Here is a 57671-nt window from a genome sequence, read left to right on the forward strand (position 1 = left end):
AAATCCTGTTTTTGGCGTGTAATAATGTCCCGGAGGAAAGGCAGCAAATGATTTACATTGATCTGCCAATGCTTTCATTTCAGAAGCAAAATATACGGTTCCATGTGCATCAATTCCGTAATACAAAGGCTTTACACCCAACGGATCACGTCCTGCAATAAAATCATCGCCATCAATCACAACAAAAGCAAAAATCCCATCGAGCATATCACAAAATTCATAACCGTATTCCTCATATAAATGAACAATTACTTCAGAATCGGAAGTCGTACGAAAAGTATGGTGTTTTAATACGGTATCACGAAGTTTTTGATGGTTATAGATTTCACCATTGTGCACCATCCAGGCCGAATCGGTTCCCTGAATCGGTTGTTTTCCGGTTTGTAAATCTACAATTGACAAACGCTCATGGCTTAAAAAATATCCTTTTTCGGTGATATGTAAATCACTTTCATCCGGACCGCGATGCGACATTCTTTTTGATAATTGTTTTACCAAATCCGCATCAACTCCTTTTCCTATAACTGCTAATATCCCGCACATAACTTTTTCTTTAAATGGTTATTAATACGTGACAAAATTGCCTATATCAATTTTAAATAAAAACAAAAAACTTAATTTTAGTTTCATTTTAAAACATAAAACAACTTTTTAATATCAATTAGTAATTTAAACCATTCAGATTACCGCAATTGAATTAAAAATTATAAGTTGGTCGTATCCGCATTCCTTTTTAAAAACAAAAAACCCGGATAATTCCGGGCTTTCTACTTATGAAAGTGTCTTTTACTTTCGGGAATAGTCATCCAATAGTTCCTTTTCATGACTACTTAAGGATGCTATTCCTTTTTTATTTATTTTCTCCAAAATACGATCAATTTCCTTTTGTTTTTCGACTTTAGCCGCATTATACCGTTCATCCAACGTATAATTCTGCGCTTTAGAAGACGCTTTAGGTGTTGTAATTCGTATGACCGCATAAACAAGTCCGGCAACAAAAATCAGTATTGCTATTGTTATCATCGTTTTTATTTTACTTGTGTTCCTTTAACAAAGGTATTAACCGGTTCCGTATAAGGTATTCCATCAATATCCATCGTCATGATATCGGCATCAAAGATTACAAAATCAGCCCATTTTCCGACTTCAAGACTTCCTTTTTCATTTTCTTCAAAATCCGAATAAGCCGCCCAGATTGTCATTCCTTTTAACGTTTCTTCCCGTGTTAAGGCATCCTCCATCTGAAATCCGTTTTCCGGATAATTTTTAAGATCTTTTCGTGCCACAGCCGCATAAAAAGTATACATCGGATTCACTTCTTCGATCGGAAAATCGGTTCCTAATGCAATCAACCCGGCTTTTTGCAACATTGTTTTATATGCATACGAATATTGTAATCTTTTTTTACCCAGACGATCTTCCGCCCAATACATATCTGAAGTAGCATGTGTTGGCTGAACGGACGGAATTATTCCTAACTTAAAATAGTCAAAATCCGTTTCCCGCATAATCTGAGCATGTTCAATCTTCCATCTCCGATCCGGCTTATCCTGTAGCACTTCTTTATAAATTTTCAAAAGCACGGTATTTGTTGAATCTCCGATGGCATGCGAATTCATCTGATAATCGGAATCCGCAATCTGTTGTGCTATTTCCCGGATGGTCGGAATCGGTGACAATAAGGCTCCGAACTGTTTCGGTTTGTCCGAATAAGCCTGATGCAAACACGCTCCTCTTGATCCCAAAGCGCCGTCTCCCATAAATTTAAACGATCGCACATTCAACTTGTCCGTTTTATAAATTCCGAGTTGTGTGTAATGATCTACATTTTCGCGCGTGGCCATCACCATTGCGTAAATATTAATATCCAGTTTATTTTCCTGTTGCAAGCTATCAATTAAATCGATAATATCCCGATCCAAACCGGCTTCATTAATTGTCGTCAGTCCGTATTTAAACATTTCCCTTTGCGCATCTAACAACGCATTAATCTGCGTTTGTCGGGACGGCTTCGGAATAATAGCGGATACCAATTCCATCGGATTATCGACTAATATACCGGTTAATTTTCCGTTTTTCACTTCAATTTGTCCGCCTGATGTTTTGGTTTTAATAGTGATTCCCGCCAAGTCCAATGCTTTACTATTTACGAGCATCGCATGACCGTCGATACGGGTTAATACCACCGGAACATCCGGAAAATAGCGATCCAATAATTCTTTATCCGGAAATTCTTTGTCTTTCCAGTCATTCTGATCCCATCCTCTTCCGATTATAAAAGTATGCTTTTTGACTTTCTGAAACGCTTGTATTCGTTCAATTACCTCCTGAAAGCTTTTTGTTCCTCTCAGGTTAACAGCCTGCATATTCATGCCCAAACCATAAAAATGGGCGTGCGCATCGTAGAATCCGGGATAGATATATTTGTCTTTGGCGATCAGGCTTTTTTTAGATGAAAACTTTTTCTGAATATCCGCTTTTGTTCCGATTCCGATAATTTTTCCGTTTTTTACAGCAAAGGCTTCCGCAGTTTGAAAATCTTTGTTGACGGTATAGATTTTAGCGTCCGAAACAATCAGATCGACTTCCTGCTTTTTTTGTGCGCTTACAAAAGCCGTTACCAAACAGCAAACGCTCAAAAATGTATTTTTTATTTTCATCTATTCTATATTTTCGATTGTGTATTTTGAAGTATTGATTTCAAAAGTTTCACCAACACCGGCTCCCATTAGTTTTACCCCCAACGGTGACTGAGGAGAAAGTGCAATTACATTGATTCCGTCAATACTGATTTTAGGTAAAGCTGCACTCATAAACAGATACATCCCATTGGTTTTAATCACACTTCCAACGGCAATTTTTGAAGTTTCCAAAGTCGTATCAATTTTTTCCAGAACCGACCGCATCTGAATCGCTTCTTTCAGTTTAGTGCTTAGTTTTTCCTGTTCCAGATGCATCATCGACAAAGCGGTTTCGTGTTTATCACCGGCCGATCCTTTAGCGTCATTTTGAGCATCTTCCGTTAAACCGGAAATCATATCTTTAAATACGTCAATCTTATCCTGAAGCAGTACCATATGATGGTCTACGATTTTCTGTTTAAATGTCATTTTATTCCGTAATAATCCACAAAGAAACAAAATAAAAGCCTGCAAAAACAATATGCTTTGCAGGCTTTCCCTTTTTATTTGAACACTTTAATTAAAAGTCAAATTTATAACTGGCACCGATCAGGAATTGGAATCCCTGCACCGGATAATTAAGCCAGCGTTGGTAATTCTGGCTAGCCAGATTGTTTGCTTTCAGGAAAGCTGTAAGACGCTCGTTGTGTTTGTACCCGACATGCGCATTCAGATCGAAATAACTATCTAATGTAACCGTTTTGATTTGCGGTTCCGTTAAAGCGATATCCGTATACATAAACTGGTCTTTTCGTTCTCCGACAAAGAAAACATTGGTTCCGGCGTACCATTTTTCCGTGATATTAAAATCAAAATCAGCACCTACTTTTACGGTTGGCATATTCCACGCCTGTTCCAAATCAGTAGTAAAGCTGTTAAATGTACCGTTGATTCCGAATGTTACGTTTTTGGAAAAATCCATTTTCAATTCTCCGAAGAAACTGATTGTTTTTAACTTATCATACACTACGCTAAACGAATTTCCATAGATGTAACCTTCAGTATTCGTATTAGCCGTATCGTAAACATTGCTTTTAAAGAACGCTTTATCGTCGTCACTTTTATAAGAACCTCTTACGTTATAAGCAACATTATTCGCTAATTTTCCTTTTAACCCAACATAAATATCATATTGTTCGCTAGTTGGCGCGATTACCAGATTCGGAGCAACAAACTGGTTTTCTCCTACGAAATCAGCATAGGTGTTTTGTTTTAAACCACCTTCAGCACCGGCGTAAGCAATCATAACATCGCCCACGACTTTATAGGATGCTTTTACCTGCGGATAGATATAAAATTTACCTTCACTTTCGTTATTCAGTTTTCCCATATTATAGAAAAGTCCCGCTCCGGCCTGAACCGAAAGATCGCCTTCTTTTAAGATGATACTCGGTTGTACTCCGAAAGTCAGATAACTATATTTCATTTCGCTTTCCGGCAGATTGAAGTAATCTTTTTCAAAATTTCCGCCTACATAATCTACTACAAAATCAGCTTTAAATTTGTTTTCTTTAAATTCGAAATCAATTGAAGGTTTCACAAAAAAGCGGTTTTCAGCACTACCTTTTGCATCCCAGAATCGTTTAAACTGCAATGATGCCTCATTGAAATAGCTATCTTTCATTCCCAACCGGGCGCCTAATTTTAACGTTTGATAGGTTTGCTGCGGATTGATGGCAGCTATCATATTATCGTCAAAAGTCAGGAATTCCGTTGGTAATCCATACCAGTTATAAAGTTGGTGTTGGTATCCTAAATCGGCATTCCAGTCAAAATCTCTTTGTTTACTTCCGTAAGTAAGATCCAGAGACGTATTGGAATATTTATCATCCAGCAATACATCTTTAATTCCGCCTTGCGATGACATATGTCGGAACATTCCGGCCACATACTCATTATTACTCAAATTTTTGGTAATAAAAAGTTCACCGTTAACTGCGGCATAATTACCAAATCCAAGAGTGGCATAGTTGTTATATAATTTTTCCTTTTGCGCTTTGTCTACACCCGCTGCTTTTCCTTTAGACGGTGTAAAGGTAGAAGCTACCGGAAACGAGAAAATATTGTATTGAATTTCTTTTTTCTGCGTATTATCCTCATCATCGATTGTTGGCGTTTCTTTCACTTTAAAAGCATCCGAAATGGTAGGCGTATACGGTTTTACTACGTTCACTACTTCCGTTCCCAGATTTTCATCTTTCTTTTGTGCGAATAAGGTCTGGCTTCCTGCCAAAAGCAGAAGTAGTGCGATTTTATATTGAATGGTCTTTGTCATATGCTGCATATTTACTATTAAGAAAAAGGGCACTCCGCCTGTTAATTTGTGATAGAGGAGTTACGTTTCGCTTCTTCCGATTTAATAAAGTCTAATTCTTTTTTAGCTTCTTCCACTACATCCTGATAGTTACTAAAGTTTTTAATCACACTTTCCAGAATATAAGTGGCCTGAAAACTATCTTTTAATCCGTAAAAGTTTTTCGCCATGATCACCAATCCTTTAGCTCCGAAATATTTATATCCGGAATAATCTTTGGCTAATTTCTGAACTGCAGTATTGGAAGCTTCAAACTTACCGTCTTTATTTTTAAAGTATGCGTCATAATACAATGCTTCCGCGGCAAGCTCACCTTTAGCTATAGTGAGTAATTTTGCGTAGGCCGCTTTTGCTTTTACCTCATCATTCGACTTGATGGCCGAACGGGCTACGATAATCTGGGCATCACTCTTAATACGATCTTCAATTTTAGTATTCGCGAGTACTTTATCTGCATAAATAACCGCATTCGGATAGTCTTTCTGCTCGTAATACGATTTCATCAGATTCGATTGTGCAAAGGTTACATTTTGCGGGAAATCCGCTTCTGTTTCCAATCGTTTTAAAACCGGAATCGCTTTTGCATAATCGTTTTTCTTCAGATGAATCTCCGACAAACGCGCCAAAGACTGTTCTGTAAATTCATTTCTCGATTTTCCGATCACATATTCGTAATTCGGTACAGCATTACTTCCTAAACCTTCAGCAAAATAAGCCTGAGCCAGGTAGAAATTCGCTTTTAATGCTGAAATTCCGTTCGGAAAGCTCGCCAGATAACTTGTAAATCCGGAAATCGCCTGTTTCAGATTATTTTGCAAATATTGTTTTTCAGCGGCTTCATAAGAAGTCTTATCCAAATCAGCATCCGTTACATCAACAAAATCAAGGGTTCTTACCCAGCTTGCATATTCGTCTACTTTTCCGCTATCCACATAGATCAGACGTGCCGTCGAAACCGCTTCCATTGCTTCCTGACTTCTCGGATATTCAGCTACTACTTTTTTTAGTTTTGCCAATGCCTGTTCATCTTTTTCCGCATTATAATAAATCAGTCCTTGTCTTAAAATGGCTTTTGCCGAATAGGAACTGTCTTTATAATCAGCGATCAGACGATCATATGCCTGTAATGCTTTTTCCGTATTGTTTAGCGTTACATATGTATTCCCCATTTCATACAAAGCATCATCCGCATATTTTGATTTCGGATATGCTTTCAGGAAAGCATTTAACTCTTCCACTTTTTTATCATTACGCGACACAAATCCGTACGAAATTGCTTTTTGGAAATACGCATAATCCGCATCTACACTTTTTAATTCGATGGCTTTATTATAAGCTTCCATCGCCGGCCAGTATTTGGTTGTCACAAAGTAACAATCAGCCATTCGGAGATAAGCATCATTCAAACGCACTTTGTCATCTTTTGCGATATTGATGTATTCCTGGAAGTATTTTGCAGCCTGTTCGTATTCTTTCTGCTTAAAATAAGTATAAGCCAGGTCGTAGTTTGCATTTTTATATTCCGGAGTATTCTTAGCTTCTGCATTCCCCAGGAATTGTTTAAAGCTGATTAATGCATCACCAAACTGTCCTAAAACATATTCCGTTTCTGCTTTCCAGAATATGGCACGGGTTGTAAATTTAGCGTCCCGTTGTTCTGCTATCGATTTTTTAAAAAGAGCTAGTGCTTCGTTGTAATTACCATCGGTATACAATTCCAGTCCGCGGTAAAAAGTAACTTTTTGATAGGCCAGTTTATTTTCCGGTGTTTTACTCTTTTCAAGTAAAACTAATGCTTCTTTATAATTTTTTGAGGTGATATACGAGTTGATCAATAGCGATTCAATCTCTGCTTTATAGGACGTATTCGGATATTTGTTCAGATATCCCATTAACACTTCCGGTACACTTTGGTACGGGTTTCCGATATCATAGCTTAATTTTGCATAATTCAGATACGCATCTTCTTGAATTTTGGCATCAAATTCCATTTCCGATGCATTTTTAAATGCGTTTAAAGCCTGTTGTTTTTTATCCGTTTTCAGATAACTTTCTGCCAAATGGTAATAGGCATTCTGCGCTACAGCATCCTGACCGTTAATGATTTTATTAAACTGCGCGATTGCATTTTCATAATCTCCGGCCTTATAGTAGGCATATCCCAACTGATAAAAATCGGTATTATTCCACTTCCCTTTTTTTCCTTTGTATTCTGTCAGATACGGTAAAGCCTTGTCGTATTGTTTCAGGTTAAAATAACTTTCCCCGATAATTTTGGACAATTCCGATTTTTCATTGGCATCCGATTTTGACAATTGCGGAATTCCTAAGTCAATTGCCTTTTGGAAATTCCCCAGTTTAAAATTCATATCCGCCTGGAAATAGGACATTTTCTCTTTGTATTTGTCCTTATCCGCTACCTGATCGAAATATTGCGTTGCATCTTTATAGTTATCGGTTTCATAAGCCATATACCCCAAATAGTATTTCGCCTGTGATCCGTATTCTTTGGAATTAGCAACTTTATTAAAGTATTTTTCGGCTTCTTTTTTGTTTTTAGCTGTAAAGTAACAGTAGCCTTTTTGAAAATTATAGCGTTCCTTATCGCTCAAAGTCATGGCATTTTCATCAACTTTATCAAACCATTTCAGCGCCTGAACATAATTAGCCTGTTCAAAGTAATAATGTGCTACTTCGATATATGCCTGATTTTGCTTGGTACTGGTCGGGTAATTTTCGACAAAATTCTCCATCATCTGATCAGCGCCCGATTGCTCCAGTCGGATAGCACAATTGGCACTGTAGTAAGCGCAATCAGCTTTTACTTCCGAGCTGTTATTAGCACTCTTTACTTTGTCAAAAAGAATTTGAGCAGCCTGATACTGCTTGTCTTTGTATAGCGACAACGCTTTTTGATAATCCACCAAATCGTGCGTATAGATGTTCGATTGTTGTGCCGCCAGGTTCATCGCACCGAGCGTTAAGGAAATAAATAATAGCCTATCTAATTTTCGCATTGTTACTTTTTTTAAAAAACCAAATATATCAAAATATACTGGTATTAACGTTTGTCCGGTTTTGTTTATTGCAAAGGTTTCCCTCAAAAACCAAACCAAATAATTTCTTACGAAAACAAAATTGCCGTAATTTTCACATTAAATTTTGCCGAACTCGCTTAACTTCTTATTTTTACCAAAATAAACATTCCTAAATTATGTCACAAACGATTCTTTCCCTTACAGACGTAACCATATATCAAGAAAACAATGCTGTTTTAAGCCATATCAATCTGGAAGTAAAAAACGGTGAATTTATTTACATCATTGGGAAAACCGGTTCCGGGAAAAGTAGTTTTATGAAAACGCTATATGCTGATTTACCTTTAACAGAAGGCGAAGGAACGATTGTAGATTATGATTTAAAGGCGTTAAAAGAAAAGGATATTCCGTATTTGAGACGTAAATTAGGTATTGTTTTTCAGGATTTCAAATTGCTTCCGGATCGTAACGTACACGACAATCTTGAGTTTGTTTTAAAAGCAACCGGATGGGCAGAAAAAGAGGAAATGCAGGTACAGATTGAGGAAGTGCTGGACAAAGTGGGTATGCGTAATTTTGTACATAAAATGCCGCATCAACTATCAGGAGGTGAGCAACAACGTATTGCTATTGCCCGTGCTTTATTAAATGACCCGGAGTTGATTCTTGCCGATGAGCCAACCGGAAATCTGGATCCGCAAACCAGCATGGAAGTAATGGAGGTTTTGAAAAAAATCAACCAAAACGGTAAAACCATTTTAATGGCAACTCACGACTATGCCTTATTGATGAAATATCCTTCCAAGACTTTAAAATGTGAAGACAAAACCTTATTTGAGGTAGTTCAACGTACGGTTTAATTCTTTTAGCCACTTATGACTACGTTGCCGAAATCACTATTGATCATACCATTTTACAACGAATGTGAACGGATTTCAATCGGTGATTTTATCGTTGCTTTTAAACATTTCGCTACCGTCGATTTTTTATTGGTTGATGACGGCAGTACGGATAAAACCGCTACACTTTTACAGAATCTGGAGAAAGAACACGACAATGTCAACGCACTTATCCTGAATCGTAATGTGGGTAAAGCAGAAGCCATTCGTTCGGCAGTTCTGAAATCCGACATCAATCGATACGACTATATCGGTTATTTGGATGCCGATCTCGCTACTCCGATCGAAGAGCTTATTAAAATGCTGTCGTTTGCCGAAATAAATTCCCAATACCGGTTTATAATGGGAAGCCGGATTAAAAAAATGGGAAGTACCATCATTCGTTATAAATATCGTCATTATTTCGGTCGTGTTTTCGCCACTATTGTTAGTAGTTGTATTCTTAAAACACCGGTTTACGATACCCAATGCGGCGCCAAAGTAATTGCACGTGATGTTGCCCGACAGGTTTTTGAAAAACCTTTTCTAACCCGATGGTTGTTTGATATTGAGCTGCTTTTACGATTCCAAAAGAACAATCCGAACTTTGATCAACAGGTTTATGAATTTAGTCTGAATACGTGGATCGAAAAAGGAGAAAGTAAAATTACCTTACGGGATCTTGCGGGTTTTCCGCTTCAACTTCTAAAAATTTACAGGACATATGATTAAACGGTTTTTACATTTTATTCTGGCAAAACCATTACTTTCTTTGCTTTTGCTTAGCATTCTGATCCGTTTATTCTGTCTTGCTTTATACCAACACATTACTATTTTTCCTGATTCCGGAGGTTATATCGACCTTGGTCAGCTATTATCTGACTTCGATCTGTCCGGATATAACGGACAAAGGAGTCCGGGTTATCCTTTCCTGTTATTTTTGGCCGGCAACCATTTAAAAATCGTTTTGGTTTTACAATTTATAATCGGTATTTACACAACCGTTTTGGTTTATAAAAACCTGTTACTACTAAAATTTAATACCGTAACTTCTTTTTTTACCGCGTTATTACTGAATAATTTTCTTCACGTTATTTTTTATGAAACGGCGATACTTACCGAGTCGCTTACGCTTTTTGTAATAATATTGATCATCAACCTTTACCTAAAGTTTTTCGAAAACGGTTCGTTATCAAAACTGCTTTTATTGAGTCTCGCATTTGGTTTTCTTGTTTTGATCAAGCCTTTCTATTTTTTCCTTCCGTTTCTTTTTTATGGAATATCGGTTTTAAAAAACTTTACTATCCGTACAATCATAAACAAACGGATTGTAATTCTGTTTTTTCCCATTATCACGTTTTTCGGTTGGTCATATATCAACAAAATCAATACAGGCTATTTTGTACCCACTACTTTTTACGGAATTAATATTGCACAGAATTGTGTGTATTTTGCCGAAAAAACACCGGATGAATTCAAAACAATCCGGGATATTTATTTAAAACATCGGGAAATCGCTAAAAAAGAAAATCAGGACGTTGCGATGAGTATCTGGTTTGCCTATGATGAATTAGAAAAAACAACCAACCTATCGTTTGTCGACTTATCGTATCAGTTGGATCGGTTTAGTAAAGTGGCAATACGCAATAATCCTGTTGACTATCTGTATCAGGTTGTCTGTATTTCCTGGGTTGATTTCTGGAAAGTGGATATATATTGGAATTACAATGACTTTAAGATTCCTTATGCGAATAAAATGCTAATCGGTATCTGGTATATCCAATTTGCCCTGTTACAATTGTTTAAAATTGTTTTTGTATTACTAATCCCGGTGCAGTTGTATGAATTTATTATCCGGAAAAAGATCAGCCACGAGCTTGTTTTTACCGTAATTATCTTTGTCACTTCTGTACTTCAGGCAATTGTAACTTATGGAACCAATTCCCGATTTAGTTATCCGTTTGAATTTATAATGGTAACGGTAGTTCTGTTATTTGCTCAACGAAAAGGGTATCTTAACCGCCTTTTACAACGATAAGCACTTCATTTTAACACTGTATTGCCTATATATCCTGTAAAAGTTGCCAAAAAAACCGTTACTTTGTAACATCGAATTTTTCAGTTTATCGTAAATCCATCATGATTTCAATACTAATCCCGGCCTATAATTATGACGTAAGCGATTTAGTACGCTCGCTCCTCAAAGAAGGACAGTCATTGCCATTGGCATTTGAAATTATTTGTTGGGACGATTGTTCTCCTAATGTTTCCATTTCGGAAAGCAATAAGGCATTGGCTCAAGAATCGGAATACTATACGTATTTTAGAAGTGAAACGAATCTGGGTCGGACGCAAACACGGACGTTACTGGCTGAAAAAGCAAAATACAATCGATTACTTTTTCTTGATTCGGATGTAATGCCAGAAAACGAATCGTTTCTAAAAAACTATATCGCGACTATTTCACCTGAAAAGCCTATTATTTTTGGCGGTTACCAATATGTATCTCAATATGATAATCCGACATCAATGTTACGCTGGACCTATGGTCGTTCAAGAGAGTCCCATATCGCTACTACACGGAACAAAAAACCGTATCACTATATTTTTTCAGGAAATATCCTAATTGATAAAGACATTTTTCTAAATATTAAATTCCCGGAGAATAATTTTTACGGTATGGATAGTTATTTTTCGTACCAATTGTATAAAAATACGATTCCGGTAGTGCATATTGATAATCCTGTTCTTCACCTCGGACTGGAAAACAACGAAATCTTTTTTAAAAAATCGTTGGAAGCCGTTAAAATCCGAAAACATTTTTTTCCGGAATTACCCGGAATTGAAAATATTAATTCACTGGTAAAGAACTACAACCGGTTAAAACGTTTCCGTATGGATAAACCCGTTGGGTTCTTTTTTAACCTCTCGGAACCGCTATTAAGAAAAATGATTTTAGGAAAAAACCAAAGCTTGTTTTGCCTGGACCTATACCGTTTGGGGTATATTTGTGTGATCAAATAACGTATTATGGCTTTTTTCTCTGTCATCATCCCTTTATACAATAAGCAACATTATATTGAGGATACTTTAAACAGTATTTTGAGCCAATCTTTTTCCGATTTTGAAATCGTTATTGTGAATGATGGTTCTACCGATAACAGCCTAGAGAAAGTAACGGCTTTTACCGACAATCGAATCCGATTGTTTACCACTGAAAACCGAGGTGTTTCGGCAGCGCGTAATTTTGCCATGCAACAGGCTTCCGGCTCTTATTTTGCTTTTATGGATGCCGATGATTTCTGGTATCCGCAGCATCTTGAAAAATTACACCAAACGATTACAGCTTTAGATCACCTGAGTGTTTTTACTACATTACTGGAAGTTGAACGTGCCAATGGCATTTATCCGGCGAATTACAGCAATTTACCTGGAGCCCTCATACAGGAAGTTGATTTTTTTGAAACCAGCCTTTCCAAGACCATTTTATCGCCTTATACAACTGCTATTCATAAGGATGTTTTTTCCGTTATCGGTCCTTTTAACGAGACCATTTCAAACGGAGAAGATACCGAATACTGGATTCGTATCGGATTTCATTATAAAATCGGGTTATACAATGCTATAACCGCGCGCCATACCTATGTTCCCGGTAGTCTTTCGAACAGACGATTCGACATGTCCCGCTTTGAGGATTTCAACCGGTTTACCGAACCGGAAAAATCGAATCCGGCGGCTAAGAAGATGATCGATATTAATCGTTTTTCACTGGCATTGAAATGTAAGATCCATAATGACCAGGCGAATTACAAACGATTAATCCGGGCTATCGATCGTAATAATTTATTACCGAAGCAGCGTTTTTTACTTCGTTTACCCGGTTGGGCTTTAACGCAATTGCTTCGTTTTAAAAGCTATCTGGAAAGAAAAAACATTCGTTTAACGGCTTTTTGAAGCCTGAAAAACGGCATATTCCCGAATATAATCTTCTTCTGCATATACATCTGAGGAAACCACCAGACAAATCGCACCGGAAGAAAAATTATCCAGTTCCCGCCAGATTCCTTCTTTAATCAGTAACCCTTTATTCGGTCGGTTAAGTGTTACCTTTTCTTTCTGCTCTCCGTTGTCCAGTAATACGTCAAAACTACCGCTCAATGCAATCAGAAATTCTTTTTGTGCTATATGCGCATGACCGCCGCGATAGGCACCGCTCGGAACATCGTATAAATAGTAGACCCTTTTAATTTCAAACGGAACGGTTTCTTTTTCCACAACGGCTAAATTCCCCCTCGGATCCGCAATTTTAGGAATATCTATAAATTCACCTATTTGTAATGTATCAGCCATATAACGTGTCTTCATTCTTTTTTAAAATTTCCTTGTACTCTTTTATTCCTTTTAATCCGATTGTAAATTTCGAACGAATCCCCGATATGGGTACCAATCGTTTCCGCCATAAAAAAAACATGTATTTTACAAGATAATAATAGGCTTTTATACCGAAACGCTTGTAAAATCCGGCCATTTTTGCATAAATCAATCTATCGGAAGCGACCTCATCACTTGAAGAATATTGTTTATGAATAACGATGTTTTCCGGGAAAAACAATACTTGTAATCCGCTCTTTAATGCTCTTCTCAGAAAAAACAAGGTCTCCGCATCCTGAAACCGGGCTCCTAAGCCAAACCATTCATTATAAAAACAGTCTTGTTTCCGTAAGTCATCTAATTGAGCTGTTACTTCAATTGACAATACTTTGTTCAGGTTGTTTATATTGAAAAAAAAAGGTGTTTTCTGATAACGGCTAAACGGTTTCCCTTCTGTCGTAAGTGTCTGAAAACAAATTACCGGAACCGTCTTGTTTTTATTATAAGCTTTGATAATCGTTTCCTGAAATCCATCCGGATAAACCACATCATCATCGGCAATCAGGATAATTTTTCCGGTTGCCTTTCGAAGTGCTATATTTCTACTTTTCGAAAGTCCTCTTCCAAAAACATTGATCACTTTCACATTCGGATAATCGGAAGAAAGCTGTTTGGTTTCGTTGGTTTGATTTACAATTAACAGGTTGAACGTATGGAAAGGCGAAAAGGGAAAAATACGATTCAGAAAATCCAGTGAATCCCTGTTCATGGTGGCGATCAGGATTTCTAAATCATCATTTTTAAATTCGTTCTCCAATTTGTTTTTATATTTACACAAATATAAAAATTTCTGCATCGGTAATGAAAATACTTTTAGTAGGGGAATACAGCCGGCTCCACAATTCTTTAAAGGAAGGTTTGGTGGCTTTAGGACATCAGGTCGTATTGGTCGGTTCCGGTGATAATTTTAAAAATTATGCTGTCGATTATTCCATTCGAACAAGCTGGACAACTCGCTACTGGCTGCCGCGTAAACTTAAAAATGCGATTTACCGTTTTACCGGACTGGATTTGGAGATGACCGAACGTGCGTTTCGTTTTTATTTTTTGTTACCTCAACTAAAAGGTTTTGATCATATTCAATTGATCAATTCGGATGCTTTGGAAACCCATCCGTTTTGCAGTCGGTCGCTGTATCGCAAATTGTTTGCTCAAAATCCAAACTGTACTCCTTCTTTACTGATTTGCGGCGATGAAACTCCGGTAAATGATTATCTTTTACAGGACAAACTGAAATACTCGGTGCTTACTCCTTATTTAAAGGATCATTCGTTACGATCGCAATTCGAATATTCGCTGAAATATACTTATCCGAATTACCGGAAGCTTTTTAATTGGGTTGCAGCGCATTGTAAAACCATGATTGTCTCCGATCTGGACTATAAAATCCCTATGGAAGCAATGGATTATCCGGTTACTTTTATCCCGAATCCGATTAATAGTGAAACGATTCCTTGTTGTCCGAACGACAATATGACTCCTATTGTGATCTTTTTAGGCATCAACCGCTTGAGTTATACCAAAAAGGGGATTTCTTATTTTGAAAAAGCACTGGCGATCATCAGCGAAAAATATAGCACGCAAGTTGATATTATCGTTACCGAAAATGTCCCGTACGATATTTATATTCATTCCTATAATAAGGCTCATATTGTACTGGATCAGATTTATGGGTTTGATCAGGGTTATAATGCTCTGGAAGCGATGGCGAAAGGTAAGGTTGTTTTTACCGGAGCAGAAACAGAATTTACCGAACATTACAACCTGAAAGAACGCGTTGCTGTAAATGCCATTCCAAATGTTGCATCTCTTGTCTCCGAATTAGCGTTTCTGATTGAAAATCCGGCCGAAATAAGGGCTATCGGTATACGGGCGCGGGATTTTATCGAAAAAGAACATGCTTATAAAACAATTGCAAAACGGTATCTGGATTCCTGGAAATCTGTAGATTAATTGTTTTTTAGAATATTTGTAACAACCAACCAACGCTTCATATCTTCTTTTTCGCTTTCCCAATCGCGACCTACATTCTTTTTTCTTAACTCGGCAGGAAGTCCGCCTATAATACTATGAGGTTCCAATTCGGAATAATCTTTGTTGCACAGGCTGCTAGAGGCTACCGAACAATAATCCGGTAAAACCGTTTTTTGCATTATCGAAACGCGGTTGCCGATATAAATATAACTTCCAATTCTGATAGGTTCGGAAACCGGATATTTTTCACCGGTTATTTTATTTTCCATGGGATGAAAATTGGTATCAATAATCTGCGTATCGGCTCCCGTCTGAACATAATTTCCGATGATAATACTATGGGTACAAATCGTTTTACTGTTTGTTGCCAATGAATTCATGTTGCCAAATTCGCAATAGGCATTTTCACCAACATATAAAAAGTAATCTTTCCCAAATTGGGTATAGCCGTTAAAAACTAATGTTCCGGCTATTTTTATTTCTGCGGTTCCGCGATGAACGGTATTCATCTCATAACGTTGTCCGAATCCGATCATTCCGAGTTCTAACGGCGCATTGATAGTTACTTTTCCCGTTAGCCTTTGAAATTTCACTTTTCCGTAAAAAAACACCGGCAGTTTTTTAGCCTGATCAAACGGAAACATCTTAAAATTAAAATACAGTGTCTTTATCCAGTTTACCGTACTAAAGAACAATAGTTTATGATGTATTTTTTTTAATCTTCTATAAATGCCCATCCTTTTTTTGTTTTAAAAACCGGTTAACAACACCTCGTATGTCCATTTTTTTATCTAACTGATATACCGAATAAAGTGAAGCCAACAAAAACAGGAACACTTGTAAACCATATCGCAACAGAAGATTATCGAGATCACTTAATAAAAAAACCAATATACACATTATGCTGCTCAGCAAAAATACTTTATTGAATGCGTTTTCAAAATATACGTTATATCTTTTACGTGTAATCGCAATTATAACCACCAGATGAATAATGTAATATAGTAGTGAGCTTATTCCTAACCCTTCCAATCCATAGTAATAATAGCCCAACAGGTTTAACAATATGGACAAGCTGTTAAAGAATAATGCTGTTTTTATAAACATTCGGGAATCATCTTTTACAATCATAATATAACCCAATGACCAGGAAACCGCTTTAAAGAGCATTCCTACTATTCCCCATTTTACCATGGCAATTATCGGTAAAAACTTAGCCGAATACAATGCGATGATCATGTAAGGCATTACAATTATAAATGCGATAATCACCGGTGTTATTAATAAAACGGCTACGTAAATTTGTTGGTTTACAAAGACATTTATTTTTTGAAGATCGCTCGATATCGCGGCCAACTTCGGGTAATAATCGGTTCCCATGGCGTTGAATATCAATCCAACATAGGTATTAATGATGACAAAACCGGCGTTAAACAAGCCTACTTCACTGACACTTCCGGTATTACTTATAAAAATCTGAAGGATATAACCGGCAATTAAAATGTAAATACTGTTTAAACTCAGCATAAATCCTAATTGCAACATGCTTTTTCCTTCTTGTACGATTTCTCCGGAAGCCAGACTTACTTTTTTTATTTGCAGCTTTTTTACAAAAAAAGCCGTAACCAAATACATGATCAAATAGGTAGCAATAATAACCGGTGCGATGGCTTCTGTTTTCCAGAAATAATATAACGGAACAATCAGCAGCAGCCCTATAGCATTACCGTAAAGACTTGATTTTGCAAAGTATTTATGATTTTGTAATCCTTGTAGTATTGTCGTATTCCTGACAGATAATTGTCTGAAAAATAATGCTATCGCTACTAGTATAAATGAAAAAATGTATTCATAATTTCCAAAAGAAAGTTGACTAAGCCAGGGTGACAGTAGTATCGTAATTCCCGCTCCTAAAATTCCCGCCCAAAAAAGTAATGTTGAAAACACCTTTATTATTCTGGCGACCTTCTCCGGACCTTGTGTTTTGGCTATCGAAATATCTTTTACAGCACTCGTTTCCAATCCGAGGTTAGAAAACCCGCCGATAAGATTTAATGTTGCATTAAGTAATCCTGCAATTCCCATTCCCGCCGGGCCTATTAAAACGGCTATGATTTTGGAACGGATAATCGAAACCAGTATATTGAATACCTGTACACCTCCAAAGATAGAAGTTGCTTTTAAGATATGTCGATATGCTGTTTGGCTGTTTCCGGACATAAGCAGGACTTTCCGTGTTTAGTAGTTGTTTAACGTTTGGATAATATAATCCACTTCTGTGTCCGTTAACGTCGAATTTAAAGGCAAACTCAATACTTCCCGATGAATTTTTTCCGATATCGGAAATGACAATCCGTGAAACTGCGGTAATGCTTTTTGCTGATGCGGCGGAACCGGATAATGGATTAACGTACCAATCCCTTTTTCGTTCAGATAAGCCGCTAATTGCGTTCTGTCTTCCGTACGGATAACAAACAAATGAAAAACATGATTTTCCGAAAAATCATAATAAGGTAATTCAATTTTCGGATTTCGGATTTCGGAGACATATCGTTTTACTATCGCTCTTCTTTTGGCACCTTCTTCATCGGCATAAGGCAATTTGATATTCAATATCCCCGCCTGAAATTCATCCAAACGACTATTATATCCGATATGATCATTTATATATTTTACTTCCGAACCGTAATTTCGAAGCGAGTACAACATTCGGGCCAGCTCCGGATCGTTTGTGGTTACCGCTCCTGCATCACCCAAAGCGCCTAAATTCTTACCCGGATAAAAGCTAAATCCTGCGGCATGTCCCCAGTTTCCGGCTTTTTTCCCGTTTAAGGTTGCTCCGTGTGCCTGAGCAGCATCTTCAATGACCAATAAGTTATACTTTTCAGCTATTCGGTTAATCGGAACCATATCTGCTAATTGTCCGTATAAATGAACAGCTAATATCGCCTTCGTTTTTTCCGTTTGTATTTTTTCAATCTCCAACGGATTGATATTATAGGTTGCAAGATCCGGCTCGACCATTACCGGAACAAGTTCTGCCTGTAAAACCGCCAGAATACTCGCTATATAGGTATTTGCCGGCACCAGCACCTCATCTCCTTTTTGTAATTTTCCTAACTCAATATACGCTTTCAGAATTAAAGTCAGCGCATCCAATCCGTTTCCTACTCCGATGCAGTGCTTAACACCACAATAGTCGGCAAAACCGGATTCAAACGTTTTGACTTCATTTCCTAATATATACCAACCGCTATCGAGAAAAGATTCTAATTTCTCTTTAAATCGCGTTTCATACGGTTTGTTCAGTTTCTTTAAATCTAAAAAGGGTATTTTCATAATGGTAAGCTATAAAAATCCTGGGTAAAAATCTCGCATCCCAATTCTTCTTTTTGTTTTAATAATCCGGGGTTATACTCTTTCCCTTCATTCAAGCTAACGGTTCCCATATCAAAAAAGTATTTGCCCTCTTCTTTAAATTTCAAAATCAGGGTGATAAAAAGAAAATCCAAAGCGCGCAAACTTTCACCATCAGTGGTTGTCGCTCCGTATTGCGATTTTACGACGTTTTTATCCATAAAAAGAGTAATTCCGGCAAGAATTTCGTTCTCTTTATAAACCGAATACTGTTGAATATTTTCGGGAAATCGTTGTTGTAAAAGGGTAATTTCTTCGAGAGTATGCACCGGTTTTGCATCATATCTTTCAGCTAATCTCGGCTCCAGAACTTTTGTCCAGAAAGTAGACAAGTCCTGTTCGTTTCTAATGTCAAGTTCTTCGTTTTCCGGTTTCCGGTAACGTTTTAATTTACTTTTCGCAATTTGTAACGGTTTCTGATAGTCAATCGCCAGACTCATATCGCTGCGAAATAAAGTAGCTCCGTTGCGAATCAAAAAATTATGCCATTCTCTAAATTCGCCGGCTGTATAAAAAGACGGTCGGAATTTAATAACAAACCGCACCAGTTCCGTTGTTTTAAGATACCCGATTAACTCAGAAAATAAACGATCGGAAAAAGCACCGCCCCGATTTTCGTTCAGCAATAATCCGCCATAGGTTAAACCGCCGTGCGAATGCAGTTCATTTGCTTTTCGATTAGCCGGTACTATTGCAACCAGATTGTCATTTTCAAAGACCAGTAAGGAATAATCTTCAAACCGATCTTTATGATATTCCATAAAATTCCGATGAAAAAGAAAAGTGCCGTTTTGGGACCGATTGACAAAATCATTCCACAAATTATAATCTTTTTCGCTATATTTTCTTATTCTAAAATTTTCCACGCAAGCTGCATAAACTTTGGAAATTTACTACTTTTTTGCCAATTTTTTGTTTTTGATTTCATTCATTTTGATACCTATTAGTTTTTTGGCATTCAAATAATTACTAAATTTAGAACCGTCAAATCTAAAATGTAATGCCCCTGAATCAAAAATTACGCTACTTTATTTGTTTATTTTCTGTCCTGTTTACCTCGGTAACAATGGCACAGGACATCAGTCTTTTTAATCAATTTAACGGGCGGTATGATTTTACATTTATCGGCAATACGCTCAATCCGGAAGAGAACTCCTTTCAGCTTGCGCCTACTATTTTCACCAGTTCTTCGGCTACATTAAATCTGGCTTCCGGAAACACAATCGAAAAAGCCTATTTATACTGGGCGGGTTCCGGACCCGGTGATTTTGACATCAAACTAAACAATACCCCTATTCGTCCCGACCGAACTTTTAGCTATCAACGCAATGCCTCCGGAATCATTCTCGATTATTTTAGTGCTTTTAAAGATGTTACAGATCTCGTATTACAGTTTGGGAACGGTACATTTACAGTTTCCGATCTGGATGTTACCCCTTATATTGCACAACATTTTATAAGACGAACCAATTTTGCAGGATGGGCTATCATTGTTGTCTATAAAAATGAGGCACTTCCGCTAAACCAACTAAATGTTTATGACGGAATGCAAGCAGTTCCGGATGAAATCAGCATTACATTATCCAGTCTGAATGTAATTGATAATCAAAATGCGAAGATCGGTTTTCTGGCCTGGGAAGGCGATAAAGATATTCTGATCAACGAAACACTGCGGATTAACGGTAATATTTTGAGTAATCCGCCTTTAAATCCGGAAAACAATGCTTTTAACGGAACCAATAGTATTACCGGAAGCGATACGTTATACAACATGGATCTTGATGTTTACGACATTCAAAACAATATTGATATCGGCGATACTTCTGCTACAATTCAACTGACTTCCGGTCAGGATTTTGTGATGATCAACGCAATTGTAACCAAATTAAACAGTCAGCTACCGGACGCTTCTATAAGTATTGATCATATTGAAACGCCTTGTAATTCCCGAACTGTCAATGTTGATTTCACGGTTTACAATCTCGAAAGTACCAATCCGCTACCGCAAGGCACGCGGGTCAAAATTTACGCCAATGATCTGCTTGCAGGCACTTATCAAACACTGACCACTATTGTCATTGACGGCTATGAAACACAATCGGTCACCTTATTAATTCCGGAGACAGTAACATCACCTTTTACCTTAAAAGCTGTAGTCGATCCGGACAATACAGTAACGGAAATCGATGAAAACAATAATGACGCTACTGTTACCGTTACATTTCTTGTTTCTCCACAGGTAAATCCATTACAACCGATAAAGGTTTGCAACAAAGGAGACGGAACCGGTTATTACGATTTTTCAACTTATGAAGCACTGGTTAAAACCGATCCTTCTCAAACAGTAAGTTTTCATGAATCTGATGCAGATGCCCATGAAAACAGCCATCCGATCTACGATACACATCATTATTTTGCGGCGCATTCGCCAAAAGAGATTTTTGTCCGCGTAGCAGATGAAAACTGCTATACCGTTACGTCTTTTATTTTAAGAACCTATAATTGTCCGCCTACGGTATACAATGCGGTTTCGGCCAACGGAGACGGCCTTAATGATACTTTTTTTATTAAAGGGCTACGAACAATCTTTTTAAACTTTGAACTGTATATCTACAATCGTTGGGGCAAACTGGTATGGAGTGGTGATCATCATTCTGATGACTGGAACGGACTTATAAAAGACGGTATTGGTAACCAATTGGCACCGGAAGGCACTTATTTTTATATATTAAAGCTAAACGATCCGGATTATCCCGATGATCTGACCGGTTTTCTATATCTTACCCGTTAGGCGGGTTCCGATGTTCCAGTGTTGGTAACGACCATTGGAATTTAACCGCCATTAGTCGGATTACAATAATAACAACCGAAGTTGTCAGATACAAAACATCTTCCTGAACATTCCATTTTCGCAACAGGAAAAACACAACACCGCCAATAATACATATCGTGGCATAGATTTCTTTTCGAAAAATAACCGGTATATCATTACAAAGAATATCGCGTATCACACCACCGAAACAAGCTGTCATCGTACCCAATGCGATACAGATAATCGGATGCAGATGAATTGCAATCCCTTTTTCCAATCCGATTAAGGTAAAAACACCTAATCCTACCGTATCAAACAAAAACAGTGAGGTTCGCAGTTTATCTAAACTTTTACGGAATACCAAAGCTAAAAAATAGCCGATGGTAATCATATAAACATAATCCAGATTTTGCATCCAGCCAACCGGAGTTCTTCCGATCAGTACATCGCGTAAAGTACCACCGCCCACAGCTGTTACGAAGGCAATAATAAACACGCCGAACGGATCCATTTTTTTATTCATGGCCGTCAAAGCTCCGGATAGCGCAAAAGCCATCGTCCCTAAAATATCCAATAGTTGAAACATGTGTTCGTGTATTAACGTAATTATTACATATTACGGGTATAGTAATTGTAATCTTTTAAAATAGTTCGGATAAAATCACTGTCGTTTCCGGATTGACTTTTGATTCCGGTTACAGCTTCTATCTTTTCTCTCAGTTTATAAATAATCGTAAAATCCTCTGCTGCTAAAGCCGATTCAAAAGTTTCCTTTACAATTCGTACATCGTTATCCGAAAGTTTGATCACCAAATCGTATATCGGCACATAACCGGCATCGATTTCCTGAAGTATCGTATGATTGATATTGATATTTTGTTTCAGACTGATTACCGCTGTTCCGGCTGCCATATCACCCAATCGCTGACTTTTTTTACTGACTAAAATACTGATCAGACCAATAACACCACTTCCGATACTAATCTCCACAATGCGAAACAGCCAACGGATCAGATAATCACCGAAACCGGCCTGATAACCATCAATTTTGATCACTTTTATTTTCATTACTTTTTTACCGATGGTTTGCCCTTCCAGTAAACTTTCCTGCAACAAAGAGTAAAGCATAACCGGTAAAGCCAACAGCATTAGTATAGCACTGATTGTCCATTGATCTGCTCCATTAAAGTACTTGTTCAAGTCAAAAAGATAGAAAAGAACATAAATAACAACTATAAAATAGGCAATTTTTACCAGTGTATCCAAAATTTCCGCTACGATTCTTTCACCTATTGTAGCCGTTTTAAAACTTATACTAACATTTTGTGTTGTAACGATGGATAATTCTGACATATTTTATACTTTAGCTGTTTGTGAATTATGAGAGAAGTTGCATTTATAAAACAAAATAAAGAAAAATGGCTTGAATTTGAGCAAGCAATTTTCGGTAAATCTAAGAAAAATCCTGATGAGCTTGCCAGTTTATATATTCATCTGATGAATGATCTGGCTTATGCTCAAACCTATTATACTAAAAGTAAGACGGTTGTTTACCTGAATTATCTGGCATCACAAACTTACCAAAAAGTTTACAAAACCAAAAGAGAGGAAACCAATCGTCTGGTCTATTTTTTTAAAACAGAAGTACCGATGCTGGTTTATCAGTACCGGCGTTATCTTTTGTATGCTTTTATCCTATTCTTTGTCTGTACCGGAATTGGCGTATTATCAGCTCATAATGACGCTACTTTTGTTCGTCTTATTTTGGGTGACGGTTATGTAAATACTACTTTGGAAAACATTAAAGACGGTAATCCCGTAGCGATATATAAAAGCGGAAGTGATTGGGGCAGTTTTATCGGCATTACCATTAACAATCTAATGGTAGGAATGCGCTGTTATATTTATGGTGTTTTTGGCGGAATCGGAACCTTTTTTGTCCTGATACAAAATGCTATTATGCTGGGCTCTTTTCAATACTTTTTTTACCAACAAAATGTTTTCTGGGAAAGTGTACGCGGAATCTGGATTCACGGAGCGATGGAAATTTTTGCCATCGTTATCGAATCGGCAGCCGGATTTATTTTAGGAGCCAGTATTTTATTCCCGCAAACATTCTCCAGACTGCATTCGTTTAAAACCGGATTAAAAAACAGCCTAAAAATCTTTTTGAGTACGATGCCGTTTACAATTGCAGCCGGATTCCTGGAAGGTTTTATCACTCGGTATTCCATCGTGATGCCTCGCTCTTTAAATGTATTTATCATTTTAGGAACTCTGGCTCTTATTTCCTTTTATTATTTGATTTACCCTTATATTGTCAATAAAAAAATAACCAAAAAACATGTTTCAGCTCTTTAAAAAAAGAAATTTCAACGATCTGATCGGTGATACCTTTATCTTTTTCAAACTTTACGGAAAACATTATTTTAAAAATTACCTGATCATCAATGGGGGATTTCTACTGGTATTACTAGTGCTTGTTTTTTTCGTTTTTAAAATATTTTACGAGGGACTGTTTTCCGGTCTGAACAGTAACATGCCGGAAAATCAATTTGAAGCTTTTATTATGGACAATTTGGTACTGTTTCTCGGTTCCGGTGTTTTATCTGTTTTACTACTTCTTATCATTACGATGATCAGTTATCTTTATCCTGTAGTATATCTGGACTTGCTATCCAAAACAAAAGAATTCGACACCAATGACATTATAAAACGTTTTAAAGATAAAATCGGTCGGGTAATTTTATTTTTCATACTATCCCTTGTAATAGCCCTACCCTTTTTAGGTTTACTATTTATGCTATGCTTTCTTTTGGTTTTTGTACTGATCGGTATTCCGATGTTGCTGATTATGATACCGGCTGCAAGCGCCTGGCTCCTATTAAGTTTCTACCACTACATCGCTACAGATGCTGATTATTTTACTTCGTTAAGCAAAGCGATGCAGATGTTACGAAATAAATTCTGGCCGATTGTAGGTTCTACCTTTATTATGTATCTGATCATTCAGACCATTGTGGGCATTATTTCGATGATTCCTTATGTAATAGGAATATTCAGTGCGTTTACCTCATTTCAAGATCCGAATACTTTCGATTCCCAAAATGCGGTTTCGATTATGATGATCTCGGTAATGATACTATTCCTGCTGTCTGTTTTACTGAATTTCTTTATGCAAAACCTTTTACTGGTAAACAACGGAGTGATTTATTATAGTCTTAGAGAAGAAGCGGAAAACAACAGTCCGAAAAATGATATTGATTTGATTGGTACTCAAAGTGAATAAAATTCTTTTATATATAATCCTGATTACAACCTCTTTTATTGCTTATCCGCAAGCCAATACAGAAGAGGTAATTCCTTATACCGAACAGGAAAACCGATATGTGGAAATGTATTCGGATACTACTTCTGTTACACCGTTACAATTTCGACCGCAATTTAAAGAAAACTATTCCGGTAGTGATTTTCAGTATGAAACGATGGTAAAAGATCGTAGTAGCTGGGAAAAATTCAAAAACTGGTTCTTGTATTGGCTTAGCCGTATTTTTTCCTTTGGCTTTAATAAAACCAGTTCCTCTGCTCTGGAAATCACACTAAAGATAATCGCCTTTCTGATTATTCTGTTTGTCGTTTATATGATTGCTAAATCCATTATCAACAAAGAAGGAAGCTGGATATTCGGCAAATCATCGAAAAAGAAGATTGACACTTCCGACATCGAACAGGAAGACATTCACATGATCAACTTTGAAAAGATGATCCGTGATTCTAAAAACAATAACGATTACCGATTGGCTATTCGTTATTATTATTTGTGGCTTTTAAAACGCTTAACCGATAAAACCGTAATTGAATGGGATATCGAAAAAACTAACTCGGATTATCTGTATGAAATCAGTGATTTGAAGCTACGCAAAGACTTTGCTTACCTTTCGTATATCTATGATTATAGTTGGTATGGTGAATTTACACTGGACGAGACTGCTTTTATCCGATCGGAAAAGGCATTCCTGAACACTTTTAATTCCTTATAAATGAATCGGACTTTAAAAATATACATCGCTTTTCTGGTTTTGATCATTGTTGGAATTATCGCCATTGATTCCGGCAGACCCAAACCGATTAACTGGTCGCCAACATATGCAACTCAGGATAAAATTCCGTTCGGACTTTTTGTGTTCGACAAGGAGATTCAAAACCTGTTACCGGGGCAAAAAATTGAACGTTTCGGCAATTCTGTTTATGAATTTCTGGATCCGAAATACAGCTATACCGATTCGACTTATACCACTAAAGGAACCATCCTGTTAATTGGTCAGCTACATAATATTGATGCTACATCAGCAACTGAGTTATTGTATTTTGTTGAACATGGAAACACGGCTTTTTTAAGTATGCAGTCGTTTCCTGATATATTAAAAGATTCGCTCAAATTTGATTTTAGTAACGGTCTGTATCTGAATAATAAGTTGCAGTTAAAACTTACCGGAAATAATTTTAAAAACAAAACGTATCACTTTGACAAAGGGGCCGATAACATTTACTTTAGCCGTATTGATTCGACCAATACTCAAGTATTAGGTTACCAGCAAACCGATTCCGTCAGAAATGCTAATTTTATCCGAATCCCTTACGGTGCCGGCTATTTTCTGTTACATACACAACCGGCAGCCTTTTCGAATTACATGCTATTAAAAGATCGAAATGCCGAATATTGCGAGGCCATTTTATCCTTTATTCCGAAAAAAACCGTTTACTGGCAATCCTTGCATTTTAACGATGAAAACATTTCCGGTTCACCGATGCGTTACATACTCAGTCAACCCGCCTTAAAATGGGCCTGGTATCTTTTCCTGATCGGAATGTTTATCTTTATGCTCTTTAATGCAAAACGCCGTCAACGGGTTATCCCGATTAAAGAACCGGTACCGAATACTACTGTCGATTTCACCAAAACCATCGGTAATTTATACCTACAGGAAGGCAGTCATTACCTTATCATTGAAAAGAAGATCATTTATTTTCTCGAAAAAATACGAACGGAATATATGATTGACACTTTCTATCTGGATGAAACTTTCATTAACAAGTTACACCAGAAAACCGGAAAAGATCCGGCATTGATCGAAAATGTAATCCGTTTGATCCAAAAACACCGGAGTACTGTAATATCCACCCAAAAGGATGTTATTGAAATTAGTAAAGCAATAGAAAAATTAAAGTAATATGGATACTTTCAAAAATACCCCAACAGAACAACAATCCGACAACGTAAATTTCGAAACAAGACTGGATTTATCAGCCCTTTTAGAGAGCGTAAACAAAATAAAAAGAGAATTGGGAACCGTAATCGTAGGTCAGGAAAAAATGATCGATCAGCTTTTGGCGGCTATCCTTTCTAACGGACATGTCCTTTTGGAAGGTGTTCCCGGAGTAGCAAAAACCATTACAGCCAAGCTCCTTTCCAAAACACTGGCTTTGCAATTTAACCGAATCCAGTTTACTCCGGATTTAATGCCGTCGGACATTTTAGGAACATCCGTTTTCGACTTATCAAAATCGGCATTTGAATTTAAAAAAGGACCTGTTTTTTCCAATTTTGTACTGATCGATGAGATCAATCGGGCTCCGGCCAAAACACAAGCGGCTCTTTTTGAAGTTATGGAAGAACGTCAGATCACAATTGACGGCAAAACCTATATATTAGACGCTCCTTTTCTGGTAATTGCGACACAAAACCCGATTGAACAGGAAGGAACGTATCGCCTGCCGGAAGCGCAATTGGATCGTTTTCTGTTTAAAATCAACATTGATTATCCGAATCTTCAGGAAGAAATTGCAATTATCCAACGGGAGAATGCACTTCAAGACCGGAACAAACTGGAATCCGTACAGCAAATCGTTACGCAAAGCGACCTTTTAAAATACCAGAATCTGGTAAAACAAATTTTAATCGAACAAAACCTGATCGAATATATCGCAAAAATTGTATTGAATTCTCGAGAGAATCCTTTTCTGTATTTAGGCGCTTCACCAAGGGCTTCGATTGCCATTCTGAATGCGGCAAAAGCTTTTGCAGCTTTACGCGGTCGTGATTTTGTAACGCCTGAAGATATTAAAGAGGCAGCCGTACCGGTATTACAACACCGTGTTGTTGTGAGTCCGGAACGCGAAATGGAAGGAATTACCAGTGCCGAAATCATCAAACAGATTGTCGACACTGTTGAAATACCAAGATAATAATCCGTTTTTATTCTAATTTTTTACAGCCATAACTTTGAATTTCTTTAAAAAACTATACCTCAACAATTTCTTTTTCTATGCCCTGCTCGGAATCATAGTAAGCTTTGTTTTGGCTTATTTCTTCGAAGGATTGTACCGCGTAAGCTGGATATTTCTGTTGCTGTTACTGGCGTTTACAAGTATCGACATCCTTTTGTTGTTTACTAACAGGAAAGGTATAAAAGCGTCACGGGTACTCCCGGAAAAATTGTCTAATGGCGATGAAAACCCGATTACGGTCAAATTAAACAATGATTATTCTTTCGATATTAACCTGAAGATTATCGATGAAATTCCGTTCCAGTTCCAGGTTCGGGATTTTGAAGTAATCCGGAAATTAAAATCACAACAAAAAGATCAGTTTCAGTACTTTTTACGGCCAACCGAAAGAGGGGAATATACATTCGGAAATCTGAATATTTATGTTGCCACTCCGCTCCGACTCGTTTCTAAAAGATACACATTCGATCATAATCAGACTCTTCCGACGTATCCTTCTTTTATCCAACTACGGAAGTATGATCTGATGGCTTTCTCAAATAATCTGTTTCAATATGGTGTAAAAAAGATACGCCGTATCGGTCATTCCATGGAATTCGAACAAATTAAAGAATATGTACAAGGTGATGATATCCGAACACTGAACTGGAAAGCGACCGCCAAACGAAATCAGTTAATGATCAATCAGTTTCAGGATGAGAAATCTCAGAATGTATATATGATTATCGATAAAGGCCGGACGATGAAGATGCCTTTCAACGGGTTAAGTCTCCTGGATTATTCCATCAATGCTACTTTGGCATTGTCGAACGTTATTCTAAAAAAACAGGATAAAGCCGGAATGCTTACGTTTTCCAAAAAACCGGAAAACAGAGTAGTCGCTGAGCGCAGACAATCCCAGATGCGTTTTATCATGGAAGCGCTTTATAATGTTAAAACCGATTTCTTTGAAAGTGATTTTAGCCGCTTATATGTGGACATCAAAAAGAATATCAATCAGAGAAGTTTGATTCTGCTGTATACCAATTTTGAAACACTGGACGGATTACACCGGCAACTTCCCTATTTAAAAGGAATAGCCAAAAACCATTTACTTGTTGTTGTTTTCTTTAACAACACAGAACTCAATCAGTTAATCGACAAAAAAATAACCAATATACAAGAAGTATACGACCAGGTTATCGCCGAAAAATTTGCTTTTGAAAAACGACTGATCGTTAACGAACTAAAAAAATACGGAATCTATTCCGTACTCACACAACCGGAACATTTAACACTCGACACTATCAATAAATATTTAGAAATTAAATCAAGAGGAATACTTTAAACAAACATCAAAAAAACAAACATTAAAACAAAGCATGAAGAAAATTTTACTATTCGCCTTATTACTAATGACCTGTTTTCAAATTCAGGCACAAATAAAATTTGAAGAAGGCTACATCATTAAAAAAGGAAACGACCCGATGAAATGCTGGATCAAAAACCTGGATTGGAGAAACAATCCTAAAGAGATCGAGTATAAAAGAGATGAAAACGGAACCATTGAAACGGGGAACTTCAACAACATTAAAGAATTTGGTTTCACCAATCAAAAAGTAAAGTTTATCAGTGCCTGGATTAAATTAGATCGTTCGTCTGAAAAAATCGGTGCTTTAACCAAAAATCCGGATCCTGTTTTCCACGAAGAAGGCCAATTTTTAAGAGTCTTAGTCGAAGGTGCTGCTTCACTTTATTTATTTGAAGATGAAAACGCTTATAAATTTTTCTATTCTTATGACGGTTCCGAAATCGAACAGCTTATTTTCAAATCGTATTTAACTGAAGGCGTTGAAGTAAGAACCAACGAAGAATATAAAAATCAGTTATTAAAAACGCTAAAATGTGAGTCGATCACACGAGATATGTTACGTAAAATCAACTATCGCATCAATGATCTTACTGATATATTTGTAAAATACAATACGTGCAAAAATCCTTCGGCTCCGAATACATTCAAACAGGAAATCGTTCGTAAACAAGCCTTTCATCTTGCTTTACGTGCAGGACTAAACAGTACGTCCTCATCTTTCGACAGTCAGAGTAAAAATTTCGGAGAGCCTTATGTTGATTTCGGAAATAAAATGTCTTTTAGAATCGGTGCCGAATTAGAGTATATTTTACCGTTATACGGGAACAAATGGTCGATCATTCTTGAACCGAGTTATCAGTCGTACAAATCAGAAAAAGTACAGGACGGCGAAACTCATTCTATCGACTATAAATCCTTTGACATGCCGGTAGGCGTTCGCTATTATATGCATTTGAATGACAATTCGGCCTTATTTTTAAACGGTGTTTTCAGTTACAATATCGATTTAGGTTCAAAACTGATTTATACGGTTTATAAAAAACCAACTGAAATTACGATCGATCCGGTTTATAATTTTGCGATCGGTGCCGGTTACCGTTTTCAAAATCGTTACAGCTTCGAATTACGCTATAATCTGAATCGTGATCTTACAAACAGTGAGAACAAATACAAAAGTGAATACAAAACGGTTTCCTTTATCTTAGGATACCGATTATTCTAAATAAATAAAAATAACAAGGATACCTGTTATTCCTCCGGGTATCTTTGTTATATTTCTAAATTAAAGTTTACTTTTATCCTCAAAAAATAACGCATTTATTATTCTTCATCAATGAAACAAATCAGTAGTGTACAAAACCCTTTGATAAAATCGCTGATCCAACTACAGGATAAAGCCAAAAACCGGAAACAATCCGGCACTTTTGTCATTGAAGGGCAACGGGAAATCATGCTGGCACAAAAAGGCGGATACCAACTCATTACTGTTTTATTTTCACCGGAAATCATAACGCACCAACAAGTGCAGGAACTTATTGATCCGAATACCGATTTGATTGAAATCAGCAAAGAAGTATATCAAAAGCTGGCTTATCGCGATACGACCGAAGGGATCATTGCAGTAGCTCAATCAAAATCGTTGCAGTTATCTGATTTACAATTAAGAAAAAACCCGCTTATTCTCGTAGCTGAAGCTCCTGAAAAACCGGGAAACATAGGCGCTTTATTACGAACGGCTGATGCGGCTAATCTGGATGCCGTTATTATTGCCAATCCCAAAAGCGACCTTTATAATCCCAATATTATTCGTTCCAGCGTAGGTAGTTTGTTTACAACACAAATTGCAACCGGAACCACCGCAGAAGTGATTGACTATCTTAACGCAAATCACATTGCTATTTACTGTGCCACATTACAGGATTCGACTTACTATCACACTCAGGATTATACCGGATCAACGGCTTTGGTAGTCGGTACCGAAGCAACCGGTCTTACCGATGAATGGCGCGTGGCCAGCAAAAAAAATATTATCATCCCCATGGAAGGTGAAATCGATTCCATGAACGTTTCCGTAGCGGCTGCCATCTTACTATTTGAAGCAAAAAGACAACGCAGGATATAACCCCAAATTAATTATTGTATGATTATGAAAAAGTTTTTCTTTTTATTCTTATCCAGTTTTTCAATTTATGCTCAGATCAGTTCGCCCGAAATCGATGAACTGGTAGAAAGAACCCTGACCACATTTGATGTTCCGGGAATTGCTGTTGCTGTAGTAAAAGACGGTAAAGTGATCCATTCTAAAGGCTACGGAGTAAAATCAATAAAAACAAAAGAAAAGGTAAACGAAAATACATTATTCGGAATTGCTTCTAACAGTAAAGCTTTCACCAGTGCTTCTTTGGCTATTTTAGTCGATGAAAAAAAACTAGACTGGAATGACAAGGTTAAAAAATACATCCCGGACTTTAGGATGTATAATGACTATGTGACCAATGAATTTACAATTCTGGATCTGCTAACGCACCGTAGCGGACTTGGACTTGGAGCCGGAGATCTGATGATCTGGCCGGACGGTCATGATTTTACCTCAAAAGATATCGTTAAAAATATACAATACCTGAAACCGGTTTCCGGATTCCGAACCAAATATGATTATGACAACCTGCTGTATGTTATAGCCGGTGAAGTGATCGAAAAAGTAAGCGGTCAAAGCTGGGCCGAATTTGTCGAGCAGCACATTATGAAACCGTTGGAGATGAATAACAGTATCGGTTCCTGGAATCGCTTAAAAGACACCACCAACACTATAGTTCCGCATGTCCCGATCGATGGTAAATTACAGGTTATTAAACGCTATAAAAGCCCTATTCTGGATGCTGCCGGCGGTATTTATTCAAGCGTTAATGACATGAGTAAATGGGCATTGGTACAACTCCAACAAGGAAAATACGGATCGAATAAAGAGAAACGTTTATTTAGCGAAGAACAGCACAATGAAATGTGGACTCCGCAAACCATTTTACCCAACAGTACCTCAGCTCCTTATTACACATTGTTTAAAGCTTATGGTCTCGGATGGCAATTAAACGACGTAAAAGGCAAATTACAGGTATCACATACCGGCGGACTGGAAGGTATTGTAACCCAGGTTACATTATTGCCGGAACTCCAACTGGGTATTATTGTTTTTACCAATCAACAGTCGGGAGCGGCTTTTACAGCAATTACCAATACGATAAAAGACAGTTATCTCGGCATTCCTTATATCGATTATGTAGCCAAATACAGTCACCAGAAAATATCCAGTGAAGCCGAAGCCGATAAAGTAACCGGTGAAGTATGGAAAACCGTGGCATTAAATCATAAAAACAAAAACATAAAAATAGATTACAACAAACTGACCGGAACATACAAAGACAATTGGTTAGGTGAAATTGCGATTGTGGCGAAAGGAAAAAAATTACACTTTGTTTCCAAACGTTCTCCGCAGTTATCCGGTGAGATTTTCTTTTATAAAGACAATGTCTTTGCTGTAAAATGGTTTAACCGTTATTTTAATGCCGATGCTTTTATGTACCTGACGTATGACAATGAGGGTAAATTGCAAAACATTAAAATGGATGCCATTTCACCACTAACCGATTTCAGTTATGATTTCCAGGATCTGGATTTTAACCGAATCAAATAAATTCACAAAACGCTCTTAGGAGCGTTTTTTTATAGTTCAAATTTTAACATTATTTAGCAGCGAATCGCGTATGCAGACTTGCAAAAGTTATTTCTTTACACTAAATTTAGGAATTGAATGAATTGTTATGACTGAGATTGATTTAGAACAAGAAAACAAAGCAATTGCGCGCGAATACAAAGAATTGCTTCGCATTAGTTACCAAACCCTTACTGAAGAAGATAAAAAACTGATCCGTAAAGCTTTTGATGTAGCAGTTGATGCACATAAAGATCAACGTCGTAAATCCGGAGAGGCCTATATCTTCCATCCTATTGCCGTAGCTAAAATCGTAGCTTCCGAAATCGGACTCGGAGCCACTTCCATTGCCGCTGCGCTGATGCATGACGTCGTGGAAGACACTGATATCACAATTCAGGACATCGAAAAAATGTTTAATCCTAAAATCGCACAGATTGTTGACGGATTAACCAAAATCGCGAAAGTAAAAACCGATCAGGAAATATCAATGCAGGCGGAAAATTTCCGTAAAATGCTATTGACATTGAATGACGACGTACGTGTAATTTTAATCAAAATTGCCGATCGTTTGCACAACATGCAGACCATGGAAAGCATGGCCGATTATAAACAGGCTAAAATTGCTTCGGAAACCTTATACATCTATGCGCCGCTAGCCCATCGTCTGGGGCTTTATAATATCAAAACACAACTGGAAGATCTGGGATTAAAATATACCGAACCGGAAGTGTATCAGGATATTGTGAGCAAAATGAAAGAAACACGGGAGGAACAGGAAGCTTATATCAAGTCTATTTCCGATGTGCTTAAAAAGTCGCTGGACGATGAAAGCATTGAATATACCATGAAAGGGCGTCCCAAATCCATTTATTCGATTCGTCGTAAAATGCTGGTTCAGGGCGTAACCTTTGATGAAGTATACGACAAGTTTGCGCTTCGCATTATATACAGATCGAAACCACAGGAAGAAAAATTCCTGGCCTGGAAAATATATTCTATCGTAACAGATCATTACCGTCCGAGTCCGAGTCGTCTCCGCGATTGGATATCTTCTCCGAAATCAACCGGATACGAAGCCTTACACATTACCGTAATGGGACCGAAAGGACGTTGGGTAGAAATTCAGGTACGAAGCGAGCGAATGGATGAAATCGCCGAAAAAGGATACGCAGCACACTATAAATACAAACAAGGAGCAACAGAAGAAAACGGACTTGACGTTTGGTTAAACCAACTTAGAGAAGCACTCGAAAATTCGGAAACCAATGCTGTTGATTTCGTGGAAGATTTCAAACTGAATCTGTATTCCAAAGAAATCTATGTATTCACACCGAAAGGAGAAATCAAATCCTTACCGAAAGGAGCCACTTCTCTGGATTTTGCTTTTAGCATCCACTCCGAAGTCGGCGTACATACCCGCGGTACAAGAGTGAACGGAAAGCTGGTTCCGCTAAACCATGTTTTAAACAGCGGCGACCAGGTTGAAATTATCACTTCTCAAAATCAAAAGCCGAATGCAAGCTGGCTGGATTATGTAACCACATCCCGCGCCCGCAACAAAATCAAAAACGTACTGAACGAGAGTACGAAAAAAATCGCGGAAGACGGTAAAGAACTGCTAACACGAAAACTGAAACATTTAAAAATCACACTGAACGAGACCACCGTTAACGAACTGGTCAACTATTTCAAGTTACAAACCAGTCTCGATCTGTTTTATCGTGTCGGTGCCGGATTAATTGACAACCAACAGCTGAAGGATTTTGCCGCGCAGAAGAACAATACATTGATCAACTTCTTTAAGAACAAGATCAAACGTTCACCAAATGTACCACCGGAGCAACTGCATCGTAATGAGATCGTTAAAAATTACGACTTACTTGTTTTCGGAAAAGAGCAGGAAAAGCTGGATTACAAGTTATCCACTTGCTGCAATCCGATTCCGGGTGACGATGTTTTCGGTTTTATCACCATAAACGAAGGAATCAAAATACACCGTAAAGATTGTCCGAATGCTATAAGTTTACAATCAAATTACGCCTACCGAATTATTCCGGCCAAATGGATCGATTCGTCTCAGGAAGAATTCAAAGCCATTTTAAAAATTACCGGAATGGACACTTTAGGACTTACTAACGAATTAACGAAAGTAATCTCCAATCAGATGCACGTAAATATCCAAAGTATTGCTCTTAGCGGTGAAGCCGGGATATTTAACGGACAGGTAACCGTAGTCGTACAAAACAATACGATCCTCAAAAAACTGATCGACAATATCAAGAAAATTGACGGGGTCGATAAAGTAACCCGCGTCCACAAAAACTAAAAAACACTATTTTACAATAAACGCAAATAAGTACTTAATTCAACCTAAGTACTTATTTGTTTTTTAACCGTATCCGCTTTTCGTTAATAAAAAACTAAAATTTTACGTTTCCCCAACATTACCCGATCAAAACTTTAATCTCCAAAAAATAAAACTTATCTTTGCGGGTATTTCATACCAAACCTACTATGGAAAATAATAAAAATCAGGAAATTGTAAAAAACGTATTCACTAAATACCTGGAAGAGAAAGGGCATCGTAAAACACCCGAGCGCTATGCCATACTACAGGAAATTTACGATAGTGCCGAACATTTCGACATTGAATCGTTATACATCAAAATGAAAAACAAAAATTACCGCGTTAGTAGGGCTACACTTTACAATACGATCGAATTATTACTGGAATGCGGTTTAGTGAGAAGACATCAGTTCGGGCAAAACCAGGCGCATTACGAAAAGTCCTATTTCGACAAACAACACGATCATATCATTATGACCGATACCGGTGAAGTAATTGAATTTTGTGATCCGCGTATTCAAACAATCAAAAAAACGATTGAGGAAATTTTCGATATCGAAATCCACAATCATTCTTTATACCTGTACGGGCAAAAAAAACAGCATAAAGAAAACTAATCAACTACGTTTACAACTAATAACTATATAAACTCATAACAACAAACAACAACAGAATGACCGTAGATTTGCTACTAGGATTACAATGGGGAGACGAAGGAAAAGGAAAAATCGTTGACGTACTCACTTCAAAATACGACATTATTGCTCGTTTTCAAGGCGGACCAAACGCCGGACACACATTAGAATTTGACGGAATCAAACACGTACTGCGAACAATTCCTTCCGGTATTTTCCACCAAAATTCAATTAATATTATCGGGAACGGTGTTGTAATTGACCCGGTTGTTTTCCAAAAAGAATTGGAAGGACTGGAAAAATTCAACATGGATATCAAATCCCGTTTACTTATTTCAAGAAAAGCACATTTAATTTTACCGACACATCGTTTATTGGACGCCGCATCGGAAGCCTCTAAAGGGAAAGCTAAAATCGGTTCTACTCTAAAAGGAATCGGACCTACTTATATGGACAAAACCGGAAGAAACGGTATACGTGTAGGTGATATTGAGCTTGCCGATTTCAAAGAGCGTTACAGAGCTTTAGCTGATAAGCACGAAGCCATGATCTCTTTTTACGATGTAGACATGCAATACAATCTGAAAGAACTGGAAGATGAGTTTTTCACAGCAATTGAAGTATTAAAAACACTTACTTTTATTGATAGTGAAGCTTTCTTAAATCAGGCGATGAAAGACGGAAAAACCATTTTGGCAGAAGGCGCACAAGGTTCATTATTAGATATCGACTTCGGAACCTATCCGTTTGTAACTTCTTCAAACACTACTGCTGCCGGAGCCTGTACCGGTTTAGGAATCGCTCCTAACAAGGTTAAAGAAGTTTTCGGTATTTTCAAAGCATACACTACACGTGTAGGTAGCGGTCCTTTCCCAACAGAATTAGAAGACGAAATCGGACAAACAATGGCTCGCGTTGGTAACGAATTCGGATCTGTTACCGGAAGAGCCCGTCGCTGCGGATGGTTAGACCTTGTAGCATTAAAATATGCTATTCAGGTTAACGGTGTAACCGAATTATACATGATGAAAGGCGATGTACTTTCCGGATTCGATACACTGAAAATTTGTACCGGATATAATTACAACGGAGAAGTAATTAATCACTTACCTTATACTATCGAACCGGAAAACGTAACACCGGTTTATGTAGAGAAAAAAGGCTGGAAAGCCGATTTAACCGGAATGACATCTTACGATCAACTACCGGCGGAATTAAAAGAATACATTGAATTTATCGAAAAAGAAGTGGAAGTCCCAATCCGGGTTATTTCGGTTGGTCCGGACAGAACACAAACGATTGTAAAATAATCTTAAAAACGCTTTCTAACGGAAGCGTTTTTTCTTTTTTAGCCTGTTTTAATTATTAATAAAATATTCTTAATTAAAAAAACCCGTTCACAGATTTTACTTAAATTTGGCTCAAAATTTTAGACTTTGAAACAATTCTTTCTTTTTCTTATAAGTTTCAGCATTTTGTGCATTACTTCGGCAACAGCACAAGAAAAAAAAACAATTCAGATCATCCATACGGATTTCACCGATAGCAACCAACAGGAAATCCCGGGCGCTTCTATTCTAACCGGTAATGTTCAGATTGAACACGATGGCGTTTTGATCAGTTGTAATAAACTGTATTTTTTTGAAAAAGAAAACTACGCCAAAGCCTTTGGAAATGTTGTCATGAACCAAGGTGACACGATTTACATGAACAGTCGTTATGCCGAATACAACGGTAACGAAAAGTTTGCTTATGCTTCCGGTGAGGTATCGCTTCGTTCTCCGGAGTCGACTTTAACAACCGACACACTGAATTTTGACCGGAATACACAACAGGCTTTTTACAACTCTTACGGGACCATTATCAACAAAGACAACACCCTAAAAAGTAAATCCGGAAAGTACTACCTTAACGAGAAAAAATACCAATTTCTTACCGCTGTAACCGTAACCAATCCGCAATCTGTAATTAAATCCAACCATCTGGATTTTTACGACAATTCCGGACATGCTTATGTTTTCGGTCCGTCGACAATAACCAGTAAGGAAAATGTTATTTATACCGAACGCGGTTTTTACGATACCAAAAAAGATATTGCAACACTAACGAAAAACTCCACGATCAAGTACGATAACCGACTAATTAAGGGCGACAAAATATTTTACGACCGAAAGCGGGATTTTTCATCCGCTACAGACAATGTAAAAATCACCGATACGATCAACAGAATGATCGTAAAAGGACATTATGCGGAAGTGTATAAAAAACAGGATTCCATGTTTATCACCAAAAAAGCACTGATTTCAAGCTTTGTTGAAAACGATTCTGTTTATATCCATGCAAAAAAATTACTGGTAACAGGAAAACAAGGAGCACGTATTATCCGCGGCTTTAACAATGCTCGTATTTTTAAAACCGATATGAGTGGTAAATGCGATTCCATTCATTCCGATCAGAAAAAAGGATTAACCCAGATGATCGGAAGACCGGTACTTTGGAATAACGAAAACCAAATGACCGGAGATGTCATTCACCTTATCGGCAACAATAAAACCGAAAAACTGGACTCCTTAAAAGTACTGAATAATGCCTTTATCATACAAAAAGATACATTAGGTACCGGTTTTAACCAGGTAAAAGGTCAAGACTTATTCGGAAAATTCAAAGACAATAAACTGTCCACTGTAGATTTAGTTAAAAACACAGAGAAGATCTACTACATGTACAACGATAAAAACGAGCTGGAAATGATCGACAAAGGGGTAAGCAGTAAAATACACCTTGAACTGGAAGACAATAAAATCCAGACCATGACAGCTCTTATCAATCCTCAAAGTGAAAGTTATCCGCCGGATCAGTTTCCCGAAAACGCACGAAAACTACGCGGTTTTATTTGGCGTGGCGATGAGCGGATCAAATCAAAAGAAGCTATTTTCCCCGAAGAAGAGCTTGCCATTGACACAGCGATACAAAAAACAGCACTTGTAAAAGAGCTGGAGAACGAAAAGCCAATGGAAGCCAGCAAAGAAACGCTGGAATACGGGAAACCGCCAAAAAAAGAAAAAGCGAAAGCAAAAAAAAGTAAGAAAAAATGATTCAGGATTTCTATAAATACCAGGCACAAACTTCCCCTCACCCGTTAGCCATGGAAGTTTCTCACGCCAAAGGTTCCTATATTTACGATACAAACCAGAAAAAATACCTTGATTTTGTAGCCGGAGTTTCGGCTTGCACACTCGGCCATCAACATCCACGTGTAACCAATGCCATTAAAGACCAGTTGGACAAATATGCCCATGTTATGGTTTATGGCGAATATGCTCAGGATCCGTCGGTCGCTTTGTGTAAATTGCTGGCAGAAAACATGCCCGAAGAATTAAACAAAACCTATCTGGTTAACTCCGGAACTGAAGCCACCGAAGGTGCTTTAAAACTAGCCCGACGCGTTACCGGTAGAAGTCAGCTTATTTCCTGTTTTAATGCCTACCACGGCAATACAATGGGCTCTATGAGTGTAATGGGATTTGAAGAACGCAAACAGGTTTTCCGGCCGTTGATTCCCGATGTTGATTTTATCACATTTAACAACGAAGACGATTTACAAAAAATAACGCATAAAACAGCCGGGATTATCCTTGAAACCATACAAGGAGGAGCCGGTTTTGTACAACCGTTTGACGGTTTTCTGAAAAAAGTACGTCAACGTTGTAATGAAGTAGGCGCTATGATGATTCTGGATGAAATACAACCCGGTTTCGGAAGAACCGGTAAGCTTTTCGGATTTCAGAATTATGATGTCGTACCGGACATTGTAGTTATGGGTAAAGGAATGGGTGGCGGTATGCCGGTTGGCGCTTTTACCGCAAACGATAAACATATGGACTTATTGAGCCATGATCCGAAATTAGGCCACATTACAACTTTCGGAGGTCACCCCGTAATTGCAGCGGCTTGTCTTGCCACCTTACAAGAAATTGTAGAAACAGATATAATGGCGCAGGCACTGGAAAAAGAAAAACTTTTCCGCAAGTTACTGGTTCACCCGTTGATCACAGAAATTCGCGGTGAAGGTTTAATGCTTGCTCCTATGACAGAAAGTCCTGAAATCACCAACAAAGTAATCTTTAAATGTCAGGAAAAAGGACTGATTTTATTCTGGTTATTGTTCGAAGGACGCGCTATACGCATCACACCTCCCTTAACCCTTTCAAATGAGGAAATTGAAGAAGGATGTGGCATTATTATTGAAGCTATGAATGAAGTAATGAACGAGATGAAATAATTTACAAACAGTTTAATTGTTAATTAAATTGTTCACAACATATCATCCCGATTTCTGAATAAACAACAAACCTTTCCTAATTTTAATAAGGATAATTTTAAACAAGAGGAGTATGAATTTGAGTCACGAGGAAGAAGAAAACAGTTTATCCTTATCAAAGTTCGAATCAATGTTGAAAACCAACAAGGTATTCTTCTTTGACTCCGAAGAGTTTGAAGATATCATTCTTCATTATCTCGATACGGGTAAAATCAATTTAGCCAAAAAAGCACTGAAACTAGGACTGGAACAACATCCTAAATCGACCGGTTTAAAACTGGTTCAGGTTGAACTTCTGGTCTTTGATGACAAACTGGATATAGCCGAAAAATTACTGAACGATCTTTACGCTATCGAACCTACCAATGAAGAAATCTATATCCAAAAAGCCAATATTTATTCTAAAAAAGATCAACACGATAAAGCGGTAGAACTATTACAGGTTGCCTTACGCTATACCGATGATTATGCAGATGTCTATTCCTTAATCGGAATGGAATACCTGTTTATGGACAATCTGGAACTTGCCAAAGAAAACTTTATCAAATGTTTAGAAAACGACACTGAAGATCATTCTGCTTTATATAACGTTGTATATTGTTTTGATTTTTTGGATCAGAATCAGGATGCCATTCTTTTTCTGAATAGTTTTATTGATCGCAACCCTTATAGTGAAGTCGCCTGGCATCAGTTAGGACGTCAATATTACACCGTTAAGGATTACGAACAGGCCGTTCGTGCTTTTGATTATGCTACGCTTATTGACGAAAGCTTTCTGGGTGCTTATCTGGAAAAGGCAAAAGCATTGGAAAAACTAAAAAAATATCAGGAAGCAATCGATTGCTACAATACAACAATGGAACTCGACGATCCGACGTCATTTGCATTATTGCGCATCGGAAAATGTCACGAACGATTAGGCAATACCGAGATCGCTTTGCAATTCTATCTAAAAACAGTACACGAAGATCCGTTACTGGATAAGGCATGGATTGCTATTACCGATTTTTATATCCGCCAGCGTAATTTTCAAAAAGCGTTATATTACGTCAATAAAGCTATTGGTATTGACAATGAGAACAAGCTATACTGGAAACGTTATGGCGCCATCAACAAACAATTAAGCTTTTTTGAAGAAGCCGAATACGGTTATCGGAAAGCAGTAGAATTTGGCGATTATCAGTTGGACACCTGGTTATTTTGGGTAGACATATTACAATTCTTAGGAGAATTTGACAGTGCTGTACAAACATTATTACAAGCCTCCGAATTTTTCCCGGAAGAATATGAAATTGAATATCGTTTGGCCGGCTTATACTACATGCTTCATGATACTGAAAAAGGAAAAGTTCACCTTAGCAATGGTTTGCGATTAAACTTTAATAATCATACATTACTAGAAGAATTATTTCCGGTGATCTGGAATCAGAAAGCAATTCGTGAACAGATCGAAAAGTACCAGAAATTAAACGAATAAGCAGTATCCAAATACCATAATTTACTATTATCTTTACGGTTAGTTATTTATTTAATTGACCGTTTTTTTATTATGAAAAAAGCAAAGAAAAGAAGATTCGGGCTACTTGGAAAAAATATCAGCTATTCTTTCTCAAAAAAATATTTTACCGAAAAGTTTGAAAATCTTGAACTAGACAATTACAGTTACGTAAATTTCGACATTGACACAATTGATCGTTTTTCTTCTATCTTATCAGACACAAAAAATCTGAAAGGAATGAATGTCACAATTCCGTATAAAGAAACCGTAATTCCTTTCCTTACTAAACTTTCAGGAAATGCGTCTCTTATCGGCGCTGTAAATACTATCCGGATTACTAAAAAAGGAGAAACCAAAGGATACAATACCGATTTTTACGGTTTTAAAAAGGCTTTGAAACCAATGCTTAAAAAGCATCATAAAAAAGCACTGATTTTAGGAACAGGCGGCGCAAGTAAAGCGATTGCGTATGCCTTACAAAAATTAAAAATAGAATACGATTTTGTTTCCCGGAATGCAACAGAATGCGAATTTTCCTATAGCGAGCTAACCGCTGTTGTTTTTAATGACTATCAGATCATCATCAATACCACTCCGCTAGGCACTTTTCCTAATATAAAAGATTGTCCGGATCTGGACTATTCCTTATTTACCGATAAACACATTGCATTCGACCTTGTTTACAACCCGGAAGAAACCGAATTTTTACATCGGGCCAAATCGCATGGCGCCAAAACCAAAAACGGATATGAAATGCTCGTTTTTCAAGCCGAAAAAGCCTGGGAAATCTGGAACAAAAAATAAAATAGAGACTGTTTTCGGACAGTCTTTTTCATTTCTTTATCCTTACAAAAAGGATTAATAAGTTTATATCAAAATAGCAATAAATTCATATTTACATATCAAAAATACACATTTAATACTAATTTTCTTTTGAATTATCCATTAGCTTTTAGTATCTTTCCACTCAATTAATGTTAAACTTAAGCATTTCAACAATGTTAGAAGAAAAGAATGATAACCTGCCGGAGGCAGACGGACAGGAACAAATTAAAAGTGAAGAAACCGTTCCAACAGCTAATCACTCGGCTATAGAAGCCATCGAAAATTCAAATGCCGAAGAAGGAGAAGATGATTCGATTTCAGAAGGACATGATATCCCGATGCTCAATTATGAAGCCATGTCAATGGAGGAACTGGCTACAGAACTAGACAAACTGGTCTCTAATCAGAAAGTGATGTCCATTCGAAATCACGTAGAAGAAATCAGAAAAGACTTTATGGCCAAATATCATCATTTTATCGATGAGAAAAGAGATGAATACAGCCATGAGAATAACGGAGACACTACCGGCTTTGACTACCACTATCCGTTAAAAAACAAATTCGATAGCACATATAACAAATACAGAGAACTCAAAAATCAACACTTCAAGCTATTACAGAACAATCTAAAACACAATCTGGATGTTCGTCAGGCGATTATTGAGGAGTTAAAGGGGCTGATAGACAATCCGGGAGAAAGTATTCAGGAAACATTAAAAAATGTGAATGAATTACGCGATCGCTGGAAAAATGCAGGACCGATTCCGCGAGACAAATACAATCACGTATGGAATAATTTTCATTTCCATATTGAACGCTTCTATGATCACTTACATTTAGACCGTGAGGCGCGTGATTTAGACTTCAAACACAATCTGGAGCAAAAACAAAAAATCATCGCTCGTGTCGAAGAATTATTAAACGAGAGCGATATCCCTAAAGCATTTCGCGAATTACAATCGTTACATAAAATCTGGAAAGAAGAAATCGGCCCGGTATCCCGTGATCACCGTGAAGAACTATGGAACCGATTCAGCGAGTTAACCAAGCAATTGCACGACAAGCGCGAGGCATTACTTGTAAAAGCCAAAGAGAAAGAAGAAGAGAACCTAGCCAAGAAGAAAGAAATCATTGCGCAAATTGAAGCAATTTCTAATGAAACGATCACAGCACATAGTGCCTGGCAAGGTCAGATTGAAAAAATAGAAAATCTGAGAACCGCATTCTTCCAAACCGGAAAAGTTCCATTGGAAGTAAATGAAGAAACCTGGACCGCTTTTAAAAATGCTGTACGTAATTTTAACGCACAGAAAAATGCCTTCTACAAAGACATTAAAAAAGACCAACAGGACAATCTGAATAAAAAACTGGCATTGGTTGAAAAAGCAAATGCATTAAAAGACAATGAAGATTTTAATGCTACTACTCCAATCATGAAGCAAATTCAGGAAGAATGGAAGAAAATCGGGCATGTCCCGCGCAAATATTCCGACAGTATCTGGAAAGACTTTAAAGATGCCTGCAATCATTATTTCGACAAGCTACACGCTAAACGCAATGAAGCTAACTCGGAAGAAATAGACGCCTTTGAAAAGAAAAAAGACTATCTGGAACAATTAAGAGAATTCCAGCTAACCGGAGAACACAAAGCCGATCTGGACGCCATCAAACAACATATTGAAAACTGGAAGACTTTCGGACGTGTGCCACATGCCAGACGTCATATCGAGGGCAAATTCAACAAGATTCTGGATGCTTTATTCGACAAGTTGAGTTTATCGAAAAAAGAGGCGGAAATGGTTAAATTCAATAATCGACTGGAACAACTGGCCGACAGTGATGACTCCCGAAAACTGGAAAATGAACAAATCTTTATTATGCGTAAGATTGACGAAGTTCAGGGTGAAATCTTCCAATTGGAAAACAACATCCAGTTTATCTCAAATGCCAAGGCCGATAATCCTTTTATTAAAGAAATCAATAAAAACATTGATCGTCATAAAGAAGAATTAAAAACCTGGAAAGAAAAACTAAAACAGATTCGTAGTTTAAAACAACAGGAATAAATAAAAAAGACCGGATATTATGTCCGGTCTTTTTTTATACACACAAAAAAACCGCTTTAAAAGCGGTTTTTAATTTTTTATGATTAGTCGATTTTAAATCGTTTTCTATCATTTTCATTTAAATAGATCTTACGAAGACGTAATGATTTAGGTGTTACCTCTACATATTCATCTTTTTGGATATATTCTAACGCTTCCTCTAATGAGAATTTGATTGCCGGAATAATTCTTGCTTTATCATCAGCTCCGGAAGAACGTACGTTGGTTAATTTTTTCGTTTTAGTTACGTTAACCACCATATCATCACCACGTGAATTCTCACCAATTACCTGACCTTCGTAGATATCTTCGTTCGGATCAACAAAGAACTTACCTCGATCCTGTAATTTATCAATTGAGTAAGGAATTGCTTTTCCGTTCTCCATTGAAATAAGTGATCCGTTGATACGTCCTGCAATCTCACCTTTAAAAGGTTGGTATTCCAGGAATCGGTGTGCCATAATTGCTTCACCGGCAGTCGCTGTTAACAATTGGTTACGCAATCCGATGATTCCACGTGACGGAATGTTGAATTTAACAATCATACGATCCCCTTTCGGCTCCATACTCAACATTTCTCCTTTACGCACCGTTACAAATTCAACTGCACGACCGGAAAGATTTTCAGGTAAATCGATTGTTAATTCCTCAACCGGCTCACACTTAACACCATCAACTTCTTTGATGATTACTTGCGGCTGACCGATTTGAAGCTCATATCCTTCACGACGCATTGTTTCAATTAAAACTGATAAATGTAGTACTCCACGTCCGAAAACCATGAATTTATCAGCACTATCCGTTTCATTAACACGTAACGCTAAGTTTTTCTCTAATTCTTTATTCAATCTGTCTTTAATGTGACGAGAAGTAACAAATTTTCCTTCTTTTCCGAAGAAAGGTGAGTCGTTAATTGTAAACAACATACTCATTGTAGGCTCATCGATAGCAATTGTTGCCAATGCTTCCGGGTTTTCAAAATCAGCAACCGTATCCCCGATTTCAAATCCTTCTAAACCAACAATAGCACAGATATCACCCGCTACCACATGATCAATTTTTCTTCTTCCAATTCCTTCAAAAACGTGTAATTCTTTGATTTTAGATTTGATGATTTTACCATCGCGTTTTACCAAAGACACATTCATTCCTTCTTTTAATTCACCTCTTTGTAAACGTCCGATAGCGATACGTCCAGTAAAGTTAGAGAAGTCCAAAGAAGTAATTAGCATTTGCGGTGTACCTTCCGAAACTTTTGGCGCCGGAATGTGCTCCAATACCATATCTAATAATGGCTCGATGTTTTCTGTCTGATTCTTCCAGTCAGTCGACATCCAGTTATTTTTAGCTGATCCGTAAACGGTTGGGAAATCCAACTGCCACTCTTCAGCCCCTAATTCAAACATTAAGTCAAATACTTTTTCATGAACTTCTTCCGGAGTACAGTTTTCTTTATCCACTTTGTTTACAACCACACATGGTTTTAATCCTAAGTCGATTGCTTTCTGTAATACGAAACGGGTTTGCGGCATCGGACCTTCGAAAGCATCCACAAGCAACAATACACCATCAGCCATATTCAATACACGTTCTACCTCACCACCAAAGTCGGCGTGGCCCGGAGTATCGATAATATTAATCTTCGTTCCTTTGTAGGTTACCGATACGTTTTTAGAGGTAATCGTAATTCCTCTTTCACGTTCCAAATCGTTATTATCAAGGATTAAGTCTCCGGTATTCTCGTTTTCACGGAATAACTGACAATGATACATGATCTTGTCAACCAAAGTTGTTTTACCGTGGTCAACGTGAGCGATAATTGCAATGTTTCTAATAGATGTCATAAAAAAATTTTGAGGGTGCGAAATTACAATTTATTTTTTATATAAACACGCTAATTTTTAAGCAGTTAGCAAAAAATAACAAAATGATAACAACAAAAAAAGCCCTCATCAAAGAGAGCTTGGTATTATATCGTGTTTCAATTAGCGAATTATGCTAATTTAGCTACGTGCTTCGTTAATTTAGATTTCAAGTTAGAAGCTTTGTTATCATGGATAACATTTTTCTTAGCTAACTTGTCAATCATAGAGATAACAGCAGACAATTTAGCTGATGCTTCTGCTTTATCAGTTGCTAAACGTAGAGCTTTAATAGCGTTACGTGTAGTTTTATGTTGGTATCTGTTTAATACTCTTTTCTTTTCGTTGCTTCTGATTCTTTTTAAAGCCGACTTATGATTTGCCATTTTCTTAAAATTGATTAAGTCTTTTTACATTTCTTTTTTTCGTAGTCCGTAGGGGAATCGAACCCCTGTTACCAGGATGAAAACCTGGCGTCCTAACCCCTAGACGAACGGACCATAATTCCAATAAATCAAGTATTAATCACTTAACACTTTTCGTAGTCCGTAGGGGAATCGAACCCCTGTTACCAGGATGAAAACCTGGCGTCCTAACCCCTAGACGAACGGACCGTAATCTCAATAAAAACCGTATTAATCGCTTAATACTTTTTTGTAGTCCGTAGGGGAATCGAACCCCTGTTACCAGGATGAAAACCTGGCGTCCTAACCCCTAGACGAACGGACCTTTATTGCTTTATTGCGGATGCAAAAGTACAACATTTTTTCAATCTCGCAAGAACAACTCTATTTTTTTTTGATTTTTTTTTAGTAGGCTTTCGCAAAAAACACTCTTCCTTTTGAAGGTGAACCAGTTAGCACACACTTCCCTTCTTCCTCTTTTCTATCCAAAGGAATACAACGAATCGTTGCTTTTGTAAGGTCTTTGATTTTTTCTTCGGTTTCAGCTGTTCCGTCCCAATGAGCCGAAACAAATCCCGTTTTATTTTCAAGAACCTCTTTAAACTCCTCAAACGTTTCAACCTCGGTAATATGCGTATCACGATACTCCAACGATCGTTTAAACATCTCCTCCTGGATTGTCTCCAATAAATCCTGAATATATGCCACAACACCCTCTTTAGCCACGACTTCTTTCGTTAACGTGTCTCTTCTGGCGATTTCATATGTACCGTTCTCCAAATCATTAGGACCGATAGCAATACGTACCGGCACTCCTTTTAATTCGTATTCATTGAATTTCCATCCCGGCTTATGCGTCGTTCTGTCATCGTATTTAACCGATATTTTTAATTTACGCAATTGCTTCACTAATTCATTTACCTGCGCTGATATCGCCTCTAATTGCTCATCATTTCTATGAATCGGCACAATCACAACCTGAATCGGTGCTAAATTTGGCGGCAGCACTAATCCGTTATCATCAGAATGCGTCATAACCAAAGCTCCCATCAAACGAGTCGAAACCCCCCATGAAGTTCCCCATACGTGCTCCTGTTTCCCTTCAGCGTTAGAAAATTTCACATCAAACGCTTTAGCAAAATTCTGACCTAAGAAATGTGATGTTCCTGCCTGCAATGCTTTTCCGTCCTGCATCAATGCTTCGATACAATATGTTTCATCTGCACCAGCAAAACGCTCCGTTTCCGTTTTCACTCCTTTTACTACCGGGATCGCCATAAAGTTTTCCGCAAAATCAGCATACACATTCATCATCTGTACTGATTCTTTTAATGCTTCATCTTTAGTAGCATGCGCTGTATGCCCTTCCTGCCACAAAAACTCTGCAGTACGCAAAAATAAACGCGTACGCATTTCCCAACGCACTACATTCGCCCACTGGTTAATCAGTAACGGCAAATCTCTATAGGATTGCACCCATCCTTTATAGGTACTCCATATAATAGCCTCACTGGTAGGGCGAACAATCAGTTCCTCTTCCAGTTTAGCATTCGGGTCTACAATTAATTTACCTTTATTTTCAGGGTCATTTGTTAATCTATAATGAGTTACGATAGCACATTCTTTTGCAAATCCTTCTGCATTTTTCTCTTCTGCCTCAAACATGCTCTTGGGAACAAACAAGGGGAAATATGCATTATGATGTCCTGTCTCTTTAAACATTCTATCTAATTCGGCTTGCATTTTTTCCCAAATAGCATAACCGTATGGCTTGATAACCATACAACCTCTTACCCCTGAATTCTCTGCCAGGTCTGCTTTGACAACCAGTTCATTATACCATTTCGAATAATCCTCTGATCGTTTTGTTAAGTTCTTACTCATTTTGATTAGTTTGGCACAAATATTGTTTTACTTATTTTAACTAAATAGTTTGGCAAAACTAACTATTTTTGTGTTGTCCAACAATAAAAATACCCAGAGATATGAAAACTTATTACCTATCCAGCAGAAAATTATCCATTTACACAGTAATTGGATTCTTCGGACTTGTGGTCTCTTCCTGTGGTTCGTACCAAAACTCGTCTTATTATGATCATGACGGTGTTTACGGTTCAGAAAGACCTAGTAGAGAATACAACAGATACAGCGAACAAAACATGGCGCAAGCCAATAACTACAAAGACTATTTCAGCGACCTTCAAAAAGATGCTAACAACGGTGTTTTTACTGATGTGGACAATTATTCTTCTCAAGGTCAGGATTCTATTTCCAATATAGCAAACCGAAATGAATATGCAGGCACGACCGGTTATGCAGGATGGGGCGACAGTTCCAGCAACATAACCGTTAATGTTTACAACAATGATCCCTGGTACTGGAACAGAGGTTACTGGAATTCCTGGTATTCTCCTTATTACGGATCCGGATGGGGATGGAACAACTACTACTATGGTGGTGGATGGGGTGTTAGTCTCGGATGGGGATGGAACTCCTGGTATGGTCCTAACTGGGGATGGGGCTGGAACAACTGGTATGGTCCCGGATGGGGATGGGGCTATGGCGGCGGCTGGTACAACGGCTATTACCGCAATAACAGAATTTATAATGCCGGACCAAGAGGCGGATCTGCCTACTATAACGGACGTTACAACAACTCTGTATACGGCTACAATTACGGAACCCGAAACTATAACACATCCCGCAGAAACGTTGATTTCAATGCAACCCGAAATTACGGAACCGGAACAAGGGACTACAACAACTATAATAACGGAACACGTAATTACAACAACGGAAACGGAACCCGTAATTATAACAATAACGCCACAAGAGATTACAACAACAATAATTCCGGCACAAGAAATTATAACAATAATAACTCAGGAACCCGTAATTACAATTACAACAATTCCAATAGCGGAACCCGTAGTAACAGTAATTATTCTGCTCCAACCAGAAGTTATAACTCAGGAGGCAGTTTTGGCGGATCCCGTGGCGGCGGAAGCTTCGGCGGTGGCCGATCAGGTGGTGGTGGCCGACGTTAATCAATTCTGTTAAGTTATAAAAGAGACTCTCATGAAAAAATATATATTTTCCGCTATTGCTGCCATGTCGGCAGCATTAGCTTCCGGACAGGAGTTAGCTCCTTCAGACGGATTACGCTATGCAATGGACAATTTAAACGGTACGGCACGTTTTCGCTCAATGAGCGGTGCTTTCGGAGCTGTTGGCGGTGACTTATCCGCTATACATGTGAATCCGGCCGGTGGTGCTATTTTCAACTACAACACTGCTTCTGCGACATTAAGCTTATCCAACACTAAAAATAATTCCCGTTATTTCGGAACTACTACTAACGATCGGGATACTTCATTTGATTTAAACCAGGCCGGTGGTATCTTTGTTTTCCACAATCAGGACCAAAGTAGCGGTTGGACGAAATTTACTTTTGGTATCGCTTATGACAATGCTAATAATTTTGACAACAGTCTTAATTACAGAGGTACCGGAAGACGTTCAATTGATCAATTTTTCTTAAATCAGGCCAATGGGTTACCTGTAGGCGTTATCGACAACAATTATCGATATGATGAACTTGGATTTCAGGATCAACAAGCGTATTTAGCTTACCAGACCTATCTAATCGACACCAGTACTTATCCGTTTGACCCGAACAATCCGAACTATGTTTCCAATGTTCCGCAAACCGGAAGTTATGCGCATCAGAATTATATCTCCACAAACGGCTACAACGGAAAACTGGCTTTTAACTTTGCCAGCAGCTACAAAGACCGCCTTTACATAGGACTTAATCTTAATGCCCATTTTACTGATTACACTAAAAATTCAACGGTTTATGAGTCTAACAACGGCCCGTTAAATACCAATCCGAACTATGCTACCGTTCATCAAATTCAGTTTAATAACGACACACATACTTACGGAAGCGGATTTTCCTTCAACATCGGAGCCATTGCTAAAATTACTGACGAATTACGTTTAGGTGCATCCTATGAATCACCGACATGGTATCGTTTGACAGATGAATTAGCACAAAGTCTTTACACCACCTACACACCCGGAGGAGGCACTACAAGACAACAGGCTTCTTTAAATCCGAATCTGGTTAATGTATATCCGACTTATACTTTACAAACACCGGGTAAATTTACAGGAAGCTTAGCTTATGTTTTTGCTAAAACCGGCTTAATCAGTTTTGATTACGGTGTTAAAGACTATAGCAATATCAAATTTAAACCGAACAATAATTACAATAATTCTTTGAACGACATTTACTCCAATACCTTAACCAGCGCACAGGAATTCAGAGTTGGTGCAGAATACAAAATCAAACAGGTTAGTCTTCGCGGCGGTTACCGTTTTGAAGAAAGCCCGTATAAAGATGAGAAAGTTATAGGTGATTTAAAAGGCTATTCAGCCGGTATCGGATATAACTTCGGAAACGCCCGATTGGACTTTGCTTATTCTTTTTCCGAAAGAGAGATGGATGTTCCTTTATTATCAAGCATGACCGATTCAGCGCGAGTTAACAGTAAGGCAAATGCTTTCACTCTTACCTATACCGTAGGATTCTAAAACATCAACACCCGATAAAAAAGGCTGTTTCCGATAAGAAGCAGCCTTTTTCTTTTCGTTCTTGGGTATCGAATTACAAACAAAAAACAGTAAACTGCAATACAACTCTCAACTATTTACATCTTATTATCATTTCAATTATTACGATATCAACTAAAAATCATAATTTTCAGCAAACGATAGTGATGCTAATTATAAAAAACGTAATTTTGCACTCCAATTTTTCAATTCTATGAGAACCAAGACTTTAAAGAAAAACAAAATCAATGTCATCACTTTAGGTTGTTCTAAAAATGTTTACGATAGCGAAGTCCTGATGGGACAATTAAAAGCCAGCGGGAAAGAAGTACAACATGAAGCACCAAAAAATGACGAGGGTAACATTATTGTAATCAACACTTGCGGATTTATCAATAATGCCAAAGAAGAATCAATTAATACGATTCTGGAATATGTTGACAAAAAAGAACAAGGTATCGTAGATAAGGTTTTTGTAACCGGATGTTTGTCTGAACGCTACCGTCCGGATCTGGAAAAAGAAATTCCGGATGTAGACCGTTATTTCGGAACGACAGAATTACCATTGCTTTTAAAAGCTTTAGGTGCCGATTACAAACATGAACTTTTAGGAGAACGTTTAACCACAACTCCTAAGAATTTTGCGTATTTAAAAATTGCTGAAGGTTGTGATCGTCCGTGTAGTTTTTGTGCGATTCCATTAATGAGAGGAAAACACATCTCACAACCTATAGAAAAACTGGTTAAAGAAGCCGAAGGTTTGGCGGCAAAAGGCGTTAAAGAATTGATTTTAATTGCTCAGGATCTTACTTATTACGGACTTGACCTATACAAAAAAAGAAATTTAGCCGAATTACTGGAAAATCTGGTAAAAGTGGAAGGTATCGAATGGATTCGTTTACACTATGCTTTCCCTTCCGGATTCCCTATGGATGTATTGGATTTAATGAAGCGTGAGCCGAAAATCTGTAACTATATTGATATTCCGTTACAACATATTTCCGATAATATTTTAAAATCGATGCGTCGTGGTACAACATATGAAAAAACGACACGTCTGTTAAAAGATTTCCGTGAAGCGGTTCCGGGTATGGCTATCCGAACTACACTAATTGTAGGATATCCGGGTGAAACTGAAGAAGATTTCCAAATCCTGAAAAACTGGGTTGAGGAAATGCGTTTTGAACGTTTGGGTTGTTTTGCGTATTCGCATGAAGAAAACACACATGCCTATACTTTAGAAGATAATGTTCCGGAAGAAGTAAAACAACAACGTGCAGCTGAAATTATGGATATTCAGGCTCAAATTTCATGGGATCTGAACCAGGAAAAGATCGGACAGACTTTCCGTTGTATTATTGATCGTAAAGAAGGTGGTTATTTTATCGGACGTACCGAATTTGACAGCCCGGATGTAGACAATGAAGTTTTAATTGATGCTACGCAATACTACTTAAAAACCGGTGATTTTGCCACAATTAAAATTATTGATGCTACTGAATTTGACTTATACGGAGAACCGGTACAAGCATAAAAATTAAAAAAAAGACCTGACAGATTTTCAAAACGTGTCAGGTCTTTTTTTATTGCTTCACTATTTTACTCCAGCTTTTATTTCCTTCTGCTGTTGTTACCGAAACCAGATAGACACCGCTTGATAAACGACTACAATCCAATGTAGCCATAGTAGTATTTGTTTTTTCTGTTCCAATCAAAACACCGCTAAGCGTATACATTTCAATGGTGTTAATTGTTTGATTCGGCACCGTCATATAAAGCATATTGGTAACCGGATTCGGATAAACAGACAAAGCTTTCTTATCGTGTTCCTCTACACCTAAAACCTGATTATTTCGATATAATTTAGCCACTGCCGTCGTTCCCGTGCCGATACCTGTAATCAAAACATCCTGATCACCGTCATTATCCACGTCAGCAAATACAATATTTCCGGTAGAATGAGAAGTAAACGGCATATCCGGTATTCTTATAAAACCTCCCGTTCCGTCATTCAGGTATAAATTTGCTTCCTGTATATTATTTCCCTGAATTGTTTCCGAATATTTACGTCCCATGGAAAGAATATCCTGAAAACCGTCATTATTTACATCCGCAAAAGCGATCGCCAGATAATCCCCTATTCCAATAAAAGGCATTCCGGTTGCCATCGTAAAATTAGCATTCCCATCATTATAATACAATTCCATACGAAATCCGATTGCCGGATTACCACCGCTTGTTTGTATACTTCCGGCTACTAACAAATCCTGATCTCCATCATTATCAACATCGGCTACTGCTACTTTCCCTAAAATCGCCGTTATATTCGGCATGGGATGATGTGTAAAAACACCACCTCCCTGATTTAGAAAAATACGAACATTAACACCCGTTGCAGTTAATGATGTTTTTGACGATGTAACAATATCCTTCCGGCCATCACCGTTTAAATCGGCTACAACTACAGAAGCCAGATACATCCCATACGATTCCAATCCGCTCTGAAGATTACGTGTGAACACACCGGTTCCGTCATTAACGTATAATGCCATTGCAAAATTATTACTGCTGTACATACCGGTTACCAGAATATCCATATCGCCGTCATTATCAAAATCGGCCATATTTAAATCGCCATTCATTGTTCCGAGAAAATTTGAATTCGGTGACAAGCTATAGTTTCCTGTTCCGTCATTTAGATATAACTTTGTTTCAGGAGCACCGGAACTTCCGCCCACAATCAAATCCGGAAATCCATCCCCGTTAACATCTCCGAAAGCAGCTCCTCCTTCACGTCTTTTTATAAAAGTCTCACCGTCAAAAAGTGTAAAATTGCCCGTTCCGTCATTTTTATACAAACGGCTACTCGCTGCATTCGGACTCCCGCCCATTGCAAATAAGTCCAGATCGCCATCGCCGTCAACATCTGCAAATTTACAGGTACTGTATTGAACCGGAATAATCCCGGAATTCGGGACTAGTGTAAAATTTTGAGTAAAGGCACTCAAAGAACCTAATAGAGTAAAAGTAAGTAGTGTTTTTTTCATATATAGTTTTGGTTAGTAATTGCTACTTTAAAGCTAAGAGCCATCCAGAACCGGTATTTTGCTTCTAAAAAGTACTTTCATTTACACCACCAACCGTAACAAAATTTAAAAACAACGAGGCCCCTGCTTTCAAATGTAAATAAAAATCATTTCAAACCATTTATATTCATTATTTTAACAACAAAACCACTATCATTATAACAATAAAAGTCATTTTACAAACAAATACACAAAAAACGTTATTTTTTTTCACTGCTAAGAGACAAAATAAAAAGATTGCATTGCACCCATAAAAAAAACCGCCCCAGGAATCCTGAGGCGGTTTTCGCATTTCAATCTAATAATTATGAACTAAATAACTGTTCCTTTGAATACAAGCACTTTCGGAGCTTCTTCTGCATTAGTTGTTACGGTTACCGTTTTGGTAAACACGCCTTTTGCAGCAGCATTGAAAGTTGCGGTGATTTTCGCATTTCCGTTTGGTGCGATCGGGGTTTTAGTATAATCTGTAGCAGTACATCCGCAAGATGCTTTAACATTAGTGATGATCACTGCTGTTTTACCCGTATTTTTAAATTCGAAATCGATTTTTGCCGGTTTTCCTTGTGGAATTTCTCCTAAATCGATAGTTTCACTTTTCCATTGAATCGGTGATGTTGCGTTTGTATTAACAACTACCGTTTCATTTGTTTTTACAGGATTTCCTGTGAATGACATTAATCCTAATGCTAATGCTAAAACTGAAAGTTTGATCATTTTCATAATTTCGTAGTTTATATTATTATTTTTTTGTTGGTTCTTGTTGTACAGTCCAAAAGTATTCCAGACGTTTCAAGATCGATGTTAACCGTTTTTAAAAGTTTGTTAATGACTTGTTAACAGTGCAAAAAAAGCTTTTTTTTCAGTAATATTACAGTAATCAACAGTATTAATTTTGAAGATCAACCGACTCAACAGTATCATTATTCTGGGCCTGATTGCCATTGTGGGCATTATTATCGCACAATTACTCTGGACCAAAGAGGCCTTTAACCTGGAAGAGAAGAAATTCACCCAGAAAGTTCATATTGCTTTACTGGAAGTAGCTAAAAAACTATACGAAGGTAAAAACCACGAACTTCCCGCTAATAGTCCGATTAACAAAGTTTCGAATGACTACTATATTGTAAATGTTGATAATGATTTTGAACCGGAAATTCTTGAATACTATCTAAAAACAGTCTTTAAAAAGTTTAATATCACTACCGATTTCGAATACGCCATGTACAATTGCGAAAGTGATGAGATGGTGTACGGAAATTATGTTGCTATCAGCGATACTTCTAAAAAAGAGAATTCGGTGTATTTCCCGAAACATAAAAATCTGGTCTATTATTTTGCAGTTCGTTTTCCAAATGAAACGTCTTACCTCTTTAGTTCGTTAAAGTTCTGGTTTATGCTTTCATTTGCCTTGGTTGTTATCCTTATTGTCTATGTATATTCCATTTTTACGTTATTACAACAAAAGAAATATTCGGAATTACAACGTGATTTTATCAACAATATGACGCATGAGTTTAAAACACCACTATCTTCTATTCTGATTGCTTCTAACTATCTCAGTAAACAGGAACCGATTCGAAATGATCCGAAGCTCGACAAATATGCTTCCATTATTATTGACCAGAGTAAAAAACTCAACCATCATATTGAAAAGATTCTGAATATTGCTAAATCGGATGATACACCGCTAAAACTGCAAAAAAAAGAGATTTTACTCAATGCGGTATTACAGGATGTTACCGAAAACATTCAGCTTCGTTATCCGGAAGTACGTATTAACGTCGAAAATCCGGATAAATCGCTTCAGATTTACGGGGACGAATTTCATTTTACAAATATTGTTTACAATTTGATTGACAATGCGGTTAAATATTGTAATACAACGCCTGAAATCCAGGTTAAGGTTACTAAAGAACCCGGACGTGTACGATTGATGTTTACTGATAACGGGATTGGTATTTCACAAAAAAATATTTCCTTTATATTTGACAAGTTCTATCGGATTCCGGGTAAAAAAAGTAATGAGGTAAACGGTTTCGGATTGGGACTGTATTATGTAAATAAGATTTGCAAACTGCATAACTGGAAAATATCCACCAAGAGTCACCTGGAAAAAGGAACAACCATAACGCTATTAATACCCGAAAAATAATGTCGAAATACAAAATTCTATATGCTGAAGACGATGAAACACTGGCTTTTCTGACCAAAGATAATCTGGAACTGAACGGCTACGAGGTTTTCCATTGCCCGAACGGAGAAAATTGTCTCGAACTGTTTAAAACCGGCTCGTTTGACATTTGTATTTTGGATATCATGATGCCTAAAATAGATGGCTTTGAACTGGCTACAGCGATTCGCGAAATTGACACTGAGATTCCCATCATCTTTTTATCGGCCAAAACGTTAAAAGAAGACCGGATTAAAGGACTGCGTTTAGGGGCCGATGATTACCTGGTCAAACCTTTTAGCATCGAGGAATTATTACTTAAAATTGAAATTTTCCTGAAGCGCTCCCAAAAGAAAACGGCTCCGGAAAAAAGCGGTTATATCGTAGGGACTTTCCGGTTTGATGCTGAAAATTACGTATTGGTTAAAGGCGATAAAAAAACAGTATTAACGCAGAGAGAATCCGAATTACTAAAATTATTTCTGGACAATAAAAACACCGTCCTGAAACGGGAACAAATTCTAACCTCTTTATGGGGTGACGATGATTATTTTATGGGGCGAAGCCTTGATGTCTTTATTTCCAGACTCCGAAAATTATTGTCGGAAGAAACCGGCATACAAATAGAAAATCTGCACGGCATCGGTTTTAAATTTACTATAAAAGAGTAATTTCTTTCGGGTTACAACACCAAAAGGCCGGAACTTCGCAATGTATTGATTGGTTTCGAATACCAAAACAGTTCAAAATCTTCCCGATCCTCATTCTCGTAATCCGATTTAACCTCATTAAATGTCAAAGTCTTGTTTTGTGCAACCGCCATTTTAGGTAAAGCCGATATAAGCCATTCCGCATCTTCTTTGTTCACCTGAATAACAAAGCTTTCTTTTTTATCGTGGAAT

General features: G+C 37.6%; 49 protein-coding genes and 3 tRNA genes (2 of these 52 cut by a window edge). 29 read left to right on the plus strand and 23 right to left on the minus strand.

Annotated elements, in window-relative coordinates; genetic code table 11:
* The 6 genes from asnB to NOX80_RS17835 form a co-directional block, all read right to left on the minus strand.
* Window positions 1–543, minus strand: the beginning of a protein-coding gene (gene asnB, locus NOX80_RS17810; RefSeq protein WP_256551159.1) for an asparagine synthase B. It extends 1077 nt beyond the left edge of the window; the window shows 543 of its 1620 coding nt (coding positions 1–543); its start codon is at window positions 541–543; the stop codon falls past the left edge of the window.
* A gap of 243 nt (window positions 544–786) precedes the next feature.
* Window positions 787–1023 (minus strand): DUF6576 domain-containing protein, encoded by a 237-nt coding sequence (locus NOX80_RS17815; protein WP_256551160.1) that lies wholly within the window; start codon window positions 1021–1023, stop codon window positions 787–789.
* Between the two features lie 5 nt (window positions 1024–1028).
* Window positions 1029–2660: an amidohydrolase gene (locus tag NOX80_RS17820; protein WP_256551161.1), complete on the minus strand. Its 1632-nt coding sequence runs from the start codon at window positions 2658–2660 to the stop codon at window positions 1029–1031.
* Window positions 2661–3110, minus strand: coding sequence for a GreA/GreB family elongation factor (locus NOX80_RS17825; protein ID WP_256551162.1), 450 nt, complete (start codon window positions 3108–3110; stop codon window positions 2661–2663).
* A gap of 91 nt (window positions 3111–3201) precedes the next feature.
* Complete coding sequence (locus tag NOX80_RS17830; RefSeq protein WP_256551163.1) at window positions 3202–4956, minus strand: TonB-dependent receptor; 1755 nt, start codon at window positions 4954–4956, stop codon at window positions 3202–3204.
* A gap of 41 nt (window positions 4957–4997) precedes the next feature.
* The gene (locus NOX80_RS17835) at window positions 4998–8012 is read right to left on the minus strand and encodes a tetratricopeptide repeat protein (protein ID WP_256551164.1); all 3015 of its coding nucleotides are present in this window, start codon (window positions 8010–8012) and stop codon (window positions 4998–5000) included.
* Between the two features lie 197 nt (window positions 8013–8209).
* Between NOX80_RS17835 and NOX80_RS17840 the strand changes: the two genes are divergently transcribed.
* The 5 genes from NOX80_RS17840 (at window position 8210) to NOX80_RS17860 (ending at window position 12865) form a co-directional block, all read left to right on the plus strand.
* Window positions 8210–8893 carry a cell division ATP-binding protein FtsE gene (locus NOX80_RS17840; RefSeq protein WP_256551165.1) on the plus strand — a complete coding sequence of 228 codons (684 nt, stop codon included), beginning with the start codon at window positions 8210–8212 and terminating at the stop codon, window positions 8891–8893.
* Between the two features lie 15 nt (window positions 8894–8908).
* On the plus strand, window positions 8909–9643 hold the full coding sequence (locus NOX80_RS17845; RefSeq protein ID WP_256551166.1) for a glycosyltransferase: 735 nt from the start codon (window positions 8909–8911) through the stop codon (window positions 9641–9643).
* A complete protein-coding gene (locus NOX80_RS17850; RefSeq protein WP_256551167.1) occupies window positions 9636–10949 on the plus strand; it encodes a hypothetical protein in 1314 nt (437 codons plus the stop codon). Before NOX80_RS17845 ends, NOX80_RS17850 begins: the two co-directional genes overlap by 8 nt.
* 101 nt (window positions 10950–11050) lie before the next feature.
* A complete protein-coding gene (locus tag NOX80_RS17855) occupies window positions 11051–11935 on the plus strand; it encodes a glycosyltransferase family 2 protein (protein ID WP_256551168.1) in 885 nt (294 codons plus the stop codon).
* 6 nt (window positions 11936–11941) lie between these two features.
* A complete protein-coding gene (locus NOX80_RS17860; RefSeq protein WP_256551169.1) occupies window positions 11942–12865 on the plus strand; it encodes a glycosyltransferase family 2 protein in 924 nt (307 codons plus the stop codon).
* Here the strand turns inward: NOX80_RS17860 and NOX80_RS17865 are convergent.
* On the minus strand, window positions 12851–13276 hold the full coding sequence (locus NOX80_RS17865) for a sugar 3,4-ketoisomerase (RefSeq protein ID WP_256551170.1): 426 nt from the start codon (window positions 13274–13276) through the stop codon (window positions 12851–12853). The genes NOX80_RS17860 and NOX80_RS17865 overlap by 15 nt on opposite strands.
* A complete protein-coding gene (locus tag NOX80_RS17870; protein WP_256551171.1) occupies window positions 13254–14138 on the minus strand; it encodes a glycosyltransferase family 2 protein in 885 nt (294 codons plus the stop codon). The genes NOX80_RS17865 and NOX80_RS17870 overlap by 23 nt, the downstream gene beginning before the upstream one ends.
* A 5-nt stretch (window positions 14139–14143) precedes the next feature.
* Here NOX80_RS17870 and NOX80_RS17875 point away from each other — a divergent pair, with 5 nt between their 5' ends.
* Window positions 14144–15295, plus strand: a complete 1152-nt coding sequence (locus NOX80_RS17875; RefSeq protein WP_256551172.1) for a glycosyltransferase — start codon at window positions 14144–14146, stop codon at window positions 15293–15295.
* Here NOX80_RS17875 and NOX80_RS17880 read toward each other — a convergent pair.
* The 4 genes from NOX80_RS17880 to NOX80_RS17895 are packed head-to-tail and all read right to left on the minus strand — an operon-like array spanning window position 15292 to window position 19494.
* Window positions 15292–16053 (minus strand): acyltransferase, encoded by a 762-nt coding sequence (locus NOX80_RS17880; protein WP_256551173.1) that lies wholly within the window; start codon window positions 16051–16053, stop codon window positions 15292–15294. The two genes, NOX80_RS17875 and NOX80_RS17880, sit on opposite strands and share 4 nt — an antisense overlap.
* Window positions 16040–17536 (minus strand): oligosaccharide flippase family protein, encoded by a 1497-nt coding sequence (locus tag NOX80_RS17885; RefSeq protein ID WP_256551174.1) that lies wholly within the window; start codon window positions 17534–17536, stop codon window positions 16040–16042. The genes NOX80_RS17880 and NOX80_RS17885 overlap by 14 nt, the downstream gene beginning before the upstream one ends.
* An 18-nt stretch (window positions 17537–17554) precedes the next feature.
* Window positions 17555–18655, minus strand: a complete 1101-nt coding sequence (locus NOX80_RS17890; protein WP_256551175.1) for a DegT/DnrJ/EryC1/StrS family aminotransferase — start codon at window positions 18653–18655, stop codon at window positions 17555–17557.
* Window positions 18652–19494 carry a FemAB family protein gene (locus NOX80_RS17895; RefSeq protein WP_256551176.1) on the minus strand — a complete coding sequence of 281 codons (843 nt, stop codon included), beginning with the start codon at window positions 19492–19494 and terminating at the stop codon, window positions 18652–18654. Before NOX80_RS17895 ends, NOX80_RS17890 begins: the two co-directional genes overlap by 4 nt.
* Window positions 19495–19799: 305 nt before the next feature.
* Here NOX80_RS17895 and NOX80_RS17900 point away from each other — a divergent pair, with 305 nt between their 5' ends.
* Complete coding sequence (locus NOX80_RS17900; protein ID WP_256551177.1) at window positions 19800–21524, plus strand: gliding motility-associated C-terminal domain-containing protein; 1725 nt, start codon at window positions 19800–19802, stop codon at window positions 21522–21524.
* Here NOX80_RS17900 and NOX80_RS17905 read toward each other — a convergent pair.
* Together NOX80_RS17905 and NOX80_RS17910 are read right to left on the minus strand one after the other, a co-directional pair.
* The gene (locus NOX80_RS17905; protein WP_256551178.1) at window positions 21514–22131 is read right to left on the minus strand and encodes a trimeric intracellular cation channel family protein; all 618 of its coding nucleotides are present in this window, start codon (window positions 22129–22131) and stop codon (window positions 21514–21516) included. The two genes, NOX80_RS17900 and NOX80_RS17905, sit on opposite strands and share 11 nt — an antisense overlap.
* Before the next feature lie 23 nt (window positions 22132–22154).
* Window positions 22155–22898, minus strand: coding sequence for an RDD family protein (locus NOX80_RS17910; RefSeq protein ID WP_256551179.1), 744 nt, complete (start codon window positions 22896–22898; stop codon window positions 22155–22157).
* Window positions 22899–22925: 27 nt separating this feature from the next.
* Between NOX80_RS17910 and NOX80_RS17915 the strand changes: the two genes are divergently transcribed.
* From NOX80_RS17915 to NOX80_RS17995, 17 genes are all read left to right on the plus strand, one after another.
* Window positions 22926–23906: a stage II sporulation protein M gene (locus tag NOX80_RS17915; RefSeq protein ID WP_256551180.1), complete on the plus strand. Its 981-nt coding sequence runs from the start codon at window positions 22926–22928 to the stop codon at window positions 23904–23906.
* Complete coding sequence (locus NOX80_RS17920; RefSeq protein ID WP_256551181.1) at window positions 23890–24834, plus strand: hypothetical protein; 945 nt, start codon at window positions 23890–23892, stop codon at window positions 24832–24834. Before NOX80_RS17915 ends, NOX80_RS17920 begins: the two co-directional genes overlap by 17 nt.
* On the plus strand, window positions 24827–25585 hold the full coding sequence (locus NOX80_RS17925; RefSeq protein WP_256551182.1) for a DUF4129 domain-containing protein: 759 nt from the start codon (window positions 24827–24829) through the stop codon (window positions 25583–25585). The genes NOX80_RS17920 and NOX80_RS17925 overlap by 8 nt, the downstream gene beginning before the upstream one ends.
* Complete coding sequence (locus NOX80_RS17930) at window positions 25586–26776, plus strand: DUF4350 domain-containing protein (RefSeq protein ID WP_256551183.1); 1191 nt, start codon at window positions 25586–25588, stop codon at window positions 26774–26776.
* Between the two features lies 1 nt (window position 26777).
* The gene (locus NOX80_RS17935; RefSeq protein WP_256551184.1) at window positions 26778–27791 is read left to right on the plus strand and encodes an AAA family ATPase; all 1014 of its coding nucleotides are present in this window, start codon (window positions 26778–26780) and stop codon (window positions 27789–27791) included.
* Between the two features lie 37 nt (window positions 27792–27828).
* On the plus strand, window positions 27829–29160 hold the full coding sequence (locus NOX80_RS17940) for a DUF58 domain-containing protein (RefSeq protein ID WP_256551185.1): 1332 nt from the start codon (window positions 27829–27831) through the stop codon (window positions 29158–29160).
* A 34-nt stretch (window positions 29161–29194) separates the two neighbouring features.
* A complete protein-coding gene (locus tag NOX80_RS17945) occupies window positions 29195–30406 on the plus strand; it encodes an outer membrane beta-barrel protein (RefSeq protein ID WP_256551186.1) in 1212 nt (403 codons plus the stop codon).
* A 111-nt stretch (window positions 30407–30517) separates the two neighbouring features.
* Window positions 30518–31306 carry a TrmH family RNA methyltransferase gene (locus NOX80_RS17950; RefSeq protein ID WP_256551187.1) on the plus strand — a complete coding sequence of 263 codons (789 nt, stop codon included), beginning with the start codon at window positions 30518–30520 and terminating at the stop codon, window positions 31304–31306.
* Window positions 31307–31330: 24 nt separating this feature from the next.
* Window positions 31331–32875, plus strand: coding sequence for a serine hydrolase (locus NOX80_RS17955; protein ID WP_256551188.1), 1545 nt, complete (start codon window positions 31331–31333; stop codon window positions 32873–32875).
* A gap of 127 nt (window positions 32876–33002) precedes the next feature.
* Window positions 33003–35222: a RelA/SpoT family protein gene (locus NOX80_RS17960; protein ID WP_256551189.1), complete on the plus strand. Its 2220-nt coding sequence runs from the start codon at window positions 33003–33005 to the stop codon at window positions 35220–35222.
* A gap of 188 nt (window positions 35223–35410) precedes the next feature.
* Window positions 35411–35860 (plus strand): Fur family transcriptional regulator, encoded by a 450-nt coding sequence (locus NOX80_RS17965; protein ID WP_256551190.1) that lies wholly within the window; start codon window positions 35411–35413, stop codon window positions 35858–35860.
* Between the two features lie 56 nt (window positions 35861–35916).
* On the plus strand, window positions 35917–37188 hold the full coding sequence (locus NOX80_RS17970; protein WP_256551191.1) for an adenylosuccinate synthase: 1272 nt from the start codon (window positions 35917–35919) through the stop codon (window positions 37186–37188).
* Window positions 37189–37314: 126 nt separating this feature from the next.
* A complete protein-coding gene (locus NOX80_RS17975; protein WP_256551192.1) occupies window positions 37315–38973 on the plus strand; it encodes an OstA-like protein in 1659 nt (552 codons plus the stop codon).
* Window positions 38970–40160 carry an aspartate aminotransferase family protein gene (locus NOX80_RS17980; protein ID WP_256551193.1) on the plus strand — a complete coding sequence of 397 codons (1191 nt, stop codon included), beginning with the start codon at window positions 38970–38972 and terminating at the stop codon, window positions 40158–40160. Before NOX80_RS17975 ends, NOX80_RS17980 begins: the two co-directional genes overlap by 4 nt.
* A 112-nt stretch (window positions 40161–40272) precedes the next feature.
* Window positions 40273–41676, plus strand: a complete 1404-nt coding sequence (locus NOX80_RS17985; RefSeq protein WP_256551194.1) for a tetratricopeptide repeat protein — start codon at window positions 40273–40275, stop codon at window positions 41674–41676.
* A 72-nt stretch (window positions 41677–41748) separates the two neighbouring features.
* Window positions 41749–42501, plus strand: a complete 753-nt coding sequence (locus NOX80_RS17990; RefSeq protein ID WP_256551195.1) for a shikimate dehydrogenase family protein — start codon at window positions 41749–41751, stop codon at window positions 42499–42501.
* A gap of 194 nt (window positions 42502–42695) precedes the next feature.
* The gene (locus NOX80_RS17995) at window positions 42696–44588 is read left to right on the plus strand and encodes a DUF349 domain-containing protein (protein ID WP_256551196.1); all 1893 of its coding nucleotides are present in this window, start codon (window positions 42696–42698) and stop codon (window positions 44586–44588) included.
* 83 nt (window positions 44589–44671) lie between these two features.
* Here NOX80_RS17995 and typA read toward each other — a convergent pair whose 3' ends face one another.
* The 6 genes from typA to proS all read right to left on the minus strand — a co-directional run bounded on the left by typA (window position 44672) and on the right by proS (window position 48777).
* Window positions 44672–46471 carry a translational GTPase TypA gene (gene typA, locus NOX80_RS18000; protein ID WP_256551197.1) on the minus strand — a complete coding sequence of 600 codons (1800 nt, stop codon included), beginning with the start codon at window positions 46469–46471 and terminating at the stop codon, window positions 44672–44674.
* Between the two features lie 149 nt (window positions 46472–46620).
* Entirely contained in the window at window positions 46621–46875 is a 255-nt protein-coding gene (gene rpsT, locus NOX80_RS18005) for a 30S ribosomal protein S20 (protein WP_136402411.1), read from the minus strand.
* A gap of 42 nt (window positions 46876–46917) precedes the next feature.
* Window positions 46918–46989: transfer RNA gene (locus NOX80_RS18010), tRNA-Glu, on the minus strand.
* A gap of 42 nt (window positions 46990–47031) precedes the next feature.
* Window positions 47032–47103 (minus strand) — tRNA-Glu (locus tag NOX80_RS18015).
* Between the two features lie 43 nt (window positions 47104–47146).
* Window positions 47147–47218 (minus strand) — tRNA-Glu (locus NOX80_RS18020).
* A gap of 80 nt (window positions 47219–47298) precedes the next feature.
* Window positions 47299–48777 (minus strand): proline--tRNA ligase, encoded by a 1479-nt coding sequence (proS, locus tag NOX80_RS18025; RefSeq protein WP_256551198.1) that lies wholly within the window; start codon window positions 48775–48777, stop codon window positions 47299–47301.
* A 101-nt stretch (window positions 48778–48878) separates the two neighbouring features.
* On the opposite strand from proS, the gene NOX80_RS18030 reads away from it, so the two are divergent.
* The 3 genes from NOX80_RS18030 (at window position 48879) to rimO (ending at window position 53044) form a co-directional block, all read left to right on the plus strand.
* Window positions 48879–49940, plus strand: a complete 1062-nt coding sequence (locus NOX80_RS18030; protein ID WP_256551199.1) for a hypothetical protein — start codon at window positions 48879–48881, stop codon at window positions 49938–49940.
* A gap of 31 nt (window positions 49941–49971) precedes the next feature.
* Complete coding sequence (locus tag NOX80_RS18035) at window positions 49972–51492, plus strand: OmpP1/FadL family transporter (RefSeq protein WP_256551200.1); 1521 nt, start codon at window positions 49972–49974, stop codon at window positions 51490–51492.
* A gap of 232 nt (window positions 51493–51724) precedes the next feature.
* Window positions 51725–53044 (plus strand): 30S ribosomal protein S12 methylthiotransferase RimO, encoded by a 1320-nt coding sequence (gene rimO, locus NOX80_RS18040; RefSeq protein WP_256551201.1) that lies wholly within the window; start codon window positions 51725–51727, stop codon window positions 53042–53044.
* A gap of 49 nt (window positions 53045–53093) precedes the next feature.
* Here rimO and NOX80_RS18045 read toward each other — a convergent pair whose 3' ends face one another.
* Both NOX80_RS18045 and NOX80_RS18050 read right to left on the minus strand, forming a co-directional pair.
* Window positions 53094–54557, minus strand: a complete 1464-nt coding sequence (locus NOX80_RS18045) for a T9SS type A sorting domain-containing protein (protein ID WP_256551202.1) — start codon at window positions 54555–54557, stop codon at window positions 53094–53096.
* Window positions 54558–54908: 351 nt separating this feature from the next.
* On the minus strand, window positions 54909–55319 hold the full coding sequence (locus tag NOX80_RS18050) for a DUF1573 domain-containing protein (RefSeq protein WP_256551203.1): 411 nt from the start codon (window positions 55317–55319) through the stop codon (window positions 54909–54911).
* A 172-nt stretch (window positions 55320–55491) separates the two neighbouring features.
* Between NOX80_RS18050 and NOX80_RS18055 the strand changes: the two genes are divergently transcribed.
* Window positions 55492–56751, plus strand: coding sequence for a sensor histidine kinase (locus NOX80_RS18055; protein WP_256551204.1), 1260 nt, complete (start codon window positions 55492–55494; stop codon window positions 56749–56751).
* Entirely contained in the window at window positions 56751–57440 is a 690-nt protein-coding gene (locus NOX80_RS18060; RefSeq protein WP_256551205.1) for a response regulator transcription factor, read from the plus strand. Before NOX80_RS18055 ends, NOX80_RS18060 begins: the two co-directional genes overlap by 1 nt.
* An 11-nt stretch (window positions 57441–57451) precedes the next feature.
* On the opposite strand, the gene NOX80_RS18065 is transcribed toward NOX80_RS18060, so the two are convergent.
* A protein-coding gene (locus tag NOX80_RS18065) for a B12-binding domain-containing radical SAM protein (protein WP_256551206.1) crosses the window boundary here: on the minus strand, window positions 57452–57671 show its 3' end. 1982 nt of this gene lie beyond the right edge of the window; only the last 220 of its 2202 coding nucleotides appear in the window; its start codon lies beyond the right edge, outside the window; it ends in the stop codon at window positions 57452–57454.

The organism is Flavobacterium cerinum, from assembly GCF_024496085.1.
GTDB lineage: Bacteria > Bacteroidota > Bacteroidia > Flavobacteriales > Flavobacteriaceae > Flavobacterium > Flavobacterium cerinum_A.

Coding starts and splice junctions, on each gene's coding strand:
- NOX80_RS17815 (WP_256551160.1), bottom strand. CDS start 1,023: ATGATAACAATAGCAATACTGATTTTTGTTGCCGGACTTGTTTATGCG.
- NOX80_RS17820 (WP_256551161.1), bottom strand. CDS start 2,660: ATGAAAATAAAAAATACATTTTTGAGCGTTTGCTGTTTGGTAACGGCT.
- NOX80_RS17825 (WP_256551162.1), bottom strand. CDS start 3,110: ATGACATTTAAACAGAAAATCGTAGACCATCATATGGTACTGCTTCAG.
- NOX80_RS17830 (WP_256551163.1), bottom strand. CDS start 4,956: ATGACAAAGACCATTCAATATAAAATCGCACTACTTCTGCTTTTGGCA.
- NOX80_RS17835 (WP_256551164.1), bottom strand. CDS start 8,012: ATGCGAAAATTAGATAGGCTATTATTTATTTCCTTAACGCTCGGTGCG.
- NOX80_RS17840 (WP_256551165.1), top strand. CDS start 8,210: ATGTCACAAACGATTCTTTCCCTTACAGACGTAACCATATATCAAGAA.
- NOX80_RS17845 (WP_256551166.1), top strand. CDS start 8,909: ATGACTACGTTGCCGAAATCACTATTGATCATACCATTTTACAACGAA.
- NOX80_RS17850 (WP_256551167.1), top strand. CDS start 9,636: ATGATTAAACGGTTTTTACATTTTATTCTGGCAAAACCATTACTTTCT.
- NOX80_RS17855 (WP_256551168.1), top strand. CDS start 11,051: ATGATTTCAATACTAATCCCGGCCTATAATTATGACGTAAGCGATTTA.
- NOX80_RS17860 (WP_256551169.1), top strand. CDS start 11,942: ATGGCTTTTTTCTCTGTCATCATCCCTTTATACAATAAGCAACATTAT.
- NOX80_RS17865 (WP_256551170.1), bottom strand. CDS start 13,276: ATGAAGACACGTTATATGGCTGATACATTACAAATAGGTGAATTTATA.
- NOX80_RS17870 (WP_256551171.1), bottom strand. CDS start 14,138: ATGCAGAAATTTTTATATTTGTGTAAATATAAAAACAAATTGGAGAAC.
- NOX80_RS17875 (WP_256551172.1), top strand. CDS start 14,144: ATGAAAATACTTTTAGTAGGGGAATACAGCCGGCTCCACAATTCTTTA.
- NOX80_RS17880 (WP_256551173.1), bottom strand. CDS start 16,053: ATGGGCATTTATAGAAGATTAAAAAAAATACATCATAAACTATTGTTC.
- NOX80_RS17885 (WP_256551174.1), bottom strand. CDS start 17,536: ATGTCCGGAAACAGCCAAACAGCATATCGACATATCTTAAAAGCAACT.
- NOX80_RS17890 (WP_256551175.1), bottom strand. CDS start 18,655: ATGAAAATACCCTTTTTAGATTTAAAGAAACTGAACAAACCGTATGAA.
- NOX80_RS17895 (WP_256551176.1), bottom strand. CDS start 19,494: ATGGAATATCATAAAGATCGGTTTGAAGATTATTCCTTACTGGTCTTT.
- NOX80_RS17900 (WP_256551177.1), top strand. CDS start 19,800: ATGGCACAGGACATCAGTCTTTTTAATCAATTTAACGGGCGGTATGAT.
- NOX80_RS17905 (WP_256551178.1), bottom strand. CDS start 22,131: ATGTTTCAACTATTGGATATTTTAGGGACGATGGCTTTTGCGCTATCC.
- NOX80_RS17910 (WP_256551179.1), bottom strand. CDS start 22,898: ATGTCAGAATTATCCATCGTTACAACACAAAATGTTAGTATAAGTTTT.
- NOX80_RS17915 (WP_256551180.1), top strand. CDS start 22,926: ATGAGAGAAGTTGCATTTATAAAACAAAATAAAGAAAAATGGCTTGAA.
- NOX80_RS17920 (WP_256551181.1), top strand. CDS start 23,890: ATGTTTCAGCTCTTTAAAAAAAGAAATTTCAACGATCTGATCGGTGAT.
- NOX80_RS17930 (WP_256551183.1), top strand. CDS start 25,586: ATGAATCGGACTTTAAAAATATACATCGCTTTTCTGGTTTTGATCATT.
- NOX80_RS17935 (WP_256551184.1), top strand. CDS start 26,778: ATGGATACTTTCAAAAATACCCCAACAGAACAACAATCCGACAACGTA.
- NOX80_RS17945 (WP_256551186.1), top strand. CDS start 29,195: ATGAAGAAAATTTTACTATTCGCCTTATTACTAATGACCTGTTTTCAA.
- NOX80_RS17950 (WP_256551187.1), top strand. CDS start 30,518: ATGAAACAAATCAGTAGTGTACAAAACCCTTTGATAAAATCGCTGATC.
- NOX80_RS17955 (WP_256551188.1), top strand. CDS start 31,331: ATGAAAAAGTTTTTCTTTTTATTCTTATCCAGTTTTTCAATTTATGCT.
- NOX80_RS17960 (WP_256551189.1), top strand. CDS start 33,003: ATGACTGAGATTGATTTAGAACAAGAAAACAAAGCAATTGCGCGCGAA.
- NOX80_RS17965 (WP_256551190.1), top strand. CDS start 35,411: ATGGAAAATAATAAAAATCAGGAAATTGTAAAAAACGTATTCACTAAA.
- NOX80_RS17970 (WP_256551191.1), top strand. CDS start 35,917: ATGACCGTAGATTTGCTACTAGGATTACAATGGGGAGACGAAGGAAAA.
- NOX80_RS17980 (WP_256551193.1), top strand. CDS start 38,970: ATGATTCAGGATTTCTATAAATACCAGGCACAAACTTCCCCTCACCCG.
- NOX80_RS17985 (WP_256551194.1), top strand. CDS start 40,273: ATGAATTTGAGTCACGAGGAAGAAGAAAACAGTTTATCCTTATCAAAG.
- NOX80_RS17990 (WP_256551195.1), top strand. CDS start 41,749: ATGAAAAAAGCAAAGAAAAGAAGATTCGGGCTACTTGGAAAAAATATC.
- NOX80_RS17995 (WP_256551196.1), top strand. CDS start 42,696: ATGTTAGAAGAAAAGAATGATAACCTGCCGGAGGCAGACGGACAGGAA.
- typA (WP_256551197.1), bottom strand. CDS start 46,471: ATGACATCTATTAGAAACATTGCAATTATCGCTCACGTTGACCACGGT.
- rpsT (WP_136402411.1), bottom strand. CDS start 46,875: ATGGCAAATCATAAGTCGGCTTTAAAAAGAATCAGAAGCAACGAAAAG.
- proS (WP_256551198.1), bottom strand. CDS start 48,777: ATGAGTAAGAACTTAACAAAACGATCAGAGGATTATTCGAAATGGTAT.
- NOX80_RS18030 (WP_256551199.1), top strand. CDS start 48,879: ATGAAAACTTATTACCTATCCAGCAGAAAATTATCCATTTACACAGTA.
- NOX80_RS18035 (WP_256551200.1), top strand. CDS start 49,972: ATGAAAAAATATATATTTTCCGCTATTGCTGCCATGTCGGCAGCATTA.
- rimO (WP_256551201.1), top strand. CDS start 51,725: ATGAGAACCAAGACTTTAAAGAAAAACAAAATCAATGTCATCACTTTA.
- NOX80_RS18045 (WP_256551202.1), bottom strand. CDS start 54,557: ATGAAAAAAACACTACTTACTTTTACTCTATTAGGTTCTTTGAGTGCC.
- NOX80_RS18050 (WP_256551203.1), bottom strand. CDS start 55,319: ATGAAAATGATCAAACTTTCAGTTTTAGCATTAGCATTAGGATTAATG.
- NOX80_RS18060 (WP_256551205.1), top strand. CDS start 56,751: ATGTCGAAATACAAAATTCTATATGCTGAAGACGATGAAACACTGGCT.